Source organism: Bordetella genomosp. 9 (genome assembly GCF_002261425.1).
In the GTDB taxonomy this organism is placed as follows: Bacteria; Pseudomonadota; Gammaproteobacteria; order Burkholderiales; family Burkholderiaceae_B; genus Bordetella_C.
Genome location: NZ_NEVJ01000001.1, coordinates 517,022 through 573,060, shown reverse-complemented (window position 1 = coordinate 573,060; position 56,039 = coordinate 517,022). Strand labels below are relative to the sequence as shown.

The following is a 56,039-nucleotide window of genomic DNA, read 5'->3' as shown; positions in this document are numbered from 1 at the left end:
GATGCGGCCGGCGTCGTGGCAGGTCACGTAGCGATCGATGCGGACCTGCCCCGTATCGCGATCGACTTCGACCGCGCAGATGTCGAACACGAATCCATAGGCGGCCGACGTGTTGATGCGATCGTCCTCGGTAGGCGCGGTCAGCTGTTCGGGCGTCCAGAACACGGTCGCCCGCAGGCTGGGATCTTCCCCCGGCGGGAGCAGCGCGGGCGCCCAGTGCGCCCCGCTGGACAGGCGGGCGAACGGCAAGGCCTTGTCGGCACGCCCTTCGGCAAAGACCTTGCCGCCGGCGAAGCGCACGTCCTGCGGGGCGCAGCCGAACTGCCCGGCGGCGATGCGCGCCAGCTTGTCGCGCACCTGCACCGCCGCCAGATGCAGCGTCCCCGCGACCGCCCCGGCAAAGCGGCTGGAGTAGTTTCCCGCCGCCACCGACCACGCGTCCTTTTGCGTATCCAGCTCCGCGTTCACGGTGATCTCCGACGGATCCAGCCCGAGCACGTCGGCCACGATCTGCGCGGCCACCGTGCGGTGCCCCTGGCCCTGCGGCGTCGAATCGATGACGGCCGTCACACCGCCAAGCAGATCGATCGCGACCGTGGCGGCGGCCAGCGCGCCATTCTTCGGCCCGGCCTTGGCGCGCTGCTCGGGCGTCAAGGCCGTGGTGATATAGCCCATGTTGGAGATGGACGGCTCGACGATGGCCGCATAGCCGATGCCATACAGGCGGCCTTCGCGGCGGGCGGCCTCGCGCCGCGCCAGCAGTTCATGCAAGCCACCCTGCTCCACCGCCAGCGCCAGGGCCTTGGGATAATTGCCAGAGTCCAGCAGCGCGCCGGCCGCCGCGCGATAGGGAAAGGCGCCCGGCTGCACGAAGTTGCGCCGATACACGTCCAGCGGATCCAGCCCGAGCTCGACAGCGATGCGCTGGACCAGGCGCTCCAGCGCGAAGTACACCTGCGGCCCGCCGAAGCCGCGCACCAGGCCGGCGGGCGTCTTGTTGGTCAGCACCACCCGGTTGCGCACGCTCAGGTTGGGAATGTCGTAGGCGCCGGTCAGGCAGCCGTGCATGCGGTAGAAGGTCGCCGGCTCGGGCGCGCGCAGATAGCCGCCGACGTCGTCGAACTGGTCATAGTCCAGGGCCGTGATGCGGCCATCGTCTTCGACCGCGGCGCGCAGCGTGGTCAGGCGACCCGTCGCGGACGTCGCCGCCACCAGATGCTCCAGGCGGTCCTCCACCCATTTGACGGGGGCGCCGGCCTTGCGCGCGGCCAGGCACATCAGCACGATGTACGGAAACACTGCCTGCTTGACGCCGTAGCTGCCGCCGGAGTCGGGCGGCGTCTTCAGCCGCAGCCGCGCGGCGGGCATCTGCAAGGCCAGGGCCATCACCGCATGCAGCGAGAAAGGCCCCTGGAAATTGGAGAGGACTTCATAGCCGTCGTCGTCCGACACGTGCTCGGCGCAGACCACGAAGCATTCGATGGGTGTGCCCGAATTGCGCGGATAGCGCACCGTCAGTTGCACGTTGTGCGGCGCTTGCGCGAACGCCGCCTCCGGATCGCCGTAGCGGAAAACGCGATCGCTGGCGATGTTGCTGCCCACCTTTTCATGCAACAGGGGCGCGTCGTCGGCGATGGCCGCCTCTATCTCGACCACCGGATCGAGCGGCTCGTACTCGACCTCCAATTGCTCCAGGGCGTCTTCCGCCAGCGCGCGGCTTTCGGCGACCACCACGGCCACCGGCTCGCCGACATAGCGGACCGTATCGACGGCCAGGCACCAGTGCTCCATGGGTTGCTTGACGCCCACCACGAAGGGCCGCGTCCAGCGGCGGACGTCGTCGCCCGCGAGCATGGCATGCACCCCGGGCAGCGCCAGGGCCCTGGTCCCATCCACCCGCAGCAGACGTGCGTGCGCATGCGGCGACCGCAGCACGGCCGCGTACAGCGTGCCGGGCTTGGTGCCCAGGTCGTCGGCATAGCGTCCCTTGCCGGTCAGCAAGGTATCGTCCTCGATCCGCTGACGGGCGTCGCCCACGTGCCGTACGGCGCGTTGCTGGCCAGTATCCAAGTCTCGTCCCGTTGGACAGCGGCTTCAGCCGCCCGTCCTTGTCATTCGTATTGGGGGCAGCTTAGTCAGGAGAGGGATCGGTCGTCTTACCGGAAAATCCGGCAACTTACCCTGGAGTCTGATTTTCGTAACTCTGGACGACCCGGCGGTAATCGATGGGCGCCGTGCCGATGTGCTGGCGAAAGAAACGGGTGAAGTGCCCCGGCGCCGAAAAGCCCAACCGGTAGGAAAGATCGGTCAGCGTCGTGTCGCCCCGGCTCAGCGCCTGCAGAGCGGCCTCCATGCGCAAGACGTTGCTGAACACATTGGGCGTCAGGCTGGTGCTGCGCCGGAACAGCTCGAAGAAATGCGCGCGCGACAGCCCGCTGCGGGTCGCCAGCGCGGCCATGTCGACGGGCGCGCCGATGTTCTCCCGCATATACGCCATGGCGCGCCGGATGCGCGGGTCCATGGCGTTCGTGGTGTGCTTATAAGGGATTCCCCGCAGATTGCGCCATTCCGAGAACGGATCGATGACGGCGATCATCAGGTCGAACAGCACCGCCTCCAGCCGCTGCGGCGAAATCTGGTCGGCGAAGTACATCTCCATGGCCAGGTCGTCGGCCAGCTTGCGGATGCGGGGCGCGATCTCCACGCAAGGCTGGGGGAAAAACTGCGGATGGGCGGACACCCAGAGCTGGCGCTGGATGTCCGCCAGCCAGGAAGGTTCGATGTACAGCGCCAGGATGACCGTGCGCGGCGCCAGCGGGCCAGGATGCTCGTAGGAATGCAGCTCCCAGGCGTTGACCAGTACGGCGGTATCGTCGGTCAGCGGGTTGAGGCGATCGCGTACCGAAAAGAACGTGTCGGCGCCGCTGGCCTTGATCAGCACATGGCAATGGTGATGCGCGTGCGGGATGAGCGGCTTGTCCATGTCGAGCAGCGCAACCCGTCCGAACCGGCCGTGAAAGACCTTGATGGCCGTCGACAAAACGTTCTCCTCGTCAGCACCCTGTCGCGTTTTTTATTTCTTCTGTGCTGCCATTATAAGAACGGGCGCGCGCGGCGGGGATTAGCGTTGACCCATGCCAGGGCGGAGGGCCGGTTAGAATTGGGGACAGAACTAAGCACCCGGGCGGGCTGACGCTAAGCGCGGATTCGCCCTGCCGCGCAGGCGTGGGCGGCCGTAGAATCCTTCTCCGTTGCTTCTCAAGAGCCATTGCCATGACCGCGTACCTGATGAAAAGCGAGGAAATCGCCGCAATGGCGGGCCTCGGCAAGACCCATTTCAGGAATCCCAACGCCAAGCGTGTCAATAAATCGCTGGGCGACGCGACCGGGCTGACCGGTTTCGGCTTCCACATCATCGAGGTCGAACCGGGCCACGAGACGACCGAGCACCATGCTCATCATCACGAAGACGAATGCGTGTATGTGCTGAGCGGCACGGCAACCGCGCTGATCGGAGACGAGTCGTTCGCCATCGGCCCTGGCGATTTCCTGGGCTACCGCAAAGGCGGCCTGGCCCACTCGATCAGGAACACCGGGACCGAAGTCCTGCGCTGCATCGTCGTCGGCGAACGGCTCCCCCACGACGTCTGCGATTACCCGCACCAGAACAAGCGCATGTTCCGCAACCCGGGCATTGGCATGCCCGCGAATCTCGTGGACCTTGCCGCCATCGAGGAAGTCGGAGGCAACGTCGGGAAGAAGTGATCCCGGCGTGGGAACCGGGATCAACCTACCCGGCTCGCCATGGAGTCAAGCTTTAGTTAGGATGGCGTTATTTAAGGTTAAAGGTATTAAGCTTAAATAAGACACCATCCTATTAAAGGTTTTCCTTCGTGCGCAAGAGTGAACTCCATCCCCGCCTGCGGGCCGCATGCGCTGCGATTCCGAGACGTTCCGGGATATTTGCGGTCGTCCCGTTGCCGACGCCCCGCTGCATTAACGTACGTTGCATTCGGGATGAATGGCTGCCTCAACAAGGCACAGCCTCCCGGCCGTGGGCCGTGCGCGGACAACTCAGGCTTGAGGCGTTTACAGCCTGTGGTTTGTAAATCTGAAATACAGCCTTTGATTTGTATTTGCCGAAAAATAAGCGCCCTGGTCCCCTTCTGGCCGGCTAGCGCCTAGGCCGCGATGACGCCTGGAGCATCAACCGATCCAGCGCATTGCCGAAGGCGCGGCGATCGGCCTGGCTGAACGCCGCGGGTCCGCCGATGTCGACGCCGGCATTGCGCAGGTCTTCCATCATGTCGCGCATCGACAGGCGCTCGCGTATGGTGTCAGCCGTAAAGCGCTCGCCGCGCGGGCTGAGCACCTGGGCGTGCTTGTCCAGGACCTGCGCCGCCAGCGGGATATCGCCGGTGATGACCAGGTCCCCGGCCTCGACGTGCTGCACGATGTAGTCATCGGCCACGTCGAAGCCACGCGGCACCTGCACCGCCCGGATCAACGGCGACGGCGGTGTTCGCAGCATCTGGTTGGCCACCAGCGTCAGGGACCGCTGCCATCGCTGCGCCGCGCGATACAGGATTTCCTTGATGACGGCGGGACAGGCATCCGCATCGACCCAGATATGCATGCGATCAGTCCTTCACGGCGATGGCCGGCGGATGGCGTTGCGCACGGCCCCGGACCTGTTCCAGGCATAGCCTGATGCTTTCCGACAGCGTTTCCGCCGTCACCTTCACGATCGGCGACAACGGCTTGCGCGCGTCGATGGCCACCCGGATGACCTGCGGTTCCGCGCCCTGGTCCCGCACCGGCACGAAGCGCAGGCAGCCATCCAGCAGTTCCGGCGCCGCATCGAGCTCCGACGTTACGGACACGTAGCGTCCCGTCCGGGCGAGCTTCTTGATCAGGGGCAGGGAGTTGGTCTCTATCCGGTTCTGGTTGTCGCCGAAGAGCCAGCTGTAATGCGATTCCAGATAGCGGCGAATGAACAGGCTCTTGCTCTGCAAGGCCACCGGATACGCGCAGATTTCCTGCAGGCTGACCGACGCCTCGTTCGCCAGCGGGTGATCCGGCGCGACGATGCAGCCCAGCGGCAGCTCGCTTTCCCACAGGACATGCAGATGGCGCCCCGGCGACAGGTTGAACGCCGCCGCCAGGTCGGCGGTGCCGTCGAGCAAGGCGGCGCTGGCCTCGTCGGTATTGCAGATCTCGACCGACAGCGAAATATTGGGGTGCACGGCGGCCAGGTCCGTGATCCATGCCGACAGGAAGCCGTCGACATGGCTGCCCATGGCGACCAGGCGCACATGGCCTTGATGCACCCCCTGCAGTTTCCGGATGTCCTCGGACGCCCGGCGTTCGTCGTTGCGCCACCGCCGCGCCATGGACACGATGGCATCGCCCGAGGACGTCAGCCGCATGCCGCGCGGCATACGCTCGAACAGCGGCACCCCCAGTTCCTCTTCCAGCCGCAGCAGCTGCCGGTTGATGGCGGACGCCGCGACATTGAGCTCCCGGGCGGCCCGCTGTATCGAGCCCGAACGCGCCACCTGGTCGACGTAGCGCAGCGCGGTGGGTATCAAGGATCGGCCCATGGGCGCTCCCATACTAATTTTGAGTATGGATTGTTGCTTAATCGCTGATGGACGGCAATGGTTCGGGCTTCTTAAGATGTGCCAACCCCACATCACCCTGCTCGCCATGCCTACACCTGTCACCCTGGATGCCCTCAATACCTGCAGCGAGGCGGAATTCGTCGAACTCCTGGGTACGGTATTCGAAGACGCCCCCTGGGTCGCCCGCGCGGTGGCGGGCCTGCGGCCCTTTGCCGATGCCGACGCCCTGCATGCCGCCATGATGGCGCATGTCCGGGGCCTGCCTCGCAGCCTATGCCTGGAATTCCTGGTCCTGCATCCGGAACTGGCCGGCCTGGCGGCGCGCATGGGCGTCATGGGCGCGGAGTCCACCCTGGAGCAAGGGAGCCTGGCCCTGGCGGCCCTTTCTGTGGACGAGGCCGCTCGCTGGGAAGAGCTGAACCAGGCGTACCGGCACAAGTTCGAGTTTCCGTTCATCCTGTGCGTCCGGCGGCACACGCGGGCGTCCGCCCTGCGCATCTTCGCCAAGCGTCTCGCCAATGACCACGACACCGAATTCGCGGCCGCGCTGGACGAAATCGGCAGGATCACGCGCTTGCGCCTGGCCGGCCGCATCGAAGGACACGGCATGGCGAACATCGCCGGCCGCCTGACCACCCATGTGCTGGATACGACGTCCGGCCGGCCCGCCGAGGGTGTCCGCGTCCAGCTCTTCGAGACCGGCGGCGCCGAGCGCCTGCTGGCCGACCGGAACACCGATCGTAAAGGCCGCACCGAACAGCCGCTGCTGGATGGCGGCCCGCTGCCGACGGGTCAATATGAACTGCGCTTCCACCTGGGCGACTATTTCCGCGCCCAGGGCCTGAGCGCGGAAGAACCGCCATTCCTGGACGTGGTCAGCGTCGCTTTCGGCATCGCCGAGCCCGAGTCGCACTACCACATCCCCTTGACCGCCACGCCTTGGGCGTACTCCACCTACCGGGGAAGCTGAATGGACAAGCGCGCCGGCCACGCCCTGCGACTGGAACACATCGGACACCGTTTCCAGGCGTTCGAAGCGGTACGCGACGTCGACCTGGAGATCGGGGCCGGCGAACTGGTCGCCTTGCTCGGGCCATCGGGCTGCGGCAAGTCGACCTTGCTGCGCATCGTCTCGGGCTTCCTGCGGCAGACCTCCGGCCGCGTGCTGTTTGACGGCGTACCGGTCGATCACCTGGCGGCGGACAAGCGCGGCGTCGGCATCGTCTTCCAGAATTACGCGCTGTTTCCCCACATGACGGTCAGGCAGAACGTCGGATATGGCCTGGAAGCCCGGGGCTGGCCGCGCGCGCGCATCGCCGCCCGTGTCGACGAAATGCTGGCCATGGTGCACATGGAGGCGCATGGCGCGCGCCTGCCGAAGCAGTTGTCGGGCGGGCAGCAGCAGCGCATCGCGCTGGCTCGTTGCCTGGCCGTCGATCCGAAGATATTGCTGCTCGATGAGCCGTTCGGCGCATTGGACAAGAACCTGCGGCTGGACATGCAGATGGAAGTCAAGCGCCTGCAGCGGGAGTACGGCATCACCACCATCCTCGTCACGCACGACCAGGAGGAAGCCCTGTCGATGGCCGACCGCATCGCCGTGATGAACCTGGGCGCGATCGAGCAGATCGCCACGCCCGCCGGCATCTACGACCAGCCGGCCACGCCTTTCGTCAACACGTTCGTCGGGGCGACCAACCTGCTCGATGGGCAGGTCGCCGCCGACGGCCGCGCGGTCGAAGTCGCCGGCGGTGCGACGTGGCGGCTCGCGCCCGGCCATGGACTATCGCCCGGCGCGCCGGTGCGGGTATCGGTACGGCCCGAACACTGCGGCATGGACGCCAGTGGTGAAGACGGCCTGCCCGGCAGCGTCGACGCGGTGCTGCCCCTCGGCCCGCAGGTCGTCTACGGCGTGCGGCTGGATACGGGCGTGTCGATCAAGGTCAGCCAGCCGCGGCAGCGCACCCGGCAACCGCTGGCAACGGGCGCCCGGGTCCGCATCGCGCCCGTGTCGCCGGAGGCCTGCCTGGTCTTTCCCCGACCCGCCTAGTTCCGCGTACCCACTCACTTCTCGACCCAAGGAATCACCATGCAATTGAATCGCAGCCGTCGCAGCATGTTGTTCGCCACGCTGGGCCTGGGGGCCGGCGCCATCCTTCCAGGACGCCTGCTCGCCCAGGGACGATCGCTGGTCGCGGCGACGTTCCCGGGCACCTGGAGCGAAGCCCATCGCGCCATCCTGGCGCCCGCTTTCAAGCAGCGCACCGGCGCCACGGTGACGCAGTCCATCCTGCTCGCGCAAGACCAGGTCGCTCGCCTGACGGCAGCCAAGGGCGGCAAGCCGCCTTTCGACGTGGCCATCTTCGATGAACCGCAAGTCCCTGACGCCATCAAGGCCGGCGTCCTGGCGCCCTACCCGGCCGCCCAGTCGCCCAACTATCCCGACCTTCTGCCGGGCTTCCAGGGCCAATGGGGCCCGACGATCTCCATGCAGGTGATCGGCATAGGCTACAACCCCAAGCGCATCAAGACGCCGCCCACGAGCTGGGACGAGCTGTGGGATCCGAAGTACAAGGGGCGCGTGGGTCTGACCGCGCTCAATAGCCAGCTGGGCATCGCCTTCCTGGCCGAACTCAACCGCCTGCGCGGCGGCAGCGCCGACAACTTCGATCCGGCGTTCAAGGCGATCCGCGAATTGATGCCCAACGTGGGCGCGGTGGCCGCCGACCTGGGCGCTTTCGCGACCCTGTGGCAACAGGAGCAGATCGACATCGCGCCCTATAACTTCAATTTCGTGCAGACGCTCAAGAGCAAGGGCGTGCCGGTGGAGCTGGCCATCCCCACGACCGGCGCCGCCGGCTGGAAAACCAGCATGCACCTGGTGGCGAATGCGGTGGAACCGGACCTGGCCGTGCAGTACATCGACACCCACCTGGACCCGGCGGTCCAGGCCGCGATGCTCAAGGCCCCCTACGACGTGATTCCCACCAATCGCAAGGTGGCGCTGGAAGGACCCGTGACGCAGGCCATCGCCAAGACCCAGGACGACCTGGGCAAAATCCGCGGCTTCGACTGGGCCGCGATCAATCCGCGACGCAGCGAGTTGATCGCCCGCTTCAACCGGGAAATCCAGCAGACCTAGGATCCCGCCATGCGCATACCGGAAAGCCGCCTGGCCTTGCCACTCGCGGCGCTGTTTGTCGTCTGCTTCGTCGCGCCGCTGTTCGTCCTGCTGGCCCTGTCGCTGCAGGCCGGCACCGAGGCGCAGGGGTTCTCCCTGGGCCGGGTATCGATCGCCCATTACCGCGACTTCTTCGCCGACGGCTTCAACGATCGCATCCTGGCGCAGACCCTGCTGCTGGGCATCAAGGTGACCGCGGTGTGCCTGCTGTTCGGCTTTCCCGTGGCCTGGATCGCCGCGCGCGCGCGGGCGGGCTGGCAAAGCACGCTGACGCTGCTGATCGTGCTGCCCATACTGACGAGCGTCGTCGTCCGGACTTTCGCGTGGATCGTCATCCTGGGCCGGCACGGCATCGTCAATCAATTGCTCCAATGGCTGGGCCTGACCAGCGACCCGGTCAACCTCCTGTTCACCGAGACGGGTGTGATCATCGTCCTGGCCCAGGTCCAGATGCCGCTCATGGTGCTGCCCATCATGACGGTGCTGTCGAAGCTGGATCCCAATCTGCTGGACGCCTCCCAGGCATTGGGCGCGGGACCGTGGCGCACCTTGCGCCGGGTCGTCGTGCCGCTGGCGGCACCTGGCATCCTGGCCGGATGCATCCTGACCTATGCCGCGTCCGTCACGGCATTCGTCACGCAGACGCTGATCGGCGGCGCCCGCCTGGTGTACATGCCGCTGCGGATCTACCAGGAAGCCATGGGCGCGAACAATTGGCCCTACGCCGCCGCCATTTCGATCATCTTCATGGTCGCGGTGCTGGCCGTCATCGCCATCGCCGGCAAAGTCGGCAATCTCACAAGGAGTCGCGTCCATGCCTAGCCCCGCGCCCGTTTTCGGACGGAGGATCGACTCCGTGCGCCTGGTGTTCGGCACGATGACCGGACTGGCGATGATCGTGCTCGTGCTGCCGACGATCGTCATCCTGGCGACCTCGTTCACCGCGTCCGAGTCGTTGCAGTTCCCGCCGCAAGGCTATTCGCTGCGCTGGTATCGGGAGCTGCTGGACGCGGACCAGATGCGGCAGGCCGCCTGGAACAGCCTGGTGCTGGCCTTCTGGACGATGCTGCTGTCGGCGATCCTCGGAACGGCGGCGGCCCTGGGCCTGTCCTCGGCGAAATCGCGCTGGGCCAAGGCGGCCGACACGCTGTTCATGTCGCCGCTGGTCCTGCCCGCCCTCGCGTTCGGTTTCGCCGCGCTGGTTTTTCTTTATGGCATCGGCCTGCGGCCGAACATGGCCCTGCTGGTGCTGGGCCACACGGTGGTCTGCGTGCCTTTCGTGATACGCACCACGCTGGCCGCCCTGTCGCAAGTGGACCCCGTCCTGCGCGATGCGTCACGCAGCCTGGGCGCCAGCCACAGTCGCACCTTCCGCAAGGTCACCCTGCCGCTGATCGCCAAGGGCGTGGGCGCCGGCGCCTTCCTCGCGTTCATGTCTTCGTTCGACAATGTGCCGGTGTCGCTCTTCCTGGCCGACGAACGGACGGAAGTGCTGCCGATACACCTGTGGCAGCAGATCTCGTCGAACCTGGACGTGCGGGTGGCCTCGGCGTCAGGCGTCATTGTCCTGTCGACGCTGGTCCTGATGCTGCTGGCCGAACGGTTCCTGGGCCTGACGCGCCAGCTGGGCCGCTAGCCGTACGCCAAGGGCGATGCATGCCCGCGGATCATGGGGCGTCGCTATGCCCTGCCCGCCGTTCTAGCGCGCAGTGCGCGGTTCAGCGGCGTGGAGTACCAGCGTGAGACCAGCGCGCCCAGCACGGACGAGCCGACGAAAAACACCAACAGCAAGCCCAGCCGGGCGGCCCCCTGGTAATGCGCGGACGGCGCGTAAGTGCGCAGCAGGCCCAGGACGATCAGGTGCAGCAGATAGATCTCGTAGCAATCGCGCCCGCAGCGCCGCAGCAGGCGCCGGGCCGGACCGGCTGAAGACGGACTCGCCTGGTCACGGCCCAGCAGCAACAACGCCGCTCCCAGCGCCATCGCCGAGACGCCAAGAACGTTGCTCCGACTGATCGGCCACGCCAGGTAGAGCGCGGCCATGGCGATGCCGGCAACCGGACGCACGAAAGTCCGCCGCACCGCGGGCCACGCCTGCGATCGCGCCAGCACGGCCGCGCAGCAGCCGATGGCGATCGCGTCAAAGCAGGCGAGATAGCCGTACAGCCAGGCTTCGGCATCGCCCTGATTCATCAGCCGGTAGAGCGGCCCCGCCACGATCAGCAACCCGGCCAGCGCCAGCAACCATGCGCCGCGCCGCAGCAACACGCAAGCCAGCGGGAACAGCAGGTAGAAGGCCATTTCGACCGACAGCGACCACATCACGCCCAGGGCATAGTTGATCCATCCTTCGCGGATGACCAGCACATTCATCCAGGCGCCGAGCGCGGCGGCATTGGTGGTCCAGAGTGATACCGCGCTGCCCGCACGGTTGCCGAATAGCGGCAGGCCAGCCAGCGCGAGCGTGTCGACGAGCACCAGCGTCAACACCAGCGTGGGCACGATCCGCGCCAGGCGCAGCCGCCAGAAGGGGATCGGCCGGATGGCGTCCAGCCGATCCCAACGCTCGAGCGCATTGCGGGTGATCAGAAACCCCGAGATAACGAAGAAGATCGTCACGCCGTAGTTGCCGTTGCGCGCGACGGCCTGCAGCAGTGGCCAGATCGCATAGCCTCCCAGCGCCGTTTCGCGCAGCGGATACGCGATATTGAAGTGGTGCAACAGCACCAGCAGGATCGACACCCCGCGCAGCGTATCGATGCCGCCATCGCGCGTCGTGGCATACACCGCTGGCGGAGGCTTAAGAGAAACCGGAGCGGATTCGACAGGGTTGGAAGTTTTATCCAGTGGATCCGCAATTTTGCCGTTCATTGTCAGCCTAGCGTGGCTTTGTCGCAAGAGATCGTATGGAAGTGGGATGGTATGCGCTCCCGTGCGGCATTGCGAGTCCAGGAGGAAGCGAAGAATAACGCGGCAGAAATCGACCCAGTGACGGCCAGGCCGAGTAGGAGCGTGTAAAACAGGAAGTTGCCTATCCCGAAGTGTTGATGTCGACCATTCCCAAGCCCGTCGCAAAGAAGTAATAACAATTTGGGTTGTCTCACGATTGAGCAAGCTCGGCTAGGCGCGATACATCGATCATGGACGAACATGACGCCTGCCGTTCAATTCAGATAAATCATGCCAACTCATGCCGATTCCAACAGTGCTTATGCGAAGCGCTTCAACGCCGTACTCACGTACATCGAGATGAACCTCGATGGCGACTTGTCTGTGGAAGCGCTAAGTCGCGTGGCGAATTTTTCGAAATTCCATTTTCATCGACAGTTTGCAGCCTACGTCGGGACGCCAGTTGCACGCTACGTGCAATGGATGCGTTTGCGGCGAGCCGCCCATCTCCTGGCAGCGCGGGAGCCCTGCTCGGTGCTTGACGCGGCGTTCGGCGCGGGGTTCGACAGTCCCGAAGCATTCAGCCGCGCATTCAAGCGAACGTTCGGCATGACACCGACCGCCTTTCGGCAACACCCAAATTGGCAGATCTGGAGTGCGACGCTTGTAGTCCCCTACCTTTCAAGGAAACTCACCATGCAAGTACGAATCGTCGATTTCTCGGCAACTCGCGTTGCCGCCCTGGAACACAACGGGCCACCTGGGCTCGTGAGCCAAAGCGTGAACAAGTTCGTCGACTGGCGCACGCGAAGCGGGCAATCTCCCGTTGCGTCGAGCAGAACGTTCGGCATTCCGCATAACAATCCGGACACGACTCCTGCGGATGAATTCCGCTTCGATATATGCGGGGAAATCCACGAACCCATTATGCCGAACGCCCATGGCGTTCGCGAGTCCATCATATCTGGTGGTCGATGCGCAGTAGTTCGGCATGTCGGGTCGACCGATCATATTGGCGAGACCATCTATCCAATCTATCGGGATTGGCTCCCAACCAGCGGAGAGGAACTTCGGGACCATCCGCTGTTCTTTCACTACCTGAGCGTCTTTCCGGAAACGCCACAAGATCAGTGGCAAACGGACATCTATGTTCCGCTCAAGTGACGGAAGACGATTCTTCGCCGCAGCCGCGGCTATCCACCCTTTGGCCCAGGATCAGGACGCCGTCTCGCGTGGCGGCAACTGGAAGGCCACGGCGCCTGGGCGACCCTCCACGAACAGCGACGCGGTCGCCGGCGGTGTCGTCGCGATGACTTTGCCCGCCCGCATCACCAGCAGCCGCGTGGCGCGCAGGCGTATGGCTTCGACCGGGTCGCGCGCCTGCAACAGTACCAGGTCGGCACGCTTGCCGGGCGCGATGCCCAGGTCGTCCAGGCCCAGGATGCGCGCCGGGGTCTCCGTGACCGCGGTGAAGCACGCGCGCATGGCGGTTTGCCCCGTCATTTGCGCCACATGCAATCCCATGTGGGCCACTTCCAGCATGTCGGCGCTGCCCAGGCCGTACCAGGGATCCATGACGCAATCGTGGCCGAAGGCGACCGGCACGCCGGCTTCGAGCAGTTCCGGGACGCGCGTCATGCCGCGCCGCTTGGGATAGGTGTCGTGGCGACCCTGCAGCGTAATGTTGATGAGCGGATTGGCAATCGCCGCGACGCCGGACTCACGTATCAGAGGCAACAGCTTCGAGACATAGTAGTTATCCATCGAATGCATGGAAGTCAGGTGCGACCCCGCCACACGGCCCTGCAGGCCCAGGCGCTGCGTATGGAATGCCAGCGTTTCGATATGGCGCGATAGCGGATCGTCGCTTTCGTCGCAGTGCATGTCCACGCGCAAGCCCCGCTGCGCCGCGAGCTCGCACAGTATGCGCACCGATTCCGCGCCATCCTGCATGGTGCGTTCGAAATGCGGGATGCCCCCCACCACATCGACGCCCATATCCAGTGCCCGCTTCAGGTTTTCCAGCGCGTTGGGCGCCCGCAAGACGCCGTCCTGCGGAAACGCCACCAGTTGCAGGTCCAGGTAGGGCCGTACCCGTTCGCGGACGTGTAATAACGCCTCCACCGCCAGCAGGCGCGGGTCGCAGACGTCGACGTGGCTGCGTATGGCCAGCAGGCCTTTGGCCACGGCCCAGTCGCAGTAGGCCAACGCCCTTTCCACCAGCGCCTCCTGGCTGAGCAGGGGTTTCAGTTCGCCCCACAAGGCGATGCCTTCCAGCAGCGTGCCGGAGCCGTTCACGCGCGGCAGGCCGTACGACAACGTCGAGTCCATGTGGAAGTGCGCGTCGACGAACGGCGGGCTGACCAGCTGGCCGGCGGCGTCCACCACGCGCGCGGCTTCGGCCTGCAATCGCGGCTGCACCGCCGCGATGCGTCCGTCCGCGATGCCGATATCGATACCGGTACGGCCGTCCGGCAGGGTGCAGTCTTTCAGGATGGCGTCAAGCATACGATGGCACTCCCAGGAAAGGCGGACGCTGGTCGCGACAGCTTATACCGGGAGTCCTGCCGGACCGGTGCATGCCGCCACAGCTCAGCAATAACCCTGATCTTGCGGGTTATCCCTCTTTGCGCCGCCGTGGAAGCGCTGCAAGCTGTCGACAGACGACAGTTATAGACCATCCCGGCCGCACAATGGCCGTGCCCACCCAACGATCGAAGGTAAGTCATGGCCGTGCAAACCCTGCAGCAGCGTCCGGCTTCCATGTCCGAGGCGGAACGCCAGATGCGCGTCGACCTCGCGGCCGCCTATCGGCTGGTCGCCCATTACGGGATGGACGACAGCATCTATACGCATATCTCCGCGCGCGTGCCGGGTACGGAAGACCAGTTCCTGATCAACCCCTTCGGCATGCTGTTTCGGGACATCACGGCATCCTCGCTGGTCAAGATCGACCTGGACGGCCACATCGTCGAGCCGAACGGCCATGATGTGAATCCCGCCGGCTTCACGATCCATAGCGCCGTGCACATGGCCCGCCATGACGCCACCTGCGTCCTGCATACCCATACCGTCGCGGGGGTCGGGGTGTCCTCGCTGGCCTGCGGCCTGCAGCCCTGCAACCAGTGGGCGATGCAGTTCCACAACCGTGTCGTCTACCACGAATACGAAGGCATCGCGCTCGATCACGGCGAGCGCGAACGCCTGATCGAGGACCTGGGCCCGACTTCGCGCGCCATGATCCTGCGCAATCACGGCCTGCTGACCCTGGGCTCCACCGTGGCCGAGGCCTTCATCCTTCACCTGAATCTGGAACGTGCGTGCCGCGTGCAAATGGCCATCCAGGCCACCGGCCAGGCCGTTCATCCCGTGCCTGAGGACATCGCCGAACGCACCGCCCGGCAGTACGAGAGCGGCGACAGCAACCGCCTGCCGGGACGTCCCGATCCCAACGCGCGCGAATGGCGCGCGATGCTGCAACGCCTGGAACCGCCAAGCAGCGCGTCCTATCGCGACTGACCCGCCCTACCCGCATCGCCCGGATGCCGGGCGCGCCATTCCATTCCGTTCATCCAGAAGGATCCACCCGTCATGAATCGTCGTGAGCTCATCAAGTTGGGCGCAGCAGGCCTGGGCATTTCCATCGCCGGGGTACCGTTGTCCGCGCTGGCGCAAGCCAAGAAGGGCGGCACCCTCAACGTCATCGTGCAGCCGGAACCGCCCGGGCTGATGCTCGGCATCATCCAGAACGGGCCTGCCCAGATGGTCGCCGGCAACATCTACGAAGGCCTGCTGCGTTACGACGAGAAACTGGAGCCGCACCCGCAACTGGCGACGTCCTGGACCGCGAGCGACGACGGCCTGACCTATACCTTCAAGCTCAAGCCCGACGTGAGCTGGCACGACGGCAAGCCCTTCACCGCCGACGACGTGGTGTTCTCCGCCGATGTCTTCCTGCGCAAGACGCACGCGCGGCTGCGCGGCAATCTGGAGGCCGTGGACACGATCAAGGCGCTGGACCCGCTGACCGTCCAGTTCAAGCTGAAGTATCCCTTCGGGCCGTTCCTGGGCCTGTTCGAAAACGGCTCCATGCCCATGGTGCCCAAGCATATCTACGAAGGCACGGACTTCCTTGCCAACTCCGCCAACAGCACGCCCATCGGCACGGGCCCCTTCAAATTCAAGGAGTGGGTCAAGGGCTCGTACATTCATCTGGTGGCGAACGACAAATACCACGTCAAGGACCTGCCCCTGGTCGATAACGTCTATTTCCATGTCATCCCCGATGCGGCCTCGCGCGCCGCGGCCTTCGAGTCCGGCAAGGTGGACATCGTGCCGGGCGGCGCCGTGGAGTTCTTCGACGTCGCGCGCCTGGCCAAGCTGCCCGGCGCCGCGGTGACGACCAAGGGCTGGGAGTTCTTTGCCCCGCAATCGTGGCTGTGGCTGAACAACCGCAAGGCGCCGATGGACAACGTCAAGTTCCGGCAGGCCGTCATGTACGCGATCAATCGCGACGCCATGACGAAGATTGCGTACCAGGGTTATGCGAAGGTCGCCACCGGTCCCTTCAACAGCCACATCAAGTACTACAGCGACGATGTGGCCAAGTATCCCCATGACCTGAACAAGGCCAAGCAGCTGCTGGCGGAATCCGGCTACAAGGGCGAGACGCTGCGCCTGCTGCCCTTGCCCTACGGAGAGACCTGGCAGCGCCAGGCGGAGATCGTGCGGCAGAACCTGATGCAGGCGGGCATCAAGATCGACCTGACGCCCTCGGATGTCGCCGGGTGGAATCAGCGGCTGAACGAATGGGATTACGACATCGCGTTCACCTACGTGTACCAGTATGGCGATCCAGCCCTGGGCGTGGCCCGCAACTACACCAGCAGCACCATCGCCAAAGGCTCGCCTTTCAACAACGTCGAAGGCTACAGCAACCCCAAGGTGGACGAATTGTTCGCCAGCGGCGCGCGCGCCGTGGACCCGAAGCAACGTGCCGACGCCTATCTCCAGGTGCAGAAAATCCTGCTGCAGGACGTACCCGTGGCCTGGCTGCACGAGATCGAGTTTCCCACCCTGTACCGCACCAAGGTGCATGACCCCGTCAGTTCCGCCATCGGCTTGAACGACGGCCTGAGCCGCGCCTGGATCGGTTGACCCGCGAGCGATGAAACGCCTGCAATTCATGCTGACCCGGCTGGCGCAGGGCCTGGTGGCCCTGATGCTGATCGCCACCGTCAACTTCCTGCTGATACGTGCCGCTCCGGGCGATCCGGTGGCGGTCATGGCGGGAGAGGCCGGCGCCTCGGACGCGCAATTCGTTTCGCAATTGCGCGGCCAGTTCGGCCTGGACCAGCCCCTGGGCACGCAGCTTTTCAAATACCTGCAACACGTCGTGCATCTGGACCTGGGCTATTCGTACCGCCAGCAGCAGCCCGTGATGGCCCTGATCGCGGATCGCCTGCCGGCGACCCTGCTGCTGACCGGCAGCGCCTTCGTGCTGTCGCTGATACTGGGCGTCATGGCGGGCGCGCTGGCCAGCCGCCGCGCCGGCAGCTGGGTGGACAGCCTGGTCACCGTGGTCTCGCTGGTGTTCTACGCCACCCCGCTCTACTGGCTGGCCATGATGGCGGTGCTGCTGTTCACCGTCAAACTCGGCGTGCTGCCCGGCTTCGGCTACTTCACCGTCGGCGCGGACCTGCACGGCATGGCCCTGGCATGGGATATCGCCCAGCACCTGGTGCTGCCCGCGCTGACGCTGGCGCTGTTCTATATGGCGGTCTACGCGCGCATGACGCGCGCCTCGATGCTGGAGGTCGCGCAGATGGATTTCGTCAAGACCGCACGCGCCAAGGGCGTACGGCCGGGACGCATCCAGCGCGCCCACATCCTGCGCAATGCGTTGCTGCCGGTAGTGACGCTGGCGGGAATCCAGGCCGGCGGCATGATAGGCGGCGCGGTCCTCACCGAAACCGTATTCGCCTGGCCCGGTATCGGCCGGCTGATGTTCGATGCCTTGATGCAGCGCGACTACAACCTGCTGCTGGGATGCTTCCTGGTAGCCGCGGCGATGGCCGTGCTCTTCAACCTGATCACCGACTTCGTCTACACGCTGGTCGATCCTCGTATCGAGTTGACCTAGGGGCGGCCGACACGCCCTGGCGGAAAAAAAGGGGAAAGCCCATGAGCAAAGCATTCTGGCGGCGCTTCTGCCGCAACAAGGGCGCCGTGGCCGGCCTGCTGGTGCTGGTCCTGACCGCGGCGGCGGCCATCTTCGGTCCCATGTTCGCCCCCGGCAATCCATGGGACATGACACAGATGCCATTCCTGGCGCCGGGCGCCGAACCGGGCGTGCTGATGGGAACGGACACGCTGGGCCGCGACATCCTGTCGGGCGTCATCTATGGCGCCCGCGTGTCGTTGCTGATAGGCGTTGTGTCCACCGTGGTGTCGCTGCTGATCGGCGTGGGCATCGGCGCGGTGGCCGGATACTTCGGCCGCTGGGTCGACGCGGCGCTGATGCGCTTTACCGAAATCTTCCAGTGCATACCCAGTTTCGCGCTGGCCATCGTGCTGGTCGCCATCTTCCAGCCGTCGGTGCGATCCATCGTGGCGGCGATAGGCCTGGTGTCCTGGCCGCCGGTGGCCCGCCTGGTGCGCGGCGAATTCCTGACGCTCAGGCAGCGCGATTTCGTCGCCGCGGCGCGCCTGGCCGGCCAGTCCACGCCGCGCATCATCCTGACGCAGATCCTGCCCAACGCCGCGTCGCCCATCATCGTGATGGCGTCGCTGATGGTGGCCACCAGCATCCTGCTGGAATCCAGCCTGAGTTTCCTGGGACTGGGCGACCCCAACGAGATGAGCTGGGGCTACATGGTGGGCTCCGCGCGCAGCGTGCTGCAGCAGGCCTGGTGGATGGCCGTGTTCCCCGGGCTGGCCATTCTGCTCACCGTGCTGGCCTTGAACCTGGTGGGCGAAGGCTTGAACGACGGCCTGAACGCCCGGCTGGATGGGAGAGGCCGATGAACGTGGCCTCGATGAGCGTGGCCTCGATGAGCGTGGCCCCAATGAGCATGGCCTCTACGCCAGGCATGGACGGCGATGCCGCGCCAGTCCTGGATGTGCAGGACCTGAGCATCCGCCTGCCCAAGGGCGGCGACCGCGAACTCGCGGTGCGCCAGGTTTCCTTCGCCATCCTGCCCGGCCAGACGCTGTGCGTCGTCGGCGAATCGGGTTCGGGCAAGTCGATGATCGCCAATGCCGTCATGGGCCTGCTGCCGCGGCCCGCCGTATCGCCCGTCGCCGGCCGCATCCTGTTCGAAGGGCAGGACCTGCTGGCCCTGGACGAAGAGCGGCTGCGCGCGCTGCGCGGCCAGCGCATGGGCATGGTGTTCCAGGAGCCGATGTCCGCGCTGAACCCGGTGATGCGCATCGGCGAGCAGATCGCCGAAGTCTTCGACGCCCACATCAGGCTGCCCGCCGCGGAAAAGCGCCGGCGCATCGTCGCCGCGCTGGCCGATGTGGGCCTGCCCGATCCGGAACTCCTGGTGGACGCCTATCCCTTCCGCCTGTCGGGCGGGCAGCGGCAGCGCGTGATGATCGCCTGCGCCCTGGCGCTGGAACCCCGGCTGCTGATCGCCGACGAGCCGACCACGGCGCTGGACGTCACCACGCAGGCACAGATCCTGGCGCTGATGCGGGACCTGCAGCGGCGGCGCGGCACCGCGCTGCTTTTCATCACCCACGATTTCGGGGTCGTCGCCGAGATCGCCGACCACGTGGTGGTCATGCAAACCGGCAGCGTGGTGGAATCCGGCCCCGCCGCGCAGCTGCTGTCGGCCCCCCGGCAGCCGTATACGCGCCAGTTGATCGCCGCCATTCCCCAAGGCACGCCGCGCGCCGCCGAGGCCGCGCCGGATCCGCTGCATCTGCTGCAAGTGCAGGATCTGTGCAAGACCTATGTCACGGCAGGCAGCCTGTTCCGCCGCGGCCGCGAAGTGCCGGCCGTCAGCGACGTCAGCTTCACGCTGCGCCGTGGGCAGACACTGGGCCTGGTCGGCGAGTCCGGCTCCGGCAAATCCACGGTGGGACGCTGCATCGTCGGACTGCAGGATTTCGATCGCGGCCGCGTCCTGTTCAAGGGGCAGAACCTGCTTTCGGGGGCGCGCTTCCGCGAACTGTCCCGGGGCCGCATCCAGATGGTGTTCCAGGATCCCTATGCATCCCTGAACCCGCGCCATCGTATCGGCGCGACCATCGCCGCCGGCCCCATCGCCCAAGGCATGCCGAAAAAGCAGGCCATGGCCAAGGCCATCGAACTGCTGCAGCTGGTCGGACTTGGACCGGAGGCCGCCGACCGCAACCCGCACGAGTTCTCGGGGGGACAGCGCCAACGCATCGGCATCGCGCGCGCCCTGGCCATGGAGCCGGAACTGCTGGTCGCGGACGAACCGGTATCCGCGCTGGACGTTTCCGTCCAGGCACAGGTGCTGGACCTGTTCGCCCGCGTGCGCGAGCAGTTCCGGCTGGCCATGGTGTTCATCACGCACGACCTGCGCGTGGCCGGGGAAATGTGCGACCACATCGCCGTCATGCAACGCGGCCGGATCGTCGAATACGGTGCCACCGCGGATGTCCTGCGCAACCCTCGCCACGCGTACACGCGGACGCTGATCGACGCCGTACCCAGGCTGGCGCGCATCGAAGACGGACAGGCGGAACGAGGATGACCGATATCGCGATGCGTGGCGTGGGCGATGCATGCCCGGACGATGTGCAAGCTTTTGCCGGATTCGACGGATGGCGCCCGCGTGTCGCATTGCTCAGCACGCAGCTCGATATGCGTTATCTGCTGCCGGCCTTCGCCGAACTGTTTCCGGAAGCCGACGTGCGCCTGGAGCCTGCGCTGGGCGATCTTCGGGAGATCGATGCGGCGGTGTGCTGGATGCCGCCGCGCGGCCTGCTGGCCCGGATGCCCGGGCTGAAGCTGATCCAGTCCATCGCCGCCGGCATCGACCACATCACCGGCGACCCGGCCTTGCCCGCCGTTCCCTTGTGCCGCATGGTGGACCCCGACATGGCGGCGGGCATGGCGGCCTACGTCTGCTGGGCAGTGACGCATCACCAGCGCCATATGGACGCTTATGCGGCGTCCGCGGCCGCGGGGCTGTGGCAGGAACAGCCGGTGGAGGCCCCGGGCGAGCACCGTGTAGGTATCGCCGGACTGGGCGCGCTGGGCGTACGCTGCGCCCTGGCCTTGCGTGCCATCGGCTACCGCGTCAGCGGCTGGAGCCGCGGCGCCAAGTCCGGGCTGCCGGACGACATCACGCTGTTCCATGGAGATGCGCAGCGCGCGGCCTTCCTGGGCAACTGCGATACCCTGGTATGCCTGCTTCCGTACACGCCAGAAACGCATGGGATCCTCGATGCCGAATGCTTCGCCCTTCTGCCGCGCGGCGCGCATCTCATCAACGTGGGGCGCGGCGCACATGTGGTGCAAGACGACCTGCTGCAAGCCCTGGACAGCGGCCAGCTGGGCTACGCCACCATGGACACCTTCACGCAGGAACCCCTGCCGGCCGACCATCCTTACTGGGCGCATCCGCGCGTACGGGTGACGCCCCACGTCGCCTCGCGCACGCCGGCGCGAGCGATCGCGCGCCAGACCCGGATCAACCTGGCGCAGATCGCGCGGGGCAATACGGCCATGGTCGCCGTCGATCCTGCCAGGGGCTACTGAGATGGCCTCCCACGCGCGCGTCGCATCCACGACGGTAACGACCCGCGACGCGGCCCGCGACACGGCCCACGATGGGGCCCACGACGGGGCCCACAGCGCGGCCGTCGCGGGCGATGGCGGCGCCGCGTCCGTGCGCGTCGGCATCGCGCTGTTCCTGGCCGCCTTGTGCGCCTTCGCCACCTTCGATGCCTTCTGCAAGCAGATGCTGGCGACGTATTCGTCGCCTTTCATGAATCTCATGCGCTACGTCGCCACCAGCACGATTGCGGCGTTTTGGCTGGCGCGGCAGGCGCGCCATGGCGTGTCCTTGCGCCTGTGGCGAGCGCCGCATCGCGGATTGCTGCTGGCGCGCAGCGTGGCGCTGGCCTGCGTGGCCACCGCCTTCATGACCGCGCTGACCATCATGCCGCTGGCCGAGGCGACGGCCATCTACTTCACCTCGCCCCTGATCATGGTGGCGCTGTCGCCCTGGCTGCTGGGCGAGCGGGTCGGTCCGATGCAATGGACCGCCGTCATCGCCGGCTTCGCGGGCATGCTGCTCATCGTGCGGCCCGGCGGCGACCTGCCCTGGACGGGCGCCGTGCTCATGGCCATCGCCGCCGTCAGCTATGCGTTCTTCCAGCTGCTGACCCGCCGGCTATCCGGGCTGGTGGCCGCGCCGGTACAGTACGCTTATATGGCCGTGGTCTGCCTGGTCATTACCGGCACGCCCGCCCTCTTCGCCTTGCCCGCCGCCTGGCCCGGATGGCCGCAGCTCCTGCTGCTGCTGGCGGGCGGCGCGTGCAGCGGCGTGGCGCAACTTCTGCTGCTCGCCGCCTTCCGCCGGGCGCAGGCTTCCATCCTGGCCCCCTTGAACTACCTACAACTGATGCTGGCTGTCCTGATAAGCACCTTCTGGTTCGACCGCCCCCCCGATACCGTCGCGCTGGCCGGCATCGCGCTGATCATGGGCAGCGGCGCGTGGCTGGCGTTGCGCCGGCACAATACCCGCGCTGGCGCGCCCGGCGGTGGCGCATCGGCCCCGTCACGATGAAGACCACCACGATCCTGGACGACGATGGCGGCTTCGCCCCCATCGAGGCCACCGACCTTGTGGCGGAAGTCGAAGCCCAGTTGATACACGCGATCGCCGCGGGCCAGCTGCCGCCGGGCGCCCGCATCATCGAGGCCGAGCTGGCGCGGCGCATGGGCATCAGCCGCGCACCCGTTCGGGAAGCCGCGCGCCGCCTGGAACGCCAAGGCATCGTCGTCGCCCGTCCGCGCCACGGCTTCATGGTGCGGACCATCACCGCCGGCGAAATCGACGATCTGTACCAGGTTCGCCTGCACATGGAACTGCAGGCCGTCGAACTCGCCTGCAAAAACGCCGACGACGCCGGCATGCACCGGTTGCAAGCCGCGCTGGCGCGCATGGTGGCCGAAGCCGCCAGCGCGCCCCAGACGCAGCGGGTGATGCGCGACCTGGAGTTCCATACTTTGATCTGCGAGCTCTCGGGCAACGGCTACCTGCTGCGCCTGTTCATGAACATGCGCACGGAGCTGCGCATGATCATGGCGCTGATCGAGCTGGCCTACCAGGATCCGCAACGCGTCGCCGAAACGCATCAGCCGATCGTCGACTGCCTGCGCCGGCGCGACGTCGCCGCGGCATCCGCGGCGATGCGCCTGCATCTGGAGGACGCGCGGCTGCATGTGCGCGCGCTTTACCAGGAAAAGCATGGAGTCCCGGCATAGGGCCGGGACATAAGGACACGCGAACATGAAAGCCTATTTCCACGAAGACCAGAAACTGCATCATCCCCGCACCTACTTTTCGCGGGGGAAGATGCGTGATCCTCAGGAAGTTCCATCCCGCCTGGACGGCCTGGTCGGCGCCTCGCGCAAGCTGGGCTTCGATGTCCAGGCGCCCGCCGATCACGGCGCGGGGGCCATCTCCGCGGTCCACTCGCTGGAATACCTGCGTTTCCTGCAATCCGTGCACCAGCAATGGAAGCAGATGCCGGAAGACTGGGGCGATGAAGTCATGTCCACCATCTTCGTGCGCGAGCGCAATCCGCTGCGCGGCGTGCTGGCGCAGGCCGGCCGATATCTGGCCGATGGCAGCTGCCCGGTGGGCGAGCACACGTGGCATTCCGCTTATTGGTCCGCGCAATGCGCCATCGCCGGCGCGCAGACGCTGATGGCGGGGGAACGCCAGGCCTACGCCATCTGCCGTCCGCCCGGGCACCATGCCCGGCGGGAGGCCGCGGGCGGCTTCTGCTACCTGAACAATGCCGCCATCGCCGCGCAATGCCTGACGGCGAAGTATCCCAAGGTGGCGATCCTGGATACCGACATGCATCACGGCCAGGGCATCCAGGAAATCTTCTATACCCGCAGCGACGTGCTCTACGTGTCCATCCACGGCGATCCATGCAACTTCTATCCCGCCGTCGCCGGCTTCGAGGACGAACGCGGCGACGGCGAGGGCTACGGCTACAACATCAACCTCCCCATGCCGCATGGGTCGCCCGAGTCGGTGTTCTTCGAACGCCTGGCCGAGGCCCGGCGCGCGATCGACCTTTTCCAACCCGACGCGCTGGTGCTGTCGCTGGGCTTCGATATTTTCGAGAAGGACCCGCAGGCCAAGGTGGCGGTCACCGAGAACGGCTTCGAACGCCTGGGTCGCGAGGTGAGCGCGCTGAAGCTGCCGACCCTGGTGGTGCAGGAAGGCGGTTATTACATCGAGGGACTGGAGTCGAACGCGATGCGTTTCTTCGGCGGGCTGCAGGGCGGTTGAAGACCAGGCGCATTGGACAAGCCTATTCGGCGGCTATCCCCGCATCCTTGGCCACCGCCGCCCACTTGGCGATCTCCTTCACGATAAAGGCGTCGCACTGCGCGGGCGTGGTGCCGGCGGGTTCGAAGCCATGGTTTTCCATGGTCTTCGCGAAGGCGGGATCCTTGACCGTTTTCACCAGCACGTCGTTGAGACGATTGATCACCGGCGCCGGCGTCCCGTTGGGAACGAACATGCCGGACCACAGATTGGCCTGGAACCCCGGCACGCCCGCCTCAGCGACGGTGGGGAGATCGGGCAGCGAAGGAGAACGGTGGTCGTCGCCTATGGCCAGCGCCCGCAGATGCCCGGACTTGATATAGGGGATGGCCGAAGCGGCAGCAATGAAGCCCATCTGTACCCGCCCCGCGATCATGTCGGTCAGCGCCGGCCCCGACCCTTTGTAGGGTACGGCCGTCAGCTTCAGGCCCGTCATCCTGGCGAACAGCTCCATCGGCAGTTGCGACGCCTTGGACGATGTGCCGAAGTAGAGCGCGTTGGGATGGCTCTTCCCGTAGTCGATCAACTCCTTGACGCTGCGCACCGGCAGGGACGGCGTGACCACCAGCACGATCTGCTGCACGGCGGTCTGCGTGACGCAGCGCAGATCCTTTACGGTATCGAAGCTGATGTTCTTGTACAGGGTGGGATTGACCGCGTGGCCGCTCGACACGAAGGCCACCGTGTAGCCGTTGGGCTTGGCCTGTGCCACGTAGGCCGTGCCTATCATGCCGTCGGCACCGGGGCGGTTCTCCACGATGACGGACTGGCCGACCGCGGCGGACAGTTTCTGGGCCAGCAACCGGCCCAGCTCATCCGTACCGCCGGCGGGGGCATAAGGAACGACCATGCGTATGGGCTCGTCGGGATAGTCACCAGCCACAACGTCGGTACCGGCCGCCAGCGTCGCCAGCCCCAGCAGTGTCGCCATACAGGAAGCCCGGCGTGACGCCGGAAGCAAATTCAGTCTCTTCATTTGTTCCTCCGTGGTTCTCGTTTTTCTGGCCGCGTCGATGCGCGGCCCCCTGCCTGTGCCGGCAGTCGTGCTCAGACGGGACGCGTGCCGCGGATCTGGACACGGTGCATCAGCCGGCGTTGGCCGGGATAGTCGTCCAGTGCCAGATGCTGACAGCAGCGGTTATCCCAGAAGGCGATCGAGCCCGGCTCCCAGCGGAAGCGGCAGGTGAACTCGGGCCGCGTGCTGTGCTCGTACAGGTAATTCAGCAAAGGCTGGCTCTCGGCGATGGTCATGCCTTCGAACCGTTCGGTATGCATCTTGTTGACGAAGAGCGCCTTGCGGCCGGTGTCGGGATGGGTACGGACCACGGGATGCACGGCCGACATGGTGCCGTCCTTGTTCCCCAGGCCCTGGCCCGGCGCGAGGACATCGTCCACTTCCAGCGAGGCCAGGATGCGGCTGTTGGAATGAACCGCTTTTATGCCGTCCAGCATCGCCTTCATGGCGTCGGACAAGGTGTCATAGGCCATGTACTGGTTGGCGAACATGGTGTCGCCACCCACCGGCGGCAGTTGCCGCGCAGCCAGCACCGATCCCAGCGGGGGAACTTCCAGGTGCGTGGTATCGGAGTGCCATTCCCAACCAAAAACCAGGCCCGTGTCGGGCTTCTTGTCGATAACCAGCAGCTCGGGGAACTGGCCGGGGTGCTGGCGATGAGGAGGCAGCACGGCCAGATCGCCGAAGTGACGGGCAAAGCGGGCCAGATCGTGATCCGACGCTTCCTGGTCCCGGAAGAAGATGACCAGATACTGGTTGAACGCGCGCTTGATCTCGGCAATCGTGGCCTCGGGCATTTCGCCGGACAGTTGCGCGCCGAAAACCTCGGCGCCCAGGGCGCCCGAAAGCGGTCGAACTTGAATGTGGGAATACATGGGACCTCGTCTCATCGGTGGTTGGATAGGGAGCGCACAACGGTTTCGGGCGAACCGTTTGGCGTCGTTGCTGAACTCAAACGTTCATATATATGAACGGTCATTTTTATACGTGAACGTATGATACCCATCAAGGTGGCGGTCCGCAATGTGCTTTAGAATCCCGCGACTTCAGGGAGCGTCATGAAAAACCCCTCCGAGACCGACGTGAAAAGCGCACGCCGGGTCGTGCAGATCTTCCAGTTGTTCGCGGAATTGCGGCAGCCGGTGCCGCTTGCCCTGATCAGCAAGCGGCTTGAGCTTCCCAAGTCCAGTTGCCTGGCCTTGCTGAAGACGTTGGAGAGCAACGGGTACCTGTATCGCCTGAATGACGGCAAGGATTACTACCCGACGCGGCGCATCTTCAATGAGGCGCGCATCATCACGGAGAACGATCCCTTGCTGTCCAGCATGGGTTCCCTGCTGCACGGCCTGCGGGAAGCCACCGGCGAGACGGTCTACCTGGCGAAACGCGAAGGCCATCTGTCGCACTACGTCGAAGTGGTCGAGTCAGACCAACCCTTGCGTTACGCGGCCTCCGTCGGGGAAAAGCGCCAGTTGCACATCGGCGCGGCGGGTCAATGCCTGCTCGCGGCCATGCCAGATGACGAACGGGATGCGTTGATCGACGAACTCGATCTGACCAAGTACTCCGCCAACACCATCACCAGCGCGGCAAAGCTGAAAAAGGCGCTGGCCGAGGGCAAGGCGCGCGGGTGGTACCTGTCGGTTGGCGGCTACCAGTCTGGGGTTGCCTCCATCGGCGGCCATGTGTGGATCAACGGCGAGCCCTACGCCATCGTCGTGGCGGGCCCCACGCAACGCATCATCGACAACGAACAGGCCATCGGCCGCGCCGTCGCGGCGCTCTGCAAGAGGGTGACGCAGCAGCGCTGAAAGGGCACGCATCGACCGGCGGAGAGCCGGTAGCTGACGGGTAATGCACATACCAGCATATTCATTGAGCTGTTTGTGCCGTCGCGCCGTCGGTAGGATGAGCGGGGTCAAAACCGACTATCCCATCCCGAGCCCCTCATGAAACGCTTCCACATCGCACTGGCGGTTGCGAACCTCGATGCATCGATCGCGGACTACAGCCGCCGCCTGGGACAACCACCGTCCGCCGTCGTACCAGGCCAGTACGCGATGTGGCGCACCGATATCCTCAACTTCTCGATCAACGAGAAACCCGGGCAGGCGGGACAGTTACGCCATGTCGGGTTCGAAGACGATACCGCAGAGGGTTATTCGAGCAGCACCGACGTGAACGGTCTCGAATGGGAACAGTTTTCAGCCGCCGAACAGGACGCGCGTATTGTGGGTGCCTATGGCATTCCCGTGCGCGACCGACGGGGATAGGTAGCCCCAGGCTTCGAGTCGCTATGCGGCATCGAAAGCGAGATCCGTGCCTTCATCGAGGATTTCCAGAAAAGCACTGTAAGCGTAGACGCGGCCACGCCGCTTGCCGGTCAACTCTTGGATGACGCCTTCGCGCTCGAGTATTTCCAGGCTGCTGTTGACAGTCGGCATACTCAGTCCGGTTTGCTTCGCTGCCTGGGTGGCGGTGACGAATGGCCGCGCCTGCAGGAAATCGTGAAGCCGCAGCACCGAGCTAGTTCTATCGCCAAGCTTTGCAATACGGTCCCGGTCAGTCTTGAAAAGAGTGACGATCCGGAGCGCACTATCGTGAGCATTGTTGGCGGTCTGGGCAACGCCATCCAGGAAGAACTCCAGCCAGGTTTCCCACGTTCCGCGCTCCCTGACTTCCTGCAGCAGCCGATAGTATTCGGAGCGATGCGTTTTCAAATACAAGCTGAGATAAAGCAGTGGCTCGCGGAGTACTTTCCTGTCCACGAGATAAAGCGCCACCAACAGGCGCCCCAACCGGCCGTTGCCATCAAGGAATGGGTGAATACTCTCGAACTGCACGTGCAGCAACCCTGCCTTGATGAGTGGGGGTATCGACGTCGTCTCGTCCTGCAAGAACGTCTCGAAATTGCTCAGGCAGTCCGTCATCGCATCGACCGGTGGAGGCACATACACGGCATGCCCCGGCCGAGCGCCACCGAGCCAGTTCTGCGATCGGCGAAATTCTCCTGGTTCCTTGGCCTGACCGCGTCCATTGCGCAGCAAACGGGCATGCATTTCCCGGATGAGGCGCAGACAGAGCGGCAGACCTCGCGGCGAGGCGTCGCGCATTCGCTCCAAGCCGTACAACATTGCATCGACATAGCTGGACACTTCGCCGACATCGTCGATGGGTTTGCCGGCGGTCGCGGCGCTTTCGAACCGCAGCAGGTCGTCCAAGGTAGACTGGGTACCCTCGATCTGCGACGACAGCACGGCCTCTTTCCGCACATACATGTACAGGAAGAGCGCCTTGTCCGGCAGCATCAAAGTAACGCCATCCAAGCGGCCGATCGCGCGGTCCGCTTCGCTCAGTCGATGCAACTCAGGGACTTATAGTCCTGCGTCGGGTTCAACCCTTCGCCAAATCGGCGAGTTGTAACAACGACGGCCCACCCCCTTGAACGCCAAAGAACCGCCCCTATAATTAGCACTCGCCGCCAATGAGTGCTAACACAGCCTCTGGCCGGTCCCTAGAGACAACCCCACATCGTACTGAATACAGGAGTTCTTCATGGCCCTGCGTCCTTTGAATGATCGCGTGATCGTCAAACGCCTGGACAACGAGCGCAAAACCGCCTCGGGCATCGTCATCCCCGACAGCGCGGCCGAAAAACCTGACCAAGGCGAAGTCGTCGCCGTCGGTCCCGGCAAGCGCACGGAAGACGGCAAGGTCCTGCCGGTTGACCTGAAGGCCGGTGACAAGGTGCTCTTCGGCAAGTATTCCGGCCAGACCGTCAAGGTCGATGGCGAAGAGCTGCTCGTCATCCGCGAGGAAGAAATCCTCGCCGTGATCCAGTAATTCCCCCGTCCGAATACCGAATTCGACAGAATTCCCACAGAATTCCAGTAAGGAACCACTATGGCTGCCAAGCAAGTCCTGTTTGCCGATGACGCCCGCGTGCGCATCGTCCGTGGCGTGAATGTCCTCGCCAACGCTGTCAAAACCACCCTGGGCCCCAAGGGCCGCAACGTCGTGCTGGAGCGCTCCTTCGGCGCCCCGACCGTGACCAAGGACGGCGTGTCCGTCGCCAAGGAAATCGAACTGAAGGACAAGTTCGAGAACATCGGCGCGCAACTGGTCAAGGACGTTGCCTCCAAGACCTCCGACAACGCCGGTGACGGCACCACGACCGCCACCGTGCTGGCCCAGGCCATCGTCCAGGAAGGCCTGAAGTACGTGGCCGCCGGCTTCAACCCCATCGACCTGAAGCGCGGCATCGACAAGGCCGTCGCCGCCGCCGTCGAAGAGCTGAAGAAGCTGAGCAAGCCCGTCACGACCAGCAAGGAAATCGCCCAGGTCGGCTCGATCTCCGCCAATAGCGATTCGTCGATCGGCCAGATCATCGCCGACGCGATGGACAAGGTCGGCAAGGAAGGCGTCATCACCGTCGAAGACGGCAAGTCGCTGGAAAACGAGCTGGACGTGGTCGAAGGCATGCAATTCGATCGCGGCTACCTGTCGCCCTACTTCATCAACAACCCCGACAAGCAAGTCGCCGCGCTGGACGATCCCTTCGTCCTGATCTTCGACAAGAAGATCAGCAACATCCGCGACCTGCTGCCCGTGCTGGAACAAGTCGCCAAGTCGAGCCGTCCGCTGCTGATCATCGCTGAAGACGTCGAAGGCGAAGCGCTGGCCACCCTGGTTGTGAACAACATCCGTGGCATCCTGAAGACCACCGCCGTCAAGGCGCCTGGCTTCGGCGACCGCCGCAAGGCCATGCTGGAAGACATCGCCATCCTGACGGGCGGCGTGGTCATCTCCGAAGAAACCGGCATGTCGCTGGAAAAGGCCTCCCTGCAAGACCTGGGCCAGGCCAAGCGCATCGAAGTGGGCAAGGAAAACACCACCATCATCGACGGCGCTGGCGACAGCAAGTCGATCGAAGCCCGCGTCAAGCAGATCCGCGTCCAGATCGAAGAAGCGACGTCCGACTACGACCGTGAAAAGCTGCAAGAGCGCGTGGCCAAGCTGGCCGGCGGTGTTGCCGTGATCCGCGTCGGTGCCGCGACCGAAGTCGAAATGAAGGAAAAGAAGGCCCGCGTCGAAGACGCCCTGCACGCCACACGTGCCGCGGTGGAAGAAGGCGTGGTGGCGGGTGGCGGCGTGGCCCTGCTGCGCGCCAAGCAAGCCATTGCCCAGCTGAAGGGCGATACGCCCGACCAGAACGCCGGCATCAAGCTGATCCTGCGCGCCGTCGAAGAGCCGCTGCGCACGATCGTCGCCAACGCCGGTGAAGAATCCAGCGTCGTCGTCAACGCCGTGCTGGCTGGCAAGGGCAACTACGGCTACAACGCCGCGACCGGCGAGTACGCCGACCTGGTCGAGCAAGGCGTGCTGGATCCGACCAAGGTCACCCGCACCGCCCTGCAAAACGCCGCGTCCGTCGCCAGCCTGCTGCTGACGGCCGAGGCCGCCGTGGTCGAGCTGGTCGAAGACAAGCCCGCCGCGCCGGCTGGCATGCCTGGCGGCATGGGCGGCATGGGCGGCATGGACTTCTAAGCAAGTCCTGCTCGCAGGCCCGGCCCGGATCATCGGGACGGGCCGGCCGCAAGCCAACGCAAGTGAAAAAGGCCAGGTCTTCGGACCTGGCCTTTTTTTATGCCGCGCGCGCACGGAGCGGATCGCGCGGCGCGGAACCCGGACCGTGCCACCGTCGCCGCCGCGCCGGCAGGCAGCTACCTGGGCGGCACCGTGGGCGGCACCGGATCGCCGGGCACGGGCTGGGACAATCCCTGATATTTTTGGCGCCAATTTAGGATAAACTTTTCCGCTCCCCCTGCCCGCAGCGCATGCGCCAGTCCGGCGCCGGCTCCTGCCGGACACTCCCTGCCCACGCCAGGTACGCCATGCCCACCACTCCGCAGCAGTTCCCTTTCATCTCGGTCGCCGGGAAGCCCTATGAACGAGGCGTGCAGTACGGGCGCGCGGCGGTGGACCGGGTGCGCAAGAGCGCGGCCATGTACGGCCAGACCCTCGTGACCCTGGGCTACGACGGTCCGGCGCGCACGCAGCTGATCGAGTCCTTCGCCAAGGAAATCGAGGCCTACGGCCCGCACTACATCGAAGAGATGCGCGGCATCGCGGACGGCGCCGGCGTGCCGCTGGAAGACATCGTCATGATCAACGCGCGCACCGAGGTCGTCGCCAAGGCGCGCGCGGAAAAGAAGAAAGCCGCCGAACTCGAACCCGGCGACGGCTGCACCGGCGCGCTGGTGCTGCCGGAGCGCTCGGCCACCGGCAACCTGCTGCATGGCCAGAACTGGGACTGGCGCGCCGAATGCGCCGAGACGTCCATCGTGCTGCGCATCCGGCAGGAGGACGGCCCCGACATGCTGACCTTCGTCGAAGCCGGCGGCCTGGCGCGCAGCGGACTGAACAGCACAGGGATCTCGATCACCGCCAACTACCTGGAATCGGATCGCGACTTCAAGCAGCTGGGCGTGCCGCTGTCGCTCATCCGCCGCAAGGTGCTGGAACAGCAGCATTTCGCGCTGGCGGTGAAAGCGGTGGCGACCACGCCCAAGTCCTGTTCCAACAACATCATGCTGGGCATGGCGGAAGGCTTCGGCATCGATTTCGAATGCACGACGGACGAAGCCTTCCCCATCTACCCCGGCACCGACGACCTGATCGTGCATGCCAATCACTGGGTCAGCGAAGTCGCGCTGTGCAAGCTGCGCGATACCGGCCGCGCCAGCACCCCGGAAAGCCAGTACCGCGATTGGCGCGTGCGGCGGCTGCTGAACAGGCGCGACGCGCTGACGCGCGACGACCTGCGCGCCGCCTTCTTCGACAACTTCGGCGCGCCCTACTCGGTGTGCCGCCCGCCGCGTCCGGGCAGCCACGACAATCTTTCGGCATCGGTCGCGATGGTGGTGATGGAACCGGCCGTCGGCGAAATGGACGTCGTGCCGCTGCCCGCGCTGAACCAGGTCTACACGCGCTACAGCCTGATCGCGGAACCCGAAGTCATCACCTACACCCCCCGTTGACGGCAAGGAGCGCGGCATGAAGACAACGCACACATTCCGCCGTCCCGCCGCCGCGATGCTGGCAGCGACGGCACTGGCCATCGCCGCCACGGCCGGCCTCGCGACACCCGCCCATGCGGCCGACGGCACGCCCTTGCGCGTCGCCATGACGGCGGACATCCGCTCCACGGAACCCGGCGTGAACCGTGACGCCAACAGCGACATGGTGGTGATGCATATCGTCGAAGGCCTGGTCGCCTTCGGCGAACATGCGGAGATCAAACCCCTGCTGGCCAAGTCGTATGCCATCAGCGACGACGGCAAGACCTACACCTTCACGCTGCGCGACGGCGTCACCTTCCAGAACGGCGCGCCGCTGGCCGCGCAGGACGTGGTGTGGAGCTGGAATTACTTCATGAATCCCAAGACGGCATGGCGCTGCCATGGCGATTTCGACGGCAGCGGCGGCGCCAAGGTGACCTCGGTCGACGCCCCCGATCCGCATACCGTGGTGTATCACCTGGAAAAGCCCTACGGCCTGTTCCTGGGTTCGCTGGCGCGCCCCGATTGCGCGGGCAGCGGCGTGGTGCATCGCGATTCCGTGAATCCGGACGGCACATGGAACAAGCCCATAGGCACCGGCCCGTTCATGCTGAACGAATGGAAGCGCGGGCAATACATCAGCCTGGTCAAGAATCCCCACTACGCCAACCAGGGCGGCAAGCTGGACGGCTTTACCGGTTCGAAGCGGCCCCTGGTGGATGAAGTCCGCTTCATGATCGTGCCGGACGACGCGACGGCCAAGGCTGGCCTGCAGCGCGGCGACGTCGACATCATCCAGGACCTGTCGTATTCGGACGTGAAGACCATGCAGGCCGTCAAGGGCGTGAAGGTGGCGACCTCGCCGGTGATGAGCCTGACGGCGCTGCTGATGCAGACGCGCGACCCCCTGCTGTCGAACGTCAAGCTGCGGCAGGCAATCGTGCACGCGATCGATGCCGGGCAGTTGGTCGCCGCGGTGGGCGATGGCTTGATGCAGCCCAGTACGTCCATGGTGCCGCTAATCTCTTCCTACTACGACAAGACCCAGCAGGAGGCCTGGAAATATGACCCCGCGCTGGCGCAGAAGCTGGTGCGGGAATCAGGCTACAAGGGGCAGGAGCTGGTCATGATGGCGACCAAGCGCTATCCCGAGACCTACTCGTCCGGCGTGATCATCCAGGCGATGCTGCAGGCCGTCGGCATCAACGCAAGGCTGGAAGTGCAGGAATGGGCGTCGCAGCTGGACCGCTACAACAGCGGTAAATACCAGATGATGGTGTTCCCGTATTCCGCGCGCCTGGATCCCAGCCTGAATTATGAAATGATGGCGGGCAACAAGGACAAGCAGCCGCGCAAGGTGTGGGACGATCCCAAGGCGCTGGCCTTGATCGATTCGTCATCCCAGATCACCGATACCGCCCAGCGCCAGGCGCAGTTCGACGAGCTGCACAAGCTGTTCCTGGCGGATGCGCCGATGATGCCTCTGTTCAACGGCCTGGACGTCGGCGCGTTCCGCGACACCGTGCAGGGCTATACGCCCTGGGCGCTGAAGCGGGCGCGGGTATGGGAGGTTTCCAGGAACTAGCGCGTCGGGTTACAGGGGCGTCAGTTGCGCTGCCGGGGCAGGACCACGACGGCCTTGCGCAGCTGCTCGATCTGCGCCGCCATTTCGCGCATCACCCAGTCGGGCCCCTGCAGCGTCGCCACCCAGCCGGCGGCCGGATCGGTGGCAGAAGGGGTGGCAGAAGGGGTGGCCCCATCTTCGCCCGCGGCGCCGGCAGCCGTACCCAGCACCGACGTGTCACCCTTGCGCAGCGCCCGGGCGATCATCAGCAGGCCGCGCCGCAGCGACTGCCCCTGGCTGCCGCGAAACGCCCGCGACAGGTTCAGTTGATCCTGCGCGGACGCATGCAGGCGGGCGTTGGATATCATCTCCAACGCCGCCACGATCGCGCGCTGGTGCTGCTGGATGCGTTCGATCTGCGAGCCGCTCAGCTTCATCTCCTTCGCGGCCGAGGGCATCAGTCCCCGCAAGGCGATGGACCGTTTGCTCAGTTCGGAGAACATCGCGCTGCGCGCTTCGGGCGTGAAGGGCTGGTCCGTCTGCAGGCGCCGGATCTGCTGTTGCGCGCGCCGCAGGTTCAGCGCCAGGCTGTAGCGCCAGGAATAGCTGGCGTTCAGGGGCAAGGCGAACGAAAAGGCGAGCGCCACGGCGATGCCGATACATACCTGCAGCGTGCGCCACAGGCCGGTCGCCATGGGATCGCCGCCCTGCCCGCCCACGATGACCATCGTGATTGCGGTCAGCAAGGCGATATAGCCGCCGCGCCCGATCGCGTAGTAGGCGCACAGTCCGCCGATGGCGCACATGGCGATTATCGTCACGACGGGCGGCGCGCCGAACTCCTCCGCGAAGATGAGCAGCAATCCCGCCAGCGCGCCCAGCATGGTGCCCAGGCCGCGCTCCATGGCTTTCTTGCGGATGTTGCCGTGATGCTGGATGCCGCCGATGACCGCCAGCAGCGACACGCTGGCCCACACGCCGTGCGGCAGGTCCAGCAGGCGCGACAGCAGCACCGTCGTCAGCATCGCCAGCGCGACCCGTATGCCGTGCAGCGCGCGGGCATGGCGGTAACGCTGATACGGCGAACCCAGGTTGCGCAGGGCGAACACCATGCGGCGCAAGGGGTCCTGCACATGGAACAGGACGTGGGAGAATGGCGAACGGCGGGGCCCGGCAGGCGATTCCGTATCCATCGATCGATGGCTCCAGCGAAGACGGATGGACAGATTAGCCCGGAAACCGCCGCGCGTGCCGGATGCCGCTTTTGCGAAACGGCCGGCCATTCAACCATGGCCGGCGCGGAAGCTCAGGCCGCGGGCGCCAGTTCGTCGGGACGGCTCATATACAGGGCGTACTGCCGCGTGAAGATCGCGCCGAAAAAGAAAATCTGCGCGGAATAATAGATCCACAGCAGCAGGGCCACGACCGAGCCGGCCGCTCCGTAGGCCGACGCCACCGCGCCCCGCCCCAGATACAGGCCGATGCCCCATTTCCCCAGCAGGAACAGCGCCGCCGTCACCACCGCCCCCGGCAGCACGTGCCCCCAGGGAATCACGGCGTTGGGCAGCAGCTTGTAGATCACGGCGAACAGCGCCGCCACCACCGCGAACGAGAAAACGCCGGACAGCACCTCGGCCACCATCGCGAAGGCCGAATTGGTCCAGAGGGCGCCGTAGTAACTGTGCGCCGCGCTCAGGCCCGCGTTCACGGTCAGCGAAATCAGCAGGAACAACGCCAGCACCAGCACCAGGCCGAAGGACAGCAAACGGCTGCGCACCATGCCGTGCACGCCGCTGCGGCGCTTGCCGCGCACGTCCCACAGCTCGTCCAGGCTTTCCTTGAGTTCGGCAAAGGCGGTCGTCGCGCTGAATATCAGCACCGCGATGGACATGACAGTCGCGACCAGGCCACTGCCGGATTCATGCGCGCTGGCCAGGACGATCTGGATGACTTCCGCGCCGCGATCGCCCATCAGGTCGCGCAACTGCCCGACCAGCTCGGACCGCACCGCCTGTTCGCCGAAGAACGCGCCGGCCACGGCAATCACCAGGATCAGCATGGGCGCCAGCGAAAAAATCGTGTACAGCGCCAGCGCCGCGCCCTTGCTGGACGCGCGGTGCTCGGACCATTGCTTGCCCGACGCGATCAGCAGCCGCAGCAGGACGGATGGCGTGGCTCGGACTCGGGACAAGTAGGACATGTGCGAACTCGGCGTATTCAACGTGGAAGGACTGGATTCAAACCCGCGATGCCTGCGCGGGACGATGCCCAGCAATCGATGTTCCCGCCGCGCATCACCGCCGATGATACGGCCCGCCACCCACCGCGTCCTGCGCGCCGGTACGGGATTACCCGCCTTGCGGCCCCTTACGGCGGTGAATAATATTGGCGCCAATTTAGTTGCACACTGTCGCCGCGAGATCGGTCGACTGGCCGCACGCCAGCCCACGCATTTCTTCCAGAGCACCCCATGCCCCAAGATTCCTCGCCTTCCGACAGCGCCAGCCTGGCGCGCGCCCTCTACGACCTGGGCCCCGGCATCATCTACGCGTCGCGCGGCGACGCAAGGTTTTCCTATTGCACCTACGTGCCGCCGCACCTGGCGCAGGCCACCCGGCCCATGCAACTGGTCGTGATCGTGCACGGCACGGGCCGCGCCTTCGTGGAATACCGCGATTCCTTCGCCGAGTTCGCGCGCTGGAACGACTGCATCGTGCTGTGCCCCCTGTTCCCGGCGGGCGTGCTGGGCGACGGCAATCGCGACGGCTTCAAGCATCTGCGCGAAGGCGACATCCGCTACGACGACGTGCTGCTGGACATGGTGGACGAAGTCGCGGAAAAGTACGGCTGCGATTTCAGCCGCTTCATGCTGTTCGGCTATTCCGGCGGCGGCCAGTTCGTCAACCGCTTCGCCGTGCTGCATCCGGAACGGCTGCGCGCGGTGTCCATCGGCGCGCCCGGGTCGGTCACGCTGCTGGATGCCGACAAGGACTGGTGGGTGGGCACGCGCGACATGGCGGCCCGCTTCGGCAAGAGCCTGGACCTGGACGCCCTGCGGCGCGTGGCGGTGCATATGGTGGTGGGCAAGGCAGACATGGAAACCTGGGAGATCACCCACCAGCCCGGCGGCAAGTACTACATGCCCGGCTGCAACGACGCCGGCCGCACGCGTCCCGAAAGGCTGGCCACGTTGCGGCGCTCCTTCGAGGCGGCCGGGGTGACGGTGGACATGGACGTGGTCGACAACGTGCCGCATGACGGCCTGAAGGTGGTGGGCATCGTGCAGGACTTCTTCGCCAAGGTGCTGCGGCAGGACCGCGGCCAGGACCGTAGCGCATAGGCCCGGCGGCCAAGGACGGTAGCCATGCTGCGTTTCGCGCTGACCCGTATCCTGATGACCCTGCCCACGCTGCTGATCGTGGCGGTGGCGGTGTTCGTGATGATCCGGCTGATCCCCGGCGATCCGGCGCAGCTGATGCTGGGCGACCTGGCCGATCCCGCCAGCCTGGCCGACCTGCGCGCGCGGCTGGGGCTGGACCAGACCTGGCCGGTCCAGTTCGGCATCTGGTTCCGCAACATGCTGCATGGCGACCTGGGCGTATCCATCACGACCGGCCAGCATGTGCTGGGACTGGTCTGGGACCGCTTCGTGGTCAGCGCGCAGGTCGTACTGGCGGCGGTGCTGTTCGCCACCGCGGTCGCGGTGCCGGCCGGCATGATCGCGGCATGGAAGCAGAATGCGCTGCCCGACGTCATGCTGGTGGGCGGCGCGACCCTGCTGGTGTCGATCCCCACCTTCTGGGGCGGCCTGCTGTTGCTGCTGCTGTTCGGCGTCAAGCTGCAGTGGCTGCCGGTGGTGGGCTATGTGTCGGTGTCCAGCGACTGGAAAGCGGGATTGCTGTACCTGATCCTGCCGGTGCTGACGCTCTTCCTGCATGAGATAGGCGTCATCATGCGCATGGCGCGCGCCAGCACGCTGGAAGTGCTGCGCCTGGACTACATCACCCATGCGCGCGCCAAGGGCCTGTCCGAGCGCACGGTATTGATGCGGCATGCCTTCAAGAACGCCTTCGGCCCGACGTGGACGCTGATCGGGCTGGTGCTGGGCAACCTGCTGGGCGGCATTGCGGTGGTGGAAACCGTGTTCACCATACCGGGGCTCGGCCGGCTGCTGGTCGATTCCATCTTCGGCCGCGACTACCCGGTGATCCAGGGCTGCCTGCTCTTCGTGGCGGTGATCTACGTGGTCGTCAACCTGGTCGTCGACCTGTGCTATCCCTTCTTCGATCCCAGGGTGACCGTCGAATGAGAAAACGCGTGGCAGCCAATGCGCTGGTGGGCGGTGTCCTGGTGGGCATCGTCGTCGCCGCCGCCATCGCGGGCGTGGCGTGGACGCCCTACGATCCGCTCAAGATCAACTTCGTCGCGCGCCTGCATGCGCCGGGCGGCGCCTACCTGCTCGGCACGGACGAGTTCGGCCGCGACGAGCTGTCGCGGCTGATGGCCGGGGCCGCCGCCAGCGTGTGGATCAGCCTGCTGACGGTGGCCTTCGCGCTCGTCGCCGGCACCTGCGTGGGGCTGCTGACCGGCTTCGTGCGCGGCTGGACCGACCGCATCGTCATGGCCTTCAACAACGCGCTGCTGGCCTTTCCCGGCCTGCTGCTCGCGCTGGGCCTGCTGGCCGTGGTGGGCGCCAACAAATACGGCATCATCCTGGCGCTGGGGCTGGCCTACACGCCGTCGGTCACGCGCATCGTGCGCGGCACGGTGCTGTCGCTGCGCGAACGGGAATTCATCGAAGCCTCGCGCGTGCTGGGCAATTCCGAGCTCTACACCATGGCGCGCCACGTGCTGCCTAATTGCCTGGCGCCGCTGACCGTGCTGGCGACGTCGATGTTCGGCTGGGTCGTGCTGGCCGAAAGCGCCCTGTCCTTCCTGGGCCTGGGCGTGCCGCCGCCCGCCCCCACCTGGGGCAACATGCTGTCCGCGGCCCGGCCCTTCCTGTCGCAGGCGCCGTATCTGTCCATCCTGCCCGGCCTGTGCATCGCCATCACGCTGCTGGGCATCAACCTGCTGGGCGACGCCGTGCGCGACCGCCTGGATCCGCGCATGCGGGGAATGCAATGAACCCGCGCGGCGCAACGGACATGGGAGGCGCGGGGCAGGCGCTGGTCAGCGTACAGGGCTTGACCCTGGCGGTGGGACATGGCGGCCGCGAGATCGTGCGCAACGTGTCCTTCGACATCGCGCCCGGCGAAATGGTCGGCATCGTCGGCGAATCCGGCAGCGGCAAGACGCAGGCCGCACGCGCCATCCTGGGCCTGACGCCGCCGCCGCTGGTGCGCGTGGGCGGGCGCATCCTGGTCGAAGGCACCGACATCACGCAGGCAGCGCCGTCGGTGCTGCGCCGCCTGCGCGGCGCGCGGATAGGCATGGTGTTCCAGGAGCCCATGACGTCCCTGAATCCGTCGATGACGATAGGCCGGCAGCTGGAAGAAGGCCTGGCCCTGCATCGTCGCGACCTGGGCACGGCCGCGCGCCGCAAGCGCATCCTGGACATGCTGGCCCGGGTCGGCCTGCGCGATCCCGAAGGCGCCCTGAAGGCCTGGCCGCACGAGTTTTCCGGCGGCATGCGCCAGCGCATGATGCTGGCGTCGGTGATGCTGCTGGCGCCGGCGCTGCTGGTGGCCGACGAACCCACCACCGCGCTGGACGCGGTCGTGCAGCGCGACGTGCTCGAACTGATGGTGGGCCTGACGCGCGAACACGGCACCGCCGTGCTGATGATCAGCCACGACCTGCCCATGGTCGCGCGCTACACGGAACGCGTGGTCGTCATGTCGCAAGGGGAAGTCGTGGAAAGCGGCCGCACCGCGGACCTGCTCGCGCAGCCGCAGCACCCGTATACCCGCAAGCTGCTGCAGGCCATGCCGCGCCGCATGCCGGCGCGACTGCCGTCGCGCGAAGCGCCGGTGGTGGAAGTCCGGCAGCTCGTCGTCGACTACGCCGGCCGCCAGCGCATGCTGTCGCGCACCGCCGCCAAGCGGGCCCTGGACGGCGTGTCGCTGGCCGTGCACCCGCGCGAGGTCGTGGCCGTGGTGGGCGGTTCGGGATCGGGCAAGACCACCCTGGGCCGCGCCATCGCCGGCCTGGTCGCGCCGACGGAAGGCCAGATCCTGTTCCGGGGCCGGCCGGTCAAGCGCGGCGACGCCGCCTGGAACGATTACCGCCTGAACTGCCAGATGGTGTTCCAGGACCCCTACTCGTCGCTGGATCCGCGCATGACGATCGCCCAGCTGGTGGGCGAAGCCCTGCGCCTGGCGCCGGGCCTGGGCGCCGCCGACAAGACCCGTCGCGTCGGCGAGGCGCTGGACGAAGTCGGCCTGTCCGCCGAACACGGCGCCCGTTATCCGCACGAGCTGTCCGGCGGCCAGCGCCAACGCGTCGCCATCGCGCGCGCCGTGGTGCGGCGTCCGTCCTTCGTCATCGCCGACGAGCCGGTCTCGGCGCTGGACGTGACCGTGCGCGCGCAGATCCTCGACCTGTTCGCCGACCTGCAGCGCAGGCATGGCTTCAGCTGCCTGTTCATCAGCCACGACCTGGGCGTGGTGGAACAGGTCGCCGACCGCGTCATCGTGATGCAGGACGGCGCCATCGTCGAACAGGGCACGCGCGACCAGATTTTCGATGCGCCGCAGCAGGACTACACGCGGCGGCTGCTCGCCGCCATCCCCGTGCTGGTGTCCACGGAGGCCGGCGGCGTGCGGCTCAAATGGCGCTTCGCCGAACCGGCGGCGGCGACCGCCGCCGCCTGATCGTGCCGGCCGCTGCAAAGGTCGAGGCAAATTTCATAAAATCCGCGTGAACCCATAACGGAATGAAATCATGCCGAAGACGGCGGCCTCTACCGCACCGGCTACGCTGGCCGATCAACTTGCCCGTGATATCCAGTCCGGCGTGTTCGGAACCGGCGCCTGGCTCAAGCAGATCGACCTGCAAGAGCGCTATGGCGCCAAGCGGCTGGACGTCCGGCGCGCGCTGGACCACCTGACCCAGAAGCGTGTCATCGAACACGTTCCCAACCGGGGCTATCACGTCCACGCGATCGACGAGCGGCGGCAGAACCACATCCGCGATATCCGCGCCATGCTGGAAGCCGGCGCCGCCGCCGACCTGATGCCCCAAGTCACCGACGCCAAGGTCGCGCAGCTGCGCGACCTGGCGGAACGTTTCGAACAGCTGGTCCTGACGGGCACGCTGCTGCAGCAGTACGAAGTGAACCTGCAGTTCCACGAGATGCTCTACGACCTGTGCGCCAATCGCGAACTGGTGTCGCTGATCCACGACATGCGCAGCCGCGCCGTCGCCGCGCCGGCCACGCAATGGATGACACGCGCCCGTATCGAAAAATCGGTGCGCGAACACTTCGATATCGTCGCCGCGCTGCAAGCCCGCGACGTCAAGCGCCTGCAGAAAATCATCCGCGAACACGTCATGCAGACCATGCCCTGACCCCAGCGTTCGTCCCGGGTGGAACCCCGGGAGGAGCCCCGGGGGGAGCCCTGGGGAAAGCCCTGGGTTACGGATCGCCGGCCGCGTCTCCATAATGCCCAAATTTGGCGCCAATATTGTCATTTCTGTGCGCCCCGGGCTTCGTCGGGAAAGCGTAGCCCCGTGACCGGCCTGAGGAGAAGCGCTCGTGAAGTCCGTCCCAACATTCCGCGCCACCGTCGCCCTGGCGCTGCTCGCCGCCGCGGCATCCGCGCAGGCATCCTCCTATGTGATTTCCGAGCCGGCCGACATCCGGTCGAGCAATCCCGGCGTGAATCGTGACGACACCACCGACGGCGTCGTGCTGAACATGGTGGAGGGCCTCGCGGGCTATCGGGCCAACGGCACCGTGGGACCGCTGCTGGCCAAATCCATCGATGTGTCCGCCGATGGCCTGACGTACACGTTCACGCTGCGTGACGGCGTCAAGTTCCACAATGGCGAACCCATGACGTCCGCCGACGTCATGTGGAGCTGGAAGCGCTACATGGACCCCGCCACCGACTGGCGCTGCCGCACGGAGTTCGACGGCCGCAACGGGCTCAAGGTGGAAGAGGTCTCCGCGCCCGACGCCAGGACCTTCGTGATGAAGCTCAACCACAAGTCCGCGGTGTTCCTGGACACGCTGGCGCGCACGGATTGCGGCATGACGGCGATCCTGAACAAGGCCTCCGTCAAGGCAAACGGCAGCTGGGACAAGCCCGTCGGCACCGGGCCCTTCATGTTCGGCGAGTGGAAGCGCGGCGAATACATCGTGCTCAAGGCCTTCAAGGACTACGTGTCGCCCCCGGGCGATAAGGGCGACGGCTATCTCGGCAACAAGAAGCCGCTGGTGGACGAAGTGAAGTTCCTGGTCGTGCCCGATGCGTCCACCGTCAAGGCGGGGTTGATGTCCGGGGCGATCGATGCCGGGCAGATCCCCTACACCGACGTGCCCGAACTGAAATCGCAGAAGGCGGTCCGCATCCTGGTCGCGTCCGATTCGGCCAAGCACACGATGCTGTTCCAGACGCGCGATCCGGTGTTGAAGAACCCCAAGCTGCGCCTGGCCATCGCCGCTTCGCTGGACATCCCGCAGATCGTCCAGGCCGCGACGGAAGGCCTGGGCACGCCCAACGCATCCGCGGTGGCGCGCGATTCCGCCTTCTACGACAAGGCGCAGGAGCAAAGCTATCACTACGATCCCGCGCTGGCGCAGAAGCTGTTGAAGGAAGCCGGGTACAAGGGCGAGAAGATCGTCATCTACGCCAACAAGCGGGCGCATGTTCCCAGCTATCAGGTGGCCGTGATGGCGCAGGCCATGATGCAGGCCGTGGGCATCAATGCGCAGATCGAAGTGCTGGAATGGGCGACGCAGCTGGACCGGTACAACAAGGGCAACTACCAGATCAGTTCGTTCAGCTACTCGTCGCGGCTGGATCCGGCGCTGAGCTATGAACAGTTCTCGGGCGACAAGGATAAGCAGCCGCGCAAGGTCTGGGACGATCCGCAGGCCCTGGCCCTGATCGACGAAAGCTTCTCGGAACTGGATACCGCGAAGCGTCAGGCGATCTTCGACAAGCTCCATGCCATGATGATGGCGCAGGCGCCGCTGATCCTGCTGTCGAACGGCAACCAGCCCTGGGGCGTCGGCAAGCGGCTGAACGGCTTCACGGTGTGGGAAGGCAAGCCTTTCGCGTGGGGCGCTTCGGTGCAGTAAGCGCGCGGCGACGGGCGGCGGCGCTGCGCCAGCGCCGACTCAGCGCCCGTCGCGCACCACCGGCAGGGCGACCCGCAGCCGTTCGCCCCAAGCGCTGATTTCACTCCATAGGCCGGGTTCGATAGGAATCCCTCCGGCCCCGCGGCGCGCCGCCGCGTCGAGCTCCGGATCGCCCGGCATGCGCGGCGATCCGGGCTGTCGCGCCAGTTCACGCGCCATCTGCTCGACCGTCGCGGCCAGCGCCGGGCCGCCGGGAAACCGCGCCGGATCGACGACGATGAAGAAAGCCCCCAGGCGCCGCGGCATGTCCAGCTTGTCGTACATCGGCGAAATATGCGGCCCGAACGGATTCCCGTTCAAAGGCCCGCACAGCAGGTCGATCATCAACGCCAGCGCATACCCCTTGTGTCCATAGGATGGCCCGCCCAGCGGCCGCAGCGCGTTCGCGGACGCGGCATCCTGCGCGTCGGCGCCGTGCGCATCCACCGCCACGCCCGGCGGCAGCTCGGCGCCTTCACGCCGCGCGTTCATCACCCGATTCCACGGGATGGACGTGGTCGCCATATCCAGGCAGACCGGCTCGCCGCCCGCGCGCGGGAAAGCGATCGAGATCGGGTTCGTGCCGAGAAACGGCACATGCCCGCCGAAGGGCGCGGCGATGGCGTCCGAATGGGTGAAGCCGATGCCCACCATCCCCGCGCGCGCCGCCACGCGCGTGTACAGCCCGATCGCGCCGCAGTGCGACGAATCGGAAATCCCGACCGCGCCGACGCCGCTTTCCGCCGCGATTTCCATCGCGGCCTCGTTGGCACGATGGGACACCACGATGCCCAGGCCCTGGCCGCCGTCCACGTGCGCGGTGGCCGGCCCGGTGCGCCGTACCGCGATCGCCGGCCGCGCCAGGATGGACCCGTGCGCGAGCCGGTTCAGGTAATGCGGCAGCCGCGCGATGCCGTGCGAATCGATCCCCCACAAGCTGGTCTGCACCAGGCTGCGCGTGACCAGCAGCGCGTCTTCCGGCGGTACGTCGTGCGCGCGCAGGCAGGCCGCGCCCCATTCGATCAGCGCATCGGCATCGCAATAACGCATGGTGTCTCCACGTCCATCATGTTCACATAACCGCGCCCAGCTGCCAGGGCACGAACTCGTTCTGCCCGTAACCGTGCGCCTCGCTCTTGGTCACGCGGCCCGATGCCGTATCCAGCATCAGGCGGAAAATGCGTTCGCCCATCTCCTGCACCGTGGCCCGGCCTTCGACGATGGCGCCGCAATCGATGTCGATGTCGTCCTCCTGCCGCTCCCACAGCGCGGTATTGGTGGACAGCTTCAGGGATGGCGCGGGGGCGCAGCCATAGGCGGAGCCCCGCCCGGTGGTGAAGCAGATCAGGTTCGCGCCGCCGGCGACCTGGCCGGTGGCGGACACCGGGTCGTAGCCGGGGGTATCCATGAAGACCAGGCCGCGCGCGGTGACGGCTTGCGCGTACTCGTACACGTCGACCAGGTTGGTCGTGCCGCTCTTGGCGATCGCGCCCAGCGACTTTTCCAGTATGGTCGTCAAGCCGCCGGCCTTGTTGCCCGCCGACGGGTTGTTGTCCATCTCGGCGTCGTTGCGCCGGCAATAGTCTTCCCACCACCGCAGCCTGGCGACGAGCTTTTCCGCCACGGCGGGCGACACGGCACGGCGCGTCAACAGGTGCTCGCCCCCATAGATTTCCGGGGTTTCCGACAGGATGGCGGTGCCGCCGTGCCGCACCAGCACATCCACCGCGGCCCCCAGCGCCGGGTTGGCGCTGATGCCGGAATAACCGTCCGAGCCGCCGCATTGCAGCCCCACCGTGATGTGGCTGGCGGACACCGGCGTGCGCTGGACGCGGTTGGCGTCTTCCAGCATCCATTCCACCAGCTCGATGCCGCGCGCCACGGTCTTGCGCGTGCCGCCGGTGTCCTGGATGTTGAAGGTCTGCAACTGCCGGCCGGGCTGCAGGCCCTCCTGCTCCATCAGGCCGCCGATCTGGTTGGTTTCGCAGCCCAGGCCGACCAGCATCAGCCCGGCGAAATTGGGATGGCGCGCATAGCCGCCCAGCGTGCGGCGCAGGACCTTGAGCGGTTCGCCTTCGCTGCTGGTGGCGCAGCCCGCGCCGTGCGTCAGCGCCACGACGCCATCCACGTTGGGGTAATCGGCCAGCGCGCCTGGATTGATGTCGCGGCGGAAGTGGTCGGCGATGGCCCGCGCGACGGTGGCGGAACAGTTCACCGACGTCAGTACGCCGATGTAATTGCGGGTGGCCACGCGGCCGTCCGCGCGCACGATGCCATCGAAAGTCGCGGGCGCTTCGACGTAGGCGGTGGGATGGGCGTCGCGGCCGGCGGCGTAGTCGCGCTGGAAATCGCTGAATTCCAGATTGTGCGTGTGCACGTGCTGGCCGGCCGCGATGTCCTGGCGCGCGACGCCGATGATCTGGTTATAGCGCCGCACGGGCGCGCCGGCGGGAATGGCCCGCACGGCGATCTTGTGCCCCGGCGGGATCAGGCCGACGACGGTCACGTCCTCCATGGGCAGGCGCGTGCCGCCCAGGAGCTGCCGCCGCGCGATGACGACGTTGTCGGCCGCATGGATGCGGATGACAGGATTTTCGCTTGCATTCATGTTCATGCTCTCCCCGCCACGCAACTTTCCGCCTGCGGCGCGCGTCGGACCCGCGCCCCGCAGCGCGTCCGCCGTATCGATGTGCGCCGCGTGACGTCGCGGCGCAGGCATATCAGCCGTCGATAAGCTCCGGATTCCAGGCATGCACGGGCTGCTGCTGCTCGCCCAATCCGTCGATGCCCAGGCGCATCCTGTCGCCGGCCTTCAGGTACACCGGCGGCTTCATGCCCAGGCCCACGCCCGGCGGCGTGCCGGTGCTGATCAGGTCGCCGGGATACAGCGTCATGAAGCGGCTGACATAGCTGACCACCTGTGCCACGTTGAAGATCATGGTGCGCGTGCTGCCGGTCTGCATGCGCTTGCCGTTCACGTCCAGCCACATCGCCAGGTTCTGCGGATCGCCGATTTCGTCGGGCGTGACCAGCCAGGGACCGACCGGTCCGAAGGTATCGCAGCCCTTGCCCTTGTCCCAGGTGCCGCCGCGCTCGATCTGGTATTCGCGTTCGGACACGTCGTTGACGATGCAATAGCCGGCCACGTGCTTCAACGCATCGGCTTCCGACACATAGCGCGCCCGTGCGCCGATGACCACGCCCAGCTCCACTTCCCAGTCGCCCTTGACCGAATCCTGCGGCAACACCACCGGATCGTTGGGTCCAATGACGCAACTGGTCGGCTTCATGAACACCACCGGCTCGGCCGGGATCGGCAAGCCCGACTCGGCCGCATGGTCCGCATAGTTCAGCCCGATGCACACGAACTTGCCCATGCCACGCCACGGCGGCGCAATCCGCCCCGGCTCGGCCACCAGCGGCAGGCTGGCCGGATCCACCTTGGCCAGCGGCGCCAGGCCCTGCGGCGTCAGCAGATCCGCGGTGATGTCCGGCACCACGCCGGACAGGTCCCGCACCTTCCCATCGCGGTCCAGCATGGCCGGCTTTTCAGCGCCCTTGGCGCCATAACGAAGCAACTTCATTGCATTCCCTCTCGTATGAATTCAGTGACAGCCAAGGCCAAGGCAACGGCCAGACCCAGGCCAACCCCCAATCGTCGCACGAAACGATACCCCCCACCCCACACCGCGCCCCCGCCGCCGCTAAAGAAGCACACCGCCAGCCGCAATCGAAGACGCCGCGGATCCGGGTCCCCCGGTCCGCCAGCGTCGCCCCCCTGGGGGGGAAGCGCGCAGCGCTTCGGGGGGGACCTCAATTACTCCACCCCCCGTCGATAATCTGCGTCGTGCCGGTCGTGAAGGCGGACTCGTCGCTGGCCAGGTAGACGGCGAGCGCGGCGATTTCCTCGGCGCGGCCCAGGCGGCCCATCGGCTGGCGCGCCACGAAGGCGGCTTCGACTTCCTGCGGCGACTGCCCGTTCTGGCGGGCCTGCGCGTCGATCCGGTCGCGCAGGGACGGCGACTCCACCGTGCCCGGGCAGATCGCGTTGCAGCGCACGCCCTTGCCGACGAAGTCCAGGGCGACGGACTTGGTCAGTCCCACCACGGCGGCCTTGGTGGTGCTGTAGACGAAGCGATTGGGCACGGCCTTCACGCTGCCGGCCACCGACGCCATGTTGATGATGGAACCCGACCCTTTGGCGACCATGCCCGGCAGGAATCCCCGGATCAGGCGCATCATCGCCCGCACGTTCAGCTCGAAGGCGAAGCTCAGGTCTTCGTCCTTCGCGTCGAGGATGCCGCCGGCGTGGACATAGCCCGCGCCATTGAACAGGACGTCCACGTGGCCGGCGTCGGCCACCGCGCGCTCGACCGCCCGCGCATCGGTGACGTCCAGCTCCAGCACGGTGCAATTGGGCAGTTCCGCCAGCGCGCTCAATCCCGTCGGATTGATATCGGCGGCAATCACGCGCGCGCCCTCGCGCAGGAAGGCTTCCGCCGTTGCCCTGCCTATGCCCTGCCCCGCCGCCGTCACGAACGCCGACTTACCCGCCAATCGCTGACCCATGATGTTGCTACCGCCTCCAGTGGAATCAGTTGCCCATGCCCAATGCATGCGGCAACCACAACGTAATCTGCGGCACGTAGGTGATGGCGATCAGCGCCAGGAACAGCGGCACCAGCCAGGGCAGGATCGCCATGGTGGTCCGTTCCACGGACAGCCGCGCCACACGCGCCAGCACGAACAGCACCATGCCCAGGGGCGGGTGCAACAGGCCGATCATCAGGTTCAAGGTCATGATGAGGCCGAAATGGATCGGGTCGATGCCCAGCTTCAGCACGATGGGCAGCAGGATGGGAACCAGGATGGTGATCGCCGCGATGGTGTCGATGAAGCAACCCACCACCAGGATCAACACATTGGCCAGCATCAGGAAGACCCACTTGCTCTGCGTCACGCTGAGTATGGCATCGGTCAGGGCCTGCGCCGCCTGCGTCGTCGTCAGCAGCCAGGCGAATACCGAAGCCGCCGTCACGATGAACAACACCGATGCCGTCGTCTCGATGGTCTCGAAAGTGGCCTTGGCCAGCAGGCGCAGGGTCATGCTGCGATAGCGCACCAGGCCCAGGAACAAGGCCCATACCACGGCGGCCACCGCCGCTTCGGTGGGCGTGAACCAGCCCAGCGTCATGCCGCCGATCAGGATGACCGGCGCCATCAGGGCCATGACCGCGGAGAAATTGAAGCGCCAGTCCAGCGCCAGCAGCACCACGAAGGCGATGAGGGCGGCCCAGTTCGTCGCCACGCCGTAACGGGTCATCAGCCAGATGGAGAACGGGAACGCCAGCACGATCACCACTTCCAGCGCGGCTCCGCCCAGGCGGCGCAGATCGAAGCCGACGTCGCCGCCCCAGCCGTTCCGGCGCGCGTAGTAGGCGACGGTGAACATCATCAGCACCGTCAGCACCGCGCCCGGCACCACGCCGGCCAGGAACAGCGAGCCGATCGAGACATTGGCCATCATGCCGTAGATGACGAAGGGCAGCGACGGCGGAATGATCGGCCCCAGCGTGGCCGACGCGGCCGTCACGCCGACCGCGAACTCGGTCTTGTAGCCATGATCCTTCATGGCCTTGATCTCGATGGTGCCCAGCCCGGCCGCGTCGGCGATGGCGGTGCCGGACATGCCCGCGAAGATCACCGAGCCGATGATGTTCACATGGCCCAGGCCGCCCCGCATCCACCCCACCAGCGCCACCGCGAAGTTATAGATGCGCCCCGTGATCCCCGCGATGTTCATCAGGTTGCCGGCCAGGATGAAGAAGGGCACGGCCAGCAGCGGGAAGGACTCCACGCCGGCGATCATGCGCTGCGCGACCACCACGTCCGGCACGTCGCCGGAGACCAGCAGGTAAAGCAGGGAGGCGCCCGCCATGGACACCGCCACAGGCATGCCGATGATCATCATCAGCAGGAAAGCACAGATCAATATCCACATTGTCCAGCCCCTTGTTCGCGCCAGCGGCTCAGTCGAGTTTGTCGTAGGCGTCGGGGCGTTCCAGATTGGAATAGCCTTGCCGCCAGTTAACGATCGTGACTTGCAGAGACCGGACGGCCATCAGCGCGAAACCGAGCAGGGCCAGCCAGTAGACATAGGATTTATTCCATTCGATGGTGGTCATCGGCTCGTCGCCGACCAGCTGGATATAGCGCCAGACCAGCCAGCAGACGTAAGCGAAGAACGCCGTGCGGACCACGTCGATCAGCGTGGACAGCACCCTGCCCAATGCATGCGGCAGGAAGCGGTACAGCAGATCGACCTGGATGTGGCGGCAGGTGCGCACGCACATCGCCGCCCCGATGAACACCACCCCGATCAGGCAGTAGGTGGCGAGCTCCTCGGTCCAGGCGAAGGAATCGTTCAGCACGTAGCGCGTGAAGAACTGCAGGAACACCAGCAGCGCCATGAGCCAGAAAATCGCCAGGCACAGCCAGTCCTCGAAAGTATGGCCTGACAGGTCGGCGTCCTGGTGATCGGCCTCCTCGAAACTGGAGACGATGGATTCCACGGACGACGCATGCTGCGCCGCCTGTTGCGGCGCTACGCCGACGGGTGAAACATGTGCATCGGTGGCCATGGCGTTTCCTCCGCTCACTTCACGGCCTGGATTTTTTCCCAGTCGGATTTCTCATAGCCGTATTGCTTGAACGGCACCTTGTCCAGCACCGTCTGGCGGAAGTCGGCCACGTTCACGGTGTCCACCGTGATGCCTTTCTTCTTGAACTCGTCCACGAGCTCCTTTTCGCGCGCGATGATCTGCATGGACGCGCGTTCGGCGGCCTGCTGCGACACGTCCGAGAAGATCTGGCGGTCCTCGGGTGACAGCTTCTTCCACAACTGGCCGGAGATGATGGTGTTCAGGTGGTCGACGATGTGGCCGGTCAGCGCGATGTACTTCTGCACTTCGTAGAACTTCTTGGCCTCGATCGTGGTCAGCGGATTTTCCTGGGCCTCGACCGTGCCGTTCTGCAAGGCCAGGTAGACCTCGGCGAAGGCGATCGGCGACGTATTGGCGCCGCAGGCGCGCGGCATCGCCAGGTAGGCCGGCACGTCGGGCACGCGCATCTTCAGCCCCTGCATGTCCGAGCACTTCTGGATGCGCCGGTTGGACGTCGTCTGCCGCGTGCCGTAGTAGGTGGTCGCGACGATATGGTTGTTGGTCTTTTTCTCGTAGCCCTCGACCAATTCCTTGTAGATGTCGCTCTTGGTATAGGCGAGCAGGTGCTGCGGGTCGCGGAAGGTATAGGGATAGTAGGTGACGCCGATGCGCGGAAACGACTTGGCGGCAAAGCTGGAGCCGGAGATGATCATATCCACGGTGCCCAGCGTCAGGCCCTGGTTGATATCGTTTTCCTTGCCCAGTTGCGACGCGGGGTAGACATCGATGTGATAGCGGCCGTTGGTGCGTTTCTCGATTTCCTGGGCGGCCCACACGGATTCCGTGTGGAAAGGTTCCGACGTCTCGTAGACGTGCGCCCATTTCAGCTTGGTCTGCGCGGTCGCGCCCGCCGATACGGCGAGCGCCAGCGCGGCGAACAGTAGTCTGGCTGCCTGGCCTTGCTTCATGTCGTGTCTCCTCTTTCTTGCAGGACGTCGATGCGCTCTGCGGCGCCGCCTGTCGGTTCAATGGAACATCATTCACATACGAGTTGCACCTTGGTACTGCGGGTCCGGTCGGCCGCCAGTTCAAAGGCCGCGACGGCCTGGTCCAGCGGCAATTGCGCGCTCATCAAGGGCCGGACGTCGACCTTGCGCGCGCGTAGATAAGCGACGGCCCAATCGAATTCGGGGCCGGCGCGAAAGGCGCCGACGTAGTCGAGTTCGCGGGCCATGATGCTGTTGGCCGGGAAATGCAGGCCGTCGGCCGGCAGCGTGCCCACCTGCACGATGCGCCCGCCGCGCCGCGTGGCGGCCAGGCAGGTTGCCAGGGCCGCGGGGCTGCCGGCGGCTTCGATGGCGATGTCGGCCACGTCCGCCAGCTCGCCGGCGTCGGCCGTATCGCTGCGCACCGTGGCGTCGGCGCCGACGGCGCGGGCCATGTCCAGCGGACGATCGGCGATGTCGCACACGATGATGCGGGCGGCGCCCGCCAGGCGCGCGGCGATCACCGTCATGCAGCCTATGGTGCCGCCGCCGGTCACGAGCACCGTGCGGCCCATCATTTCACCCGCGCGGCGCACGCCGTGCAGGCCGATGGACAGGGGCTCGGCACAGGCCAGTTCACCCAGCGTAATGTCTTCGGGCACCGGCGTCAGTTGCCGCTCGCCCATCACGAAACGCTCGCGGAACATGCCCTGCACGTGGGGATAGACGCTGGCGCTGCCCAGGAAACGCATGTTGCTGCACAGGTTGTCGCGGCCGGCGCGGCAGTAGTCGCAGCGCCCGCAGGGATGCGAAGGGTTGATGGCCACCTTCATGCCCGGCGCGACGCGGGTCACCGCGTCGCCGACGCGCGTGACGACGCCGGAGGCCTCGTGGCCGGGGATCAACGGCTCGCGGATGACGAAAGCGCCGACCCGGCCATGCAGGAAGTAATGCAGGTCGGAACCGCAGATGCCGGCCGCGCCCAGGCGCAGCTCGACGTCATGGGGCGCCAGCGGCGCGGGATCGTCCGGCTCCAGCCGCAGGTCGCGGGCGCCGTGGATGCGGCAGGCGATGCTCATGCCGGCCGCCCCTGCAGCCTTCCTTGCCGGCCTCGTTGCGGTCCTCGTTGCGGCCCTGCTCGCCGCATTTCCCGCCGCTTCCCTTGCCGCCGGTACGCCGGCGCCTCGCTCGCGACTTTCATTGTGTCTCCTTCGGGGGCGATGGCTACGCTTCGCCCATGGTTCCGGATACCGCCTTGAGTTTGCCTGCCCCACCATCCGCCGCCGACCATTGCGCGGTGAAGCGATCGTGCGACCTGGCCATGTGGTCACGCATGGCCGCGCGCGCGGCCGCGGCGTCGCCAGCCGCGATCGCGTCGACCACCCGTTCGTGTTCGGCGATGGCCGCTTCCCAGCTTTCCGCGTTCTCGAAATGACTGCCCAGCTGCACCGCCAGCGGATTGTGGCGCTCGTCGTAAAGCTCGCCCACCAGCCGCAGCAGCACCGAATTCTCGGTGGCGGCGGCGATGCGCACATGGAACAGGCGGTCGCCGCGCGCGGGGATATTGCCGGAGCCGGCTTCCTCGCGCATGACGTCCAGCGCCTGGCGCAGGCCGGCGATATCCGGCGCCTTCATCACGCGCGCGGCCTGCGCCGCCAGTTCGCCTTCGATCAACTGCCGCGCCAGTATGGTGTCCAGCGGACTTTCCGCCACCACGCTGCCGCCTGCCGCGCCGTCGCCGCGCGCCCGGACGTAGATGCCGGAACCCATCCGCACTTCGACCAGGCCTTCGACTTCCAGGGCGATCAGGGCTTCGCGCACCGACGGCCGCGAAACGCCCATTTTCAGCGCCAGGTCGCGTTCCGGAGGCAGGCGGGTCCCCACGGGAAATTCGCCCCGCTCTATCAGGGCCCGCAACTGGTCCGCGATCTGGCGGTACAGTCGCCGGGGTTCAATGGCGTGAAACGGCATGCGGCTGATCGGTCAAGTGGCCTTACCAATTGACCGCATACTGCGCGCCACGGCATGATGAAACAATTAGGGTTTCTGCTTATCATTGCGGCGGTCGCCCTCTCCGCCGGTCCAACCTATCCGCCATGACGCCTACACCGCAGCACTCGCCCTACAAAAGCACCGGCGGCATGCGCCGCATCTTCAACGCGCTGCGCTACTCCATGCAGGGGCTGCGCGCGGCGATCCGCTACGAAGCGGCGTTCCGCCAGGAACTCGCCCTGGCCATCCTGCTGATCCCGGCCGCCTTCTGGCTGGGCCGGTCCGTGCTGGAAGTCTTCATTCTCATCATGTCGGTCACCATGGTGCTGGTGACCGAACTGCTGAATTCCGCCATCGAGGCCCTGGCCGATGCGCTGTCGGTGGAAATGCACCCGCTGCTGGGACGCGCCAAGGACCTGGGCAGCGCCGCGGTGCTGCTCTGCCTGATCTTCACGGTGGCGATCTGGGCCGCCGTGGCGATCGGCCGCTTCCTGCTCTGAAGGACGCGGCCGCTTAGGCAAGCGGTACACTGGCGCGGTTCACCGACGCGCAACCTTCCACTGACGATGAATTTCAAAGAAAAACTCGACGCCGCCTGGGAGACCTCCGGCTCGCTGCTGACGGTCGGCCTGGATCCGGACGTGCAGCGCCTGCCCCATGAACTGGACGGGGAACCCGACGCCATCTTCCGTTTCTGCCGCGACATCGTCGACGCGACGGCGCCCTACGCCTGCAGTTTCAAACCGCAGATCGCGTATTTCGCCGCCGCACGGGCGGAAGACCAGCTGGAGGCGCTATGCGCGCATATCCGCGAACGGCATCCGGACCATGCCATCGTGCTGGACGCCAAGCGCGGCGATATCGGCTCGACCGCGGAACAGTACGCACGCGAGGCGTTCGAGCGCTACAACGCGCATTGCGTGACCGTCAGTCCGTACATGGGCCTGGATTCGGTCGACCCCTATCTGCGCTGGACCGATCGCGGCGTGTTCGTCCTGTGCCGCACCTCCAACCCCGGCGGCTCGGACCTGCAGTTCCTGAAAACGGAAGAAGGCGAACCGCTATACCTGCACGTGGCCGGCCTGGTCGCGGACAAATGGAATAGCCACGGCCAATGCGGCCTGGTGGTGGGCGCCACCTATCCCAACGAGCTTGCGGCGGTACGCCAGCGCGTGGGCGATGCCGTCCCGGTGCTGATACCGGGCATAGGCGCGCAGGGTGGCGACGTGACGGCCACGGTGACCAATGCGCGCAATGCGCACGGGACGGGCATGTTGATCAGTTCGTCCCGGGCCATCCTGTACGCGTCGGGCGGCAAGGATTGGCGGGAAGCCGCGGGCGCGGCCGCCAAGGACCTGCGCGACGCCATCAACGCGGTGCGCTGAGGACCGGGGCGCGGTCCGCTCCCGGATTCGCTTCGGTCTTCCGTCCCGGCTGTCGTTCGGACATGACAACGGCCCGGCATCGTCATGCGATGCCGGGCCGCGATCGGGCAGCAGGGGTCAGACCAGCGTGGGAGCCGGCTCTTCGACCCTGGCGCCTATGGTTTCGAGCAGGCCCAGCAGGGCGAAGGCCACGGCCTGTTCGCGGATCTGCGCACGGTCGCCGTTGAAGACGTGCGTGGCGGCGCGGGTGGTGATGCCGCTGCCCACGCGCACCGCGAAGCCGAAACACACCATGCCGACGGGCTTGCCGGGCGTTCCGCCTTCCGGCCCGGCGATGCCCGTGGTGGACACCGCCACGTGCGCGCCCAGGGATTCCAGCAATACGCCATTGGCCATTTCCTGGGCCACGGGTTCGCTGACGGCGCCATACAGGTTCAGGGTATCCGGCGATACCTGCAGGTCGACCACCTTGGCCTCGTTGCTGTAGGTGACGAAGCCCCGGTCGAACCAGGCGCTGGAGCCGGCGACCGCGGTAATGGCGCCGGCGACCAGTCCGCCGGTGCAGGATTCGGCCGTACCCATCATCCAGTTGCGGCGCTTCAGTTCCCGACCCAGCGCGGCGGCCAGGTTGATCGTATTGCTGTCGAACGTCGTCATTGAAATGCTCCCAAACGCACTGCAATTGCCATGACCAGCAGCGCGTAGGCCGCTGCCAGCAGGTCATCCCACATCACCCCGATACCGTTCTTCATGCGCGCATCAAAATAGCGGATGGGCGGCGGCTTCACGATGTCGAAAACACGGAACAGGACGAAGGCGCAAAGTTGCGCCACCCACCCGCTCGGCACCAGCCACAACACCAGCCAGAAGGCGGCCATTTCGTCCCAGACCATGCCGACATGATCGGGTTCGCCCAGCTCCTGGCCCGCACGATGACAAGCCCAGCATCCATAGACGATCGCCAGAGCAATTAGCAGGCCCAACGCCAGGTCGCCGAGCCAGTGGGCCGCGGGCAGCCACAGGATCCAGGCCAGCAGGGTGCCCCAGGTGCCGGAGGCCGGCCGGATCAGGCCCGACCCCAGCCCGAAGGCGACGAAGCGGCTGGGGGTCTTGGATATCCACGAAAAGGACGGGAAAGCGACGCGAGCGCGTGCCCGCATGGAAACGGGGTCTGGATCCGGCGTAGTGTGATTCATGAGGAACGGAAGTGATCGAAACCGCGGGGAAGGTCGCGCAACGGGGTGCCGTCCGCATCCAGCACCACGAGCTGGCCGCCGGCATCGACGGCGCCGATGCGGCTCACCGCCACGCCGCATTCGGCGCCGATGCGGCGAATGGCGTCGGCGCGATCGGCGGGGGCCGTAAAGCACAATTCATAAACGTCGCCGCCGGCCAGCACGGCGTGCCGCACACGGGCCGGCGGCAGGCCCGCCAGCGCGCTGGAAACCGGCATGGCGTCCCACGCCAGCCGCGCACCGACGCCGCTGGCCTTCAGGATGTGGCCCAGATCCTGCAGCAACCCGTCGGAGACATCGATGGCCGCGTGGGCGACGCCGGCCAGGGCCGGGCCCAGGGTGTAGCGTGGCTGCGGCCACTCCAGCGCGGTGCGTGTGCGCGCCAGCAGCGCGGCATCGGCGGGCATGTGGCCGCCCAGCAGCCGATAGGCGATGTCGGCATCGCCCAGGGTGCCCGACACCCAGATATCGTCACCCACCCGCGCAGCGTCGCGGCGCAGCGCGGCTTCCGGCCGGACCGCGCCGAACACCGTCACGCTGATGGCGAGCGCGCCGGGATTGCCCGTGGTGTCGCCGCCTATCAGCGGGCAGCCGGCCTG

At 66.1% G+C, this 56,039-nt stretch carries 54 protein-coding genes and 1 pseudogene (2 of these 55 running past the window's edge); 32 read left to right on the top strand and 23 right to left on the bottom strand.

The genetic code is table 11. The features are described 5' to 3' along the window. On the bottom strand, positions 1-2,070 hold the 5' portion of the coding sequence (locus CAL26_RS02540) for a xanthine dehydrogenase family protein molybdopterin-binding subunit (protein ID WP_094845341.1). Its footprint begins 1,008 nt before the window's first position; 2,070 of the gene's 3,078 nt are visible here — the first part of the coding sequence; the start codon lies at positions 2,068-2,070; its stop codon lies beyond the left edge, outside the window. A 106-nt stretch (positions 2,071-2,176) separates the two neighbouring features. Continuing rightward, positions 2,177-3,040 (bottom strand): AraC family transcriptional regulator, encoded by an 864-nt coding sequence (locus CAL26_RS02535; protein WP_094845340.1) that lies wholly within the window; start codon positions 3,038-3,040, stop codon positions 2,177-2,179. A 233-nt stretch (positions 3,041-3,273) separates the two neighbouring features. On the opposite strand from CAL26_RS02535, the gene CAL26_RS02530 reads away from it, so the two are divergent. After that, positions 3,274-3,765 carry a cupin domain-containing protein gene (locus CAL26_RS02530; RefSeq protein WP_179283221.1) on the top strand — a complete coding sequence of 164 codons (492 nt, stop codon included), beginning with the start codon at positions 3,274-3,276 and terminating at the stop codon, positions 3,763-3,765. 409 nt (positions 3,766-4,174) lie between these two features. Here CAL26_RS02530 and CAL26_RS02525 read toward each other — a convergent pair whose 3' ends face one another. Both CAL26_RS02525 and CAL26_RS02520 read right to left on the bottom strand, forming a co-directional pair. Further along, complete coding sequence (locus CAL26_RS02525; protein WP_094845339.1) at positions 4,175-4,636, bottom strand: YaiI/YqxD family protein; 462 nt, start codon at positions 4,634-4,636, stop codon at positions 4,175-4,177. A gap of 4 nt (positions 4,637-4,640) precedes the next feature. Next, a complete protein-coding gene (locus CAL26_RS02520) occupies positions 4,641-5,603 on the bottom strand; it encodes a LysR family transcriptional regulator (RefSeq protein WP_179283220.1) in 963 nt (320 codons plus the stop codon). On the opposite strand from CAL26_RS02520, the pseudogene uraD reads away from it, so the two are divergent. From uraD to CAL26_RS02495, 6 genes and pseudogenes are all read left to right on the top strand, one after another. Continuing rightward, positions 5,602-6,198 (top strand): annotated as a pseudogene (uraD, locus tag CAL26_RS28440) (2-oxo-4-hydroxy-4-carboxy-5-ureidoimidazoline decarboxylase); the annotation flags it as partial. The gene CAL26_RS02520 and the pseudogene uraD overlap by 2 nt on opposite strands. A 33-nt stretch (positions 6,199-6,231) precedes the next feature. Further along, complete coding sequence (uraH, locus tag CAL26_RS28435) at positions 6,232-6,594, top strand: hydroxyisourate hydrolase (RefSeq protein WP_218831508.1); 363 nt, start codon at positions 6,232-6,234, stop codon at positions 6,592-6,594. Beyond that, entirely contained in the window at positions 6,595-7,674 is a 1,080-nt protein-coding gene (locus CAL26_RS02510; protein ID WP_094845337.1) for an ABC transporter ATP-binding protein, read from the top strand. It begins immediately after the preceding gene. A 39-nt stretch (positions 7,675-7,713) separates the two neighbouring features. After that, the gene (locus CAL26_RS02505; RefSeq protein WP_094845336.1) at positions 7,714-8,766 is read left to right on the top strand and encodes an ABC transporter substrate-binding protein; all 1,053 of its coding nucleotides are present in this window, start codon (positions 7,714-7,716) and stop codon (positions 8,764-8,766) included. A 9-nt stretch (positions 8,767-8,775) separates the two neighbouring features. Then, on the top strand, positions 8,776-9,627 hold the full coding sequence (locus tag CAL26_RS02500; protein ID WP_094845335.1) for an ABC transporter permease: 852 nt from the start codon (positions 8,776-8,778) through the stop codon (positions 9,625-9,627). Beyond that, positions 9,620-10,441, top strand: coding sequence for an ABC transporter permease (locus tag CAL26_RS02495; RefSeq protein ID WP_094845334.1), 822 nt, complete (start codon positions 9,620-9,622; stop codon positions 10,439-10,441). Before CAL26_RS02500 ends, CAL26_RS02495 begins: the two co-directional genes overlap by 8 nt. A gap of 44 nt (positions 10,442-10,485) precedes the next feature. Here the strand turns inward: CAL26_RS02495 and CAL26_RS02490 are convergent, their stop codons facing one another. After that, the gene (locus CAL26_RS02490) at positions 10,486-11,592 is read right to left on the bottom strand and encodes an acyltransferase family protein (RefSeq protein ID WP_094845333.1); all 1,107 of its coding nucleotides are present in this window, start codon (positions 11,590-11,592) and stop codon (positions 10,486-10,488) included. Between the two features lie 393 nt (positions 11,593-11,985). Here CAL26_RS02490 and CAL26_RS02485 point away from each other — a divergent pair, with 393 nt between their 5' ends. After that, positions 11,986-12,858, top strand: coding sequence for an AraC family transcriptional regulator (locus CAL26_RS02485; protein WP_094845332.1), 873 nt, complete (start codon positions 11,986-11,988; stop codon positions 12,856-12,858). Positions 12,859-12,909: 51 nt separating this feature from the next. Here the strand turns inward: CAL26_RS02485 and CAL26_RS02480 are convergent, their stop codons facing one another. Further along, the gene (locus tag CAL26_RS02480; protein ID WP_094845331.1) at positions 12,910-14,202 is read right to left on the bottom strand and encodes an amidohydrolase family protein; all 1,293 of its coding nucleotides are present in this window, start codon (positions 14,200-14,202) and stop codon (positions 12,910-12,912) included. A gap of 219 nt (positions 14,203-14,421) precedes the next feature. On the opposite strand from CAL26_RS02480, the gene CAL26_RS02475 reads away from it, so the two are divergent. The 9 genes from CAL26_RS02475 to CAL26_RS02435 all read left to right on the top strand — a co-directional run bounded on the left by CAL26_RS02475 (position 14,422) and on the right by CAL26_RS02435 (position 24,212). Beyond that, complete coding sequence (locus CAL26_RS02475) at positions 14,422-15,213, top strand: class II aldolase/adducin family protein (RefSeq protein WP_094845330.1); 792 nt, start codon at positions 14,422-14,424, stop codon at positions 15,211-15,213. Positions 15,214-15,285: 72 nt separating this feature from the next. Next, the gene (locus CAL26_RS02470) at positions 15,286-16,851 is read left to right on the top strand and encodes an ABC transporter substrate-binding protein (RefSeq protein WP_094845329.1); all 1,566 of its coding nucleotides are present in this window, start codon (positions 15,286-15,288) and stop codon (positions 16,849-16,851) included. 10 nt (positions 16,852-16,861) lie between these two features. Further along, on the top strand, positions 16,862-17,836 hold the full coding sequence (locus CAL26_RS02465; RefSeq protein WP_094845328.1) for an ABC transporter permease: 975 nt from the start codon (positions 16,862-16,864) through the stop codon (positions 17,834-17,836). Between the two features lie 41 nt (positions 17,837-17,877). Continuing rightward, the gene (locus tag CAL26_RS02460; RefSeq protein ID WP_094845327.1) at positions 17,878-18,720 is read left to right on the top strand and encodes an ABC transporter permease; all 843 of its coding nucleotides are present in this window, start codon (positions 17,878-17,880) and stop codon (positions 18,718-18,720) included. Between the two features lie 41 nt (positions 18,721-18,761). Then, positions 18,762-20,423: an ABC transporter ATP-binding protein gene (locus CAL26_RS02455; RefSeq protein WP_218831507.1), complete on the top strand. Its 1,662-nt coding sequence runs from the start codon at positions 18,762-18,764 to the stop codon at positions 20,421-20,423. Further along, positions 20,420-21,433, top strand: coding sequence for a 2-hydroxyacid dehydrogenase (locus CAL26_RS02450; protein WP_306437085.1), 1,014 nt, complete (start codon positions 20,420-20,422; stop codon positions 21,431-21,433). Before CAL26_RS02455 ends, CAL26_RS02450 begins: the two co-directional genes overlap by 4 nt. Before the next feature lies 1 nt (position 21,434). After that, the gene (locus CAL26_RS02445) at positions 21,435-22,466 is read left to right on the top strand and encodes a DMT family transporter (RefSeq protein ID WP_094845326.1); all 1,032 of its coding nucleotides are present in this window, start codon (positions 21,435-21,437) and stop codon (positions 22,464-22,466) included. Further along, positions 22,463-23,167, top strand: a complete 705-nt coding sequence (locus CAL26_RS02440; protein WP_094845325.1) for a GntR family transcriptional regulator — start codon at positions 22,463-22,465, stop codon at positions 23,165-23,167. The genes CAL26_RS02445 and CAL26_RS02440 overlap by 4 nt, the downstream gene beginning before the upstream one ends. A 25-nt stretch (positions 23,168-23,192) precedes the next feature. Beyond that, positions 23,193-24,212 (top strand): histone deacetylase family protein, encoded by a 1,020-nt coding sequence (locus CAL26_RS02435; RefSeq protein ID WP_094845324.1) that lies wholly within the window; start codon positions 23,193-23,195, stop codon positions 24,210-24,212. Between the two features lie 22 nt (positions 24,213-24,234). On the opposite strand, the gene CAL26_RS02430 is transcribed toward CAL26_RS02435, so the two are convergent. Together CAL26_RS02430 and CAL26_RS02425 are read right to left on the bottom strand one after the other, a co-directional pair. Continuing rightward, positions 24,235-25,182: a Bug family tripartite tricarboxylate transporter substrate binding protein gene (locus CAL26_RS02430; RefSeq protein WP_179283219.1), complete on the bottom strand. Its 948-nt coding sequence runs from the start codon at positions 25,180-25,182 to the stop codon at positions 24,235-24,237. 116 nt (positions 25,183-25,298) lie between these two features. Next, positions 25,299-26,141, bottom strand: a complete 843-nt coding sequence (locus CAL26_RS02425) for a TauD/TfdA dioxygenase family protein (RefSeq protein WP_094845322.1) — start codon at positions 26,139-26,141, stop codon at positions 25,299-25,301. 183 nt (positions 26,142-26,324) lie between these two features. On the opposite strand from CAL26_RS02425, the gene CAL26_RS02420 reads away from it, so the two are divergent. Both CAL26_RS02420 and CAL26_RS02415 read left to right on the top strand, forming a co-directional pair. Next, on the top strand, positions 26,325-27,077 hold the full coding sequence (locus CAL26_RS02420; RefSeq protein WP_094845321.1) for an IclR family transcriptional regulator: 753 nt from the start codon (positions 26,325-26,327) through the stop codon (positions 27,075-27,077). A 138-nt stretch (positions 27,078-27,215) separates the two neighbouring features. Beyond that, a complete protein-coding gene (locus CAL26_RS02415; RefSeq protein ID WP_094845320.1) occupies positions 27,216-27,539 on the top strand; it encodes a hypothetical protein in 324 nt (107 codons plus the stop codon). A gap of 21 nt (positions 27,540-27,560) precedes the next feature. Here CAL26_RS02415 and CAL26_RS02410 read toward each other — a convergent pair whose 3' ends face one another. Further along, positions 27,561-28,631, bottom strand: coding sequence for a Fic family protein (locus tag CAL26_RS02410; RefSeq protein ID WP_256987900.1), 1,071 nt, complete (start codon positions 28,629-28,631; stop codon positions 27,561-27,563). A gap of 190 nt (positions 28,632-28,821) precedes the next feature. Between CAL26_RS02410 and groES the strand changes: the two genes are divergently transcribed. The 5 genes from groES to CAL26_RS02390 all read left to right on the top strand — a co-directional run bounded on the left by groES (position 28,822) and on the right by CAL26_RS02390 (position 33,912). Next, a complete protein-coding gene (groES, locus tag CAL26_RS02405; RefSeq protein ID WP_086063141.1) occupies positions 28,822-29,109 on the top strand; it encodes a co-chaperone GroES in 288 nt (95 codons plus the stop codon). 60 nt (positions 29,110-29,169) lie between these two features. Beyond that, a complete protein-coding gene (gene groL, locus CAL26_RS02400; RefSeq protein ID WP_094845319.1) occupies positions 29,170-30,813 on the top strand; it encodes a chaperonin GroEL in 1,644 nt (547 codons plus the stop codon). A gap of 99 nt (positions 30,814-30,912) precedes the next feature. Further along, on the top strand, positions 30,913-31,050 hold the full coding sequence (locus CAL26_RS28230; RefSeq protein ID WP_179283218.1) for a hypothetical protein: 138 nt from the start codon (positions 30,913-30,915) through the stop codon (positions 31,048-31,050). Positions 31,051-31,160: 110 nt separating this feature from the next. Next, positions 31,161-32,306 carry a C45 family autoproteolytic acyltransferase/hydolase gene (locus CAL26_RS02395; RefSeq protein ID WP_094845318.1) on the top strand — a complete coding sequence of 382 codons (1,146 nt, stop codon included), beginning with the start codon at positions 31,161-31,163 and terminating at the stop codon, positions 32,304-32,306. 16 nt (positions 32,307-32,322) lie between these two features. After that, complete coding sequence (locus CAL26_RS02390; protein ID WP_256987894.1) at positions 32,323-33,912, top strand: ABC transporter substrate-binding protein; 1,590 nt, start codon at positions 32,323-32,325, stop codon at positions 33,910-33,912. A 20-nt stretch (positions 33,913-33,932) separates the two neighbouring features. Here CAL26_RS02390 and CAL26_RS02385 read toward each other — a convergent pair whose 3' ends face one another. Together CAL26_RS02385 and CAL26_RS02380 are read right to left on the bottom strand one after the other, a co-directional pair. Beyond that, on the bottom strand, positions 33,933-35,084 hold the full coding sequence (locus CAL26_RS02385; protein ID WP_179283217.1) for an FUSC family protein: 1,152 nt from the start codon (positions 35,082-35,084) through the stop codon (positions 33,933-33,935). Between the two features lie 113 nt (positions 35,085-35,197). After that, on the bottom strand, positions 35,198-36,091 hold the full coding sequence (locus tag CAL26_RS02380; protein ID WP_094845316.1) for a YihY/virulence factor BrkB family protein: 894 nt from the start codon (positions 36,089-36,091) through the stop codon (positions 35,198-35,200). A gap of 270 nt (positions 36,092-36,361) precedes the next feature. On the opposite strand from CAL26_RS02380, the gene CAL26_RS02375 reads away from it, so the two are divergent. The 6 genes from CAL26_RS02375 (at position 36,362) to CAL26_RS02350 (ending at position 43,141) form a co-directional block, all read left to right on the top strand. After that, positions 36,362-37,231: a hydrolase gene (locus CAL26_RS02375; protein ID WP_094845315.1), complete on the top strand. Its 870-nt coding sequence runs from the start codon at positions 36,362-36,364 to the stop codon at positions 37,229-37,231. A 24-nt stretch (positions 37,232-37,255) separates the two neighbouring features. Continuing rightward, on the top strand, positions 37,256-38,200 hold the full coding sequence (locus CAL26_RS02370; RefSeq protein ID WP_094845314.1) for an ABC transporter permease: 945 nt from the start codon (positions 37,256-37,258) through the stop codon (positions 38,198-38,200). Continuing rightward, positions 38,197-39,018, top strand: coding sequence for an ABC transporter permease (locus tag CAL26_RS02365; RefSeq protein WP_094845313.1), 822 nt, complete (start codon positions 38,197-38,199; stop codon positions 39,016-39,018). The genes CAL26_RS02370 and CAL26_RS02365 overlap by 4 nt, the downstream gene beginning before the upstream one ends. Continuing rightward, a complete protein-coding gene (locus CAL26_RS02360) occupies positions 39,015-40,706 on the top strand; it encodes an ABC transporter ATP-binding protein (protein WP_256987893.1) in 1,692 nt (563 codons plus the stop codon). Before CAL26_RS02365 ends, CAL26_RS02360 begins: the two co-directional genes overlap by 4 nt. Before the next feature lie 70 nt (positions 40,707-40,776). Beyond that, positions 40,777-41,403, top strand: coding sequence for a GntR family transcriptional regulator (locus CAL26_RS02355; protein WP_094845312.1), 627 nt, complete (start codon positions 40,777-40,779; stop codon positions 41,401-41,403). Between the two features lie 187 nt (positions 41,404-41,590). Further along, a complete protein-coding gene (locus CAL26_RS02350) occupies positions 41,591-43,141 on the top strand; it encodes an ABC transporter substrate-binding protein (protein WP_094845311.1) in 1,551 nt (516 codons plus the stop codon). A gap of 39 nt (positions 43,142-43,180) precedes the next feature. On the opposite strand, the gene CAL26_RS02345 is transcribed toward CAL26_RS02350, so the two are convergent. The 9 genes from CAL26_RS02345 to CAL26_RS02305 all read right to left on the bottom strand — a co-directional run bounded on the left by CAL26_RS02345 (position 43,181) and on the right by CAL26_RS02305 (position 52,799). Next, positions 43,181-44,230 (bottom strand): Ldh family oxidoreductase, encoded by a 1,050-nt coding sequence (locus tag CAL26_RS02345; RefSeq protein WP_094845310.1) that lies wholly within the window; start codon positions 44,228-44,230, stop codon positions 43,181-43,183. A gap of 22 nt (positions 44,231-44,252) precedes the next feature. Beyond that, complete coding sequence (locus CAL26_RS02340) at positions 44,253-45,794, bottom strand: UxaA family hydrolase (RefSeq protein ID WP_094845981.1); 1,542 nt, start codon at positions 45,792-45,794, stop codon at positions 44,253-44,255. A gap of 106 nt (positions 45,795-45,900) precedes the next feature. Beyond that, entirely contained in the window at positions 45,901-46,764 is an 864-nt protein-coding gene (locus CAL26_RS02335) for a fumarylacetoacetate hydrolase family protein (protein ID WP_086063130.1), read from the bottom strand. 229 nt (positions 46,765-46,993) lie between these two features. Beyond that, positions 46,994-47,749: an SDR family oxidoreductase gene (locus CAL26_RS02330; RefSeq protein WP_094845309.1), complete on the bottom strand. Its 756-nt coding sequence runs from the start codon at positions 47,747-47,749 to the stop codon at positions 46,994-46,996. 25 nt (positions 47,750-47,774) lie between these two features. After that, positions 47,775-49,181, bottom strand: a complete 1,407-nt coding sequence (locus tag CAL26_RS02325) for a TRAP transporter large permease (protein WP_094845308.1) — start codon at positions 49,179-49,181, stop codon at positions 47,775-47,777. A gap of 28 nt (positions 49,182-49,209) precedes the next feature. Continuing rightward, positions 49,210-49,821, bottom strand: coding sequence for a TRAP transporter small permease (locus tag CAL26_RS02320; protein ID WP_086063127.1), 612 nt, complete (start codon positions 49,819-49,821; stop codon positions 49,210-49,212). A gap of 14 nt (positions 49,822-49,835) precedes the next feature. After that, entirely contained in the window at positions 49,836-50,810 is a 975-nt protein-coding gene (locus CAL26_RS02315) for a sialic acid TRAP transporter substrate-binding protein SiaP (protein ID WP_094845307.1), read from the bottom strand. Positions 50,811-50,878: 68 nt separating this feature from the next. Further along, entirely contained in the window at positions 50,879-51,907 is a 1,029-nt protein-coding gene (locus tag CAL26_RS02310) for an L-idonate 5-dehydrogenase (RefSeq protein ID WP_094845306.1), read from the bottom strand. Positions 51,908-52,052: 145 nt separating this feature from the next. Next, a complete protein-coding gene (locus tag CAL26_RS02305; protein ID WP_094845305.1) occupies positions 52,053-52,799 on the bottom strand; it encodes a FadR/GntR family transcriptional regulator in 747 nt (248 codons plus the stop codon). Between the two features lie 125 nt (positions 52,800-52,924). On the opposite strand from CAL26_RS02305, the gene CAL26_RS02300 reads away from it, so the two are divergent. After that, on the top strand, positions 52,925-53,320 hold the full coding sequence (locus CAL26_RS02300; protein ID WP_086067646.1) for a diacylglycerol kinase: 396 nt from the start codon (positions 52,925-52,927) through the stop codon (positions 53,318-53,320). 66 nt (positions 53,321-53,386) lie between these two features. Beyond that, the gene (gene pyrF, locus CAL26_RS02295) at positions 53,387-54,205 is read left to right on the top strand and encodes an orotidine-5'-phosphate decarboxylase (RefSeq protein ID WP_094845304.1); all 819 of its coding nucleotides are present in this window, start codon (positions 53,387-53,389) and stop codon (positions 54,203-54,205) included. Between the two features lie 117 nt (positions 54,206-54,322). Here pyrF and CAL26_RS02290 read toward each other — a convergent pair whose 3' ends face one another. The 3 genes in view from CAL26_RS02290 to thiL are tightly spaced (at most 32 nt apart) and all read right to left on the bottom strand, a layout consistent with a single transcriptional unit that may run on beyond the window. Beyond that, positions 54,323-54,862 (bottom strand): CinA family protein, encoded by a 540-nt coding sequence (locus tag CAL26_RS02290; RefSeq protein WP_094845303.1) that lies wholly within the window; start codon positions 54,860-54,862, stop codon positions 54,323-54,325. Beyond that, on the bottom strand, positions 54,859-55,365 hold the full coding sequence (locus tag CAL26_RS02285) for a phosphatidylglycerophosphatase A family protein (RefSeq protein ID WP_094845302.1): 507 nt from the start codon (positions 55,363-55,365) through the stop codon (positions 54,859-54,861). The genes CAL26_RS02290 and CAL26_RS02285 overlap by 4 nt, the downstream gene beginning before the upstream one ends. 32 nt (positions 55,366-55,397) lie before the next feature. Beyond that, on the bottom strand, positions 55,398-56,039 hold the 3' portion of the coding sequence (thiL, locus tag CAL26_RS02280; protein ID WP_094845301.1) for a thiamine-phosphate kinase. Its footprint extends 324 nt past the window's final position; the window shows 642 of its 966 coding nt (coding positions 325-966); its start codon lies off the right edge, out of view — the gene reads right to left on this strand; it ends in the stop codon at positions 55,398-55,400.

What these genes read in the sequence shown, in the direction of transcription:
- groL (WP_094845319.1), top strand. Translation starts at nt 29,170, where the DNA reads ATGGCTGCCAAGCAAGTCCTGTTTGCCGATGACGCCCGCGTGCGCATC.
- CAL26_RS02370 (WP_094845314.1), top strand. Translation starts at nt 37,256, where the DNA reads ATGCTGCGTTTCGCGCTGACCCGTATCCTGATGACCCTGCCCACGCTG.
- groES (WP_086063141.1), top strand. Translation starts at nt 28,822, where the DNA reads ATGGCCCTGCGTCCTTTGAATGATCGCGTGATCGTCAAACGCCTGGAC.
- CAL26_RS02485 (WP_094845332.1), top strand. Translation starts at nt 11,986, where the DNA reads ATGCCAACTCATGCCGATTCCAACAGTGCTTATGCGAAGCGCTTCAAC.
- CAL26_RS02325 (WP_094845308.1), bottom strand. Translation starts at nt 49,181, where the DNA reads ATGTGGATATTGATCTGTGCTTTCCTGCTGATGATGATCATCGGCATG.
- CAL26_RS02440 (WP_094845325.1), top strand. Translation starts at nt 22,463, where the DNA reads ATGAAGACCACCACGATCCTGGACGACGATGGCGGCTTCGCCCCCATC.
- CAL26_RS02340 (WP_094845981.1), bottom strand. Translation starts at nt 45,794, where the DNA reads ATGAACATGAATGCAAGCGAAAATCCTGTCATCCGCATCCATGCGGCC.
- CAL26_RS02530 (WP_179283221.1), top strand. Translation starts at nt 3,274, where the DNA reads ATGACCGCGTACCTGATGAAAAGCGAGGAAATCGCCGCAATGGCGGGC.
- CAL26_RS02330 (WP_094845309.1), bottom strand. Translation starts at nt 47,749, where the DNA reads ATGGGTCAGCGATTGGCGGGTAAGTCGGCGTTCGTGACGGCGGCGGGG.
- CAL26_RS02510 (WP_094845337.1), top strand. Translation starts at nt 6,595, where the DNA reads ATGGACAAGCGCGCCGGCCACGCCCTGCGACTGGAACACATCGGACAC.
- CAL26_RS02480 (WP_094845331.1), bottom strand. Translation starts at nt 14,202, where the DNA reads ATGCTTGACGCCATCCTGAAAGACTGCACCCTGCCGGACGGCCGTACC.
- CAL26_RS02345 (WP_094845310.1), bottom strand. Translation starts at nt 44,230, where the DNA reads ATGCGTTATTGCGATGCCGATGCGCTGATCGAATGGGGCGCGGCCTGC.
- CAL26_RS02525 (WP_094845339.1), bottom strand. Translation starts at nt 4,636, where the DNA reads ATGCATATCTGGGTCGATGCGGATGCCTGTCCCGCCGTCATCAAGGAA.
- CAL26_RS02430 (WP_179283219.1), bottom strand. Translation starts at nt 25,182, where the DNA reads ATGGCGACACTGCTGGGGCTGGCGACGCTGGCGGCCGGTACCGACGTT.
- uraH (WP_218831508.1), top strand. Translation starts at nt 6,232, where the DNA reads ATGGCGAACATCGCCGGCCGCCTGACCACCCATGTGCTGGATACGACG.
- CAL26_RS02380 (WP_094845316.1), bottom strand. Translation starts at nt 36,091, where the DNA reads ATGTCCTACTTGTCCCGAGTCCGAGCCACGCCATCCGTCCTGCTGCGG.
- CAL26_RS02445 (WP_094845326.1), top strand. Translation starts at nt 21,435, where the DNA reads ATGGCCTCCCACGCGCGCGTCGCATCCACGACGGTAACGACCCGCGAC.
- CAL26_RS02385 (WP_179283217.1), bottom strand. Translation starts at nt 35,084, where the DNA reads ATGGATACGGAATCGCCTGCCGGGCCCCGCCGTTCGCCATTCTCCCAC.
- CAL26_RS02365 (WP_094845313.1), top strand. Translation starts at nt 38,197, where the DNA reads ATGAGAAAACGCGTGGCAGCCAATGCGCTGGTGGGCGGTGTCCTGGTG.
- CAL26_RS02320 (WP_086063127.1), bottom strand. Translation starts at nt 49,821, where the DNA reads ATGGCCACCGATGCACATGTTTCACCCGTCGGCGTAGCGCCGCAACAG.
- CAL26_RS02375 (WP_094845315.1), top strand. Translation starts at nt 36,362, where the DNA reads ATGCCCCAAGATTCCTCGCCTTCCGACAGCGCCAGCCTGGCGCGCGCC.
- CAL26_RS02495 (WP_094845334.1), top strand. Translation starts at nt 9,620, where the DNA reads ATGCCTAGCCCCGCGCCCGTTTTCGGACGGAGGATCGACTCCGTGCGC.
- CAL26_RS02460 (WP_094845327.1), top strand. Translation starts at nt 17,878, where the DNA reads ATGAGCAAAGCATTCTGGCGGCGCTTCTGCCGCAACAAGGGCGCCGTG.
- CAL26_RS02355 (WP_094845312.1), top strand. Translation starts at nt 40,777, where the DNA reads ATGCCGAAGACGGCGGCCTCTACCGCACCGGCTACGCTGGCCGATCAA.
- CAL26_RS02475 (WP_094845330.1), top strand. Translation starts at nt 14,422, where the DNA reads ATGGCCGTGCAAACCCTGCAGCAGCGTCCGGCTTCCATGTCCGAGGCG.
- CAL26_RS02420 (WP_094845321.1), top strand. Translation starts at nt 26,325, where the DNA reads ATGAAAAACCCCTCCGAGACCGACGTGAAAAGCGCACGCCGGGTCGTG.
- CAL26_RS02360 (WP_256987893.1), top strand. Translation starts at nt 39,015, where the DNA reads ATGAACCCGCGCGGCGCAACGGACATGGGAGGCGCGGGGCAGGCGCTG.
- CAL26_RS02435 (WP_094845324.1), top strand. Translation starts at nt 23,193, where the DNA reads ATGAAAGCCTATTTCCACGAAGACCAGAAACTGCATCATCCCCGCACC.
- pyrF (WP_094845304.1), top strand. Translation starts at nt 53,387, where the DNA reads ATGAATTTCAAAGAAAAACTCGACGCCGCCTGGGAGACCTCCGGCTCG.
- CAL26_RS02315 (WP_094845307.1), bottom strand. Translation starts at nt 50,810, where the DNA reads ATGAAGCAAGGCCAGGCAGCCAGACTACTGTTCGCCGCGCTGGCGCTC.
- CAL26_RS02395 (WP_094845318.1), top strand. Translation starts at nt 31,161, where the DNA reads ATGCCCACCACTCCGCAGCAGTTCCCTTTCATCTCGGTCGCCGGGAAG.
- CAL26_RS02455 (WP_218831507.1), top strand. Translation starts at nt 18,762, where the DNA reads ATGAGCATGGCCTCTACGCCAGGCATGGACGGCGATGCCGCGCCAGTC.
- CAL26_RS02305 (WP_094845305.1), bottom strand. Translation starts at nt 52,799, where the DNA reads ATGCCGTTTCACGCCATTGAACCCCGGCGACTGTACCGCCAGATCGCG.
- CAL26_RS02450 (WP_306437085.1), top strand. Translation starts at nt 20,420, where the DNA reads ATGACCGATATCGCGATGCGTGGCGTGGGCGATGCATGCCCGGACGAT.
- CAL26_RS02300 (WP_086067646.1), top strand. Translation starts at nt 52,925, where the DNA reads ATGACGCCTACACCGCAGCACTCGCCCTACAAAAGCACCGGCGGCATG.
- CAL26_RS02500 (WP_094845335.1), top strand. Translation starts at nt 8,776, where the DNA reads ATGCGCATACCGGAAAGCCGCCTGGCCTTGCCACTCGCGGCGCTGTTT.
- CAL26_RS02390 (WP_256987894.1), top strand. Translation starts at nt 32,323, where the DNA reads ATGAAGACAACGCACACATTCCGCCGTCCCGCCGCCGCGATGCTGGCA.
- CAL26_RS02470 (WP_094845329.1), top strand. Translation starts at nt 15,286, where the DNA reads ATGAATCGTCGTGAGCTCATCAAGTTGGGCGCAGCAGGCCTGGGCATT.
- CAL26_RS02310 (WP_094845306.1), bottom strand. Translation starts at nt 51,907, where the DNA reads ATGAGCATCGCCTGCCGCATCCACGGCGCCCGCGACCTGCGGCTGGAG.
- CAL26_RS02290 (WP_094845303.1), bottom strand. Translation starts at nt 54,862, where the DNA reads ATGACGACGTTCGACAGCAATACGATCAACCTGGCCGCCGCGCTGGGT.
- CAL26_RS02415 (WP_094845320.1), top strand. Translation starts at nt 27,216, where the DNA reads ATGAAACGCTTCCACATCGCACTGGCGGTTGCGAACCTCGATGCATCG.
- CAL26_RS02285 (WP_094845302.1), bottom strand. Translation starts at nt 55,365, where the DNA reads ATGCGGGCACGCGCTCGCGTCGCTTTCCCGTCCTTTTCGTGGATATCC.
- CAL26_RS02425 (WP_094845322.1), bottom strand. Translation starts at nt 26,141, where the DNA reads ATGTATTCCCACATTCAAGTTCGACCGCTTTCGGGCGCCCTGGGCGCC.
- CAL26_RS02520 (WP_179283220.1), bottom strand. Translation starts at nt 5,603, where the DNA reads ATGGGCCGATCCTTGATACCCACCGCGCTGCGCTACGTCGACCAGGTG.
- CAL26_RS02505 (WP_094845336.1), top strand. Translation starts at nt 7,714, where the DNA reads ATGCAATTGAATCGCAGCCGTCGCAGCATGTTGTTCGCCACGCTGGGC.
- CAL26_RS02335 (WP_086063130.1), bottom strand. Translation starts at nt 46,764, where the DNA reads ATGAAGTTGCTTCGTTATGGCGCCAAGGGCGCTGAAAAGCCGGCCATG.
- CAL26_RS02465 (WP_094845328.1), top strand. Translation starts at nt 16,862, where the DNA reads ATGAAACGCCTGCAATTCATGCTGACCCGGCTGGCGCAGGGCCTGGTG.
- CAL26_RS28230 (WP_179283218.1), top strand. Translation starts at nt 30,913, where the DNA reads ATGCCGCGCGCGCACGGAGCGGATCGCGCGGCGCGGAACCCGGACCGT.